The organism is Quatrionicoccus australiensis (genome assembly GCF_020510425.1).
Classification (GTDB): Bacteria; Pseudomonadota; Gammaproteobacteria; order Burkholderiales; family Rhodocyclaceae; genus Azonexus; species Azonexus australiensis_A.
In genome coordinates this window covers 4096985-4152041 of record NZ_JAHBAH010000001.1, presented here as the reverse complement: position 1 = coordinate 4152041, position 55057 = coordinate 4096985, and the positions used below count along the sequence as shown (strand labels likewise).

Annotated in this window: 58 protein-coding genes and 1 tRNA gene (2 of these 59 cut by a window edge); 27 read left to right on the top strand and 32 right to left on the bottom strand. The window is 61.1% G+C overall.

Going from position 1 to position 55057, the window contains the following annotated elements; translation table 11 throughout:
• Nucleotides 1–108, bottom strand: the 5' portion of a protein-coding gene (nadC, locus tag KIG99_RS19865; protein ID WP_226461753.1) for a carboxylating nicotinate-nucleotide diphosphorylase. 768 nt of this gene lie to the left of the window's left edge; only the first 108 of its 876 coding nucleotides appear in the window; it begins with the start codon at nucleotides 106–108; the stop codon falls past the left edge of the window.
• 54 nt (nucleotides 109–162) lie between these two features.
• Here nadC and KIG99_RS19860 point away from each other — a divergent pair, with 54 nt between their 5' ends.
• A complete protein-coding gene (locus KIG99_RS19860; protein WP_226461752.1) occupies nucleotides 163–1644 on the top strand; it encodes an FMN-binding glutamate synthase family protein in 1482 nt (493 codons plus the stop codon).
• Here KIG99_RS19860 and KIG99_RS19855 read toward each other — a convergent pair.
• The 13 genes from KIG99_RS19855 to KIG99_RS19795 form a co-directional block, all read right to left on the bottom strand.
• Nucleotides 1626–3122 carry an NAD(P)H-hydrate dehydratase gene (locus KIG99_RS19855; RefSeq protein WP_226461751.1) on the bottom strand — a complete coding sequence of 499 codons (1497 nt, stop codon included), beginning with the start codon at nucleotides 3120–3122 and terminating at the stop codon, nucleotides 1626–1628. The two genes, KIG99_RS19860 and KIG99_RS19855, sit on opposite strands and share 19 nt — an antisense overlap.
• A gap of 9 nt (nucleotides 3123–3131) precedes the next feature.
• Entirely contained in the window at nucleotides 3132–5891 is a 2760-nt protein-coding gene (locus KIG99_RS19850; RefSeq protein WP_226461750.1) for an ATP-binding protein, read from the bottom strand.
• 108 nt (nucleotides 5892–5999) lie between these two features.
• On the bottom strand, nucleotides 6000–6899 hold the full coding sequence (locus KIG99_RS19845; RefSeq protein WP_226461749.1) for a histone deacetylase family protein: 900 nt from the start codon (nucleotides 6897–6899) through the stop codon (nucleotides 6000–6002).
• Nucleotides 6900–6919: 20 nt separating this feature from the next.
• The gene (locus tag KIG99_RS19840; protein WP_226461748.1) at nucleotides 6920–7774 is read right to left on the bottom strand and encodes a tetratricopeptide repeat protein; all 855 of its coding nucleotides are present in this window, start codon (nucleotides 7772–7774) and stop codon (nucleotides 6920–6922) included.
• Between the two features lie 17 nt (nucleotides 7775–7791).
• On the bottom strand, nucleotides 7792–8466 hold the full coding sequence (locus KIG99_RS19835; protein ID WP_226461747.1) for a hypothetical protein: 675 nt from the start codon (nucleotides 8464–8466) through the stop codon (nucleotides 7792–7794).
• Entirely contained in the window at nucleotides 8463–9545 is a 1083-nt protein-coding gene (locus KIG99_RS19830) for a beta-ketoacyl synthase N-terminal-like domain-containing protein (RefSeq protein ID WP_226461746.1), read from the bottom strand. The genes KIG99_RS19835 and KIG99_RS19830 overlap by 4 nt, the downstream gene beginning before the upstream one ends.
• Nucleotides 9542–9811, bottom strand: coding sequence for an acyl carrier protein (locus tag KIG99_RS19825; protein ID WP_226461745.1), 270 nt, complete (start codon nucleotides 9809–9811; stop codon nucleotides 9542–9544). The genes KIG99_RS19830 and KIG99_RS19825 overlap by 4 nt, the downstream gene beginning before the upstream one ends.
• Entirely contained in the window at nucleotides 9808–11040 is a 1233-nt protein-coding gene (locus KIG99_RS19820) for an ABC transporter permease (RefSeq protein ID WP_226461744.1), read from the bottom strand. Before KIG99_RS19820 ends, KIG99_RS19825 begins: the two co-directional genes overlap by 4 nt.
• 3 nt (nucleotides 11041–11043) lie before the next feature.
• Nucleotides 11044–11955: an ABC transporter ATP-binding protein gene (locus tag KIG99_RS19815; RefSeq protein WP_226461743.1), complete on the bottom strand. Its 912-nt coding sequence runs from the start codon at nucleotides 11953–11955 to the stop codon at nucleotides 11044–11046.
• Complete coding sequence (locus tag KIG99_RS19810) at nucleotides 11955–12941, bottom strand: BtrH N-terminal domain-containing protein (protein ID WP_226461742.1); 987 nt, start codon at nucleotides 12939–12941, stop codon at nucleotides 11955–11957. Before KIG99_RS19810 ends, KIG99_RS19815 begins: the two co-directional genes overlap by 1 nt.
• Complete coding sequence (locus KIG99_RS19805) at nucleotides 12941–13336, bottom strand: hypothetical protein (protein ID WP_226461741.1); 396 nt, start codon at nucleotides 13334–13336, stop codon at nucleotides 12941–12943. Before KIG99_RS19805 ends, KIG99_RS19810 begins: the two co-directional genes overlap by 1 nt.
• Complete coding sequence (locus KIG99_RS19800) at nucleotides 13329–14480, bottom strand: beta-ketoacyl-ACP synthase III (RefSeq protein ID WP_226461740.1); 1152 nt, start codon at nucleotides 14478–14480, stop codon at nucleotides 13329–13331. The genes KIG99_RS19805 and KIG99_RS19800 overlap by 8 nt, the downstream gene beginning before the upstream one ends.
• On the bottom strand, nucleotides 14470–15414 hold the full coding sequence (locus KIG99_RS19795; RefSeq protein ID WP_226461739.1) for a dialkylrecorsinol condensing enzyme: 945 nt from the start codon (nucleotides 15412–15414) through the stop codon (nucleotides 14470–14472). The genes KIG99_RS19800 and KIG99_RS19795 overlap by 11 nt, the downstream gene beginning before the upstream one ends.
• Before the next feature lie 160 nt (nucleotides 15415–15574).
• On the opposite strand from KIG99_RS19795, the gene KIG99_RS19790 reads away from it, so the two are divergent.
• The 7 genes from KIG99_RS19790 (at nucleotide 15575) to KIG99_RS19760 (ending at nucleotide 21168) form a co-directional block, all read left to right on the top strand.
• Entirely contained in the window at nucleotides 15575–17215 is a 1641-nt protein-coding gene (locus KIG99_RS19790) for a CTP synthase (RefSeq protein WP_226461738.1), read from the top strand.
• 133 nt (nucleotides 17216–17348) lie between these two features.
• The gene (kdsA, locus tag KIG99_RS19785; protein ID WP_226461737.1) at nucleotides 17349–18185 is read left to right on the top strand and encodes a 3-deoxy-8-phosphooctulonate synthase; all 837 of its coding nucleotides are present in this window, start codon (nucleotides 17349–17351) and stop codon (nucleotides 18183–18185) included.
• A complete protein-coding gene (locus KIG99_RS19780; protein ID WP_226461736.1) occupies nucleotides 18185–18493 on the top strand; it encodes a DUF1330 domain-containing protein in 309 nt (102 codons plus the stop codon). The genes kdsA and KIG99_RS19780 overlap by 1 nt, the downstream gene beginning before the upstream one ends.
• 36 nt (nucleotides 18494–18529) lie before the next feature.
• On the top strand, nucleotides 18530–19813 hold the full coding sequence (gene eno / locus KIG99_RS19775) for a phosphopyruvate hydratase (RefSeq protein ID WP_226461735.1): 1284 nt from the start codon (nucleotides 18530–18532) through the stop codon (nucleotides 19811–19813).
• 6 nt (nucleotides 19814–19819) lie between these two features.
• Entirely contained in the window at nucleotides 19820–20104 is a 285-nt protein-coding gene (ftsB, locus tag KIG99_RS19770; RefSeq protein ID WP_226439977.1) for a cell division protein FtsB, read from the top strand.
• A 96-nt stretch (nucleotides 20105–20200) separates the two neighbouring features.
• Complete coding sequence (locus KIG99_RS19765) at nucleotides 20201–20674, top strand: peroxiredoxin (RefSeq protein ID WP_404817900.1); 474 nt, start codon at nucleotides 20201–20203, stop codon at nucleotides 20672–20674.
• Nucleotides 20671–21168, top strand: a complete 498-nt coding sequence (locus tag KIG99_RS19760; RefSeq protein WP_226461734.1) for an FKBP-type peptidyl-prolyl cis-trans isomerase — start codon at nucleotides 20671–20673, stop codon at nucleotides 21166–21168. Before KIG99_RS19765 ends, KIG99_RS19760 begins: the two co-directional genes overlap by 4 nt.
• A gap of 49 nt (nucleotides 21169–21217) precedes the next feature.
• Here the strand turns inward: KIG99_RS19760 and KIG99_RS19755 are convergent, their stop codons facing one another.
• Together KIG99_RS19755 and mutS are read right to left on the bottom strand one after the other, a co-directional pair.
• Nucleotides 21218–22135, bottom strand: a complete 918-nt coding sequence (locus KIG99_RS19755; protein WP_226461733.1) for a metallophosphoesterase — start codon at nucleotides 22133–22135, stop codon at nucleotides 21218–21220.
• Nucleotides 22132–24723, bottom strand: a complete 2592-nt coding sequence (gene mutS, locus KIG99_RS19750) for a DNA mismatch repair protein MutS (protein WP_226461732.1) — start codon at nucleotides 24721–24723, stop codon at nucleotides 22132–22134. Before mutS ends, KIG99_RS19755 begins: the two co-directional genes overlap by 4 nt.
• A 164-nt stretch (nucleotides 24724–24887) precedes the next feature.
• Here mutS and KIG99_RS19745 point away from each other — a divergent pair.
• Both KIG99_RS19745 and KIG99_RS19740 read left to right on the top strand, forming a co-directional pair.
• Nucleotides 24888–24964, top strand: a tRNA-Asp gene (locus KIG99_RS19745).
• Nucleotides 24965–25137: 173 nt separating this feature from the next.
• Nucleotides 25138–25737 (top strand): Crp/Fnr family transcriptional regulator, encoded by a 600-nt coding sequence (locus KIG99_RS19740; protein ID WP_226461731.1) that lies wholly within the window; start codon nucleotides 25138–25140, stop codon nucleotides 25735–25737.
• Here the strand turns inward: KIG99_RS19740 and KIG99_RS19735 are convergent.
• Entirely contained in the window at nucleotides 25734–26360 is a 627-nt protein-coding gene (locus KIG99_RS19735; protein ID WP_226461730.1) for a trimeric intracellular cation channel family protein, read from the bottom strand. The genes KIG99_RS19740 and KIG99_RS19735 overlap by 4 nt on opposite strands.
• 7 nt (nucleotides 26361–26367) lie before the next feature.
• Nucleotides 26368–26817 (bottom strand): SsrA-binding protein SmpB, encoded by a 450-nt coding sequence (gene smpB / locus KIG99_RS19730; RefSeq protein WP_226439971.1) that lies wholly within the window; start codon nucleotides 26815–26817, stop codon nucleotides 26368–26370.
• A gap of 57 nt (nucleotides 26818–26874) precedes the next feature.
• Between smpB and KIG99_RS19725 the strand changes: the two genes are divergently transcribed.
• Nucleotides 26875–27318 (top strand): type II toxin-antitoxin system RatA family toxin, encoded by a 444-nt coding sequence (locus tag KIG99_RS19725; RefSeq protein WP_226461729.1) that lies wholly within the window; start codon nucleotides 26875–26877, stop codon nucleotides 27316–27318.
• Nucleotides 27311–27637 (top strand): RnfH family protein, encoded by a 327-nt coding sequence (locus KIG99_RS19720; RefSeq protein ID WP_226461728.1) that lies wholly within the window; start codon nucleotides 27311–27313, stop codon nucleotides 27635–27637. The genes KIG99_RS19725 and KIG99_RS19720 overlap by 8 nt, the downstream gene beginning before the upstream one ends.
• 21 nt (nucleotides 27638–27658) lie before the next feature.
• Here KIG99_RS19720 and KIG99_RS19715 read toward each other — a convergent pair whose 3' ends face one another.
• Nucleotides 27659–28138 (bottom strand): DUF4124 domain-containing protein, encoded by a 480-nt coding sequence (locus tag KIG99_RS19715; protein ID WP_226461727.1) that lies wholly within the window; start codon nucleotides 28136–28138, stop codon nucleotides 27659–27661.
• A 69-nt stretch (nucleotides 28139–28207) separates the two neighbouring features.
• Between KIG99_RS19715 and guaB the strand changes: the two genes are divergently transcribed.
• The 4 genes from guaB to KIG99_RS19695 are packed head-to-tail and all read left to right on the top strand — an operon-like array spanning nucleotide 28208 to nucleotide 32357.
• Nucleotides 28208–29671, top strand: a complete 1464-nt coding sequence (guaB, locus tag KIG99_RS19710; protein ID WP_226461726.1) for an IMP dehydrogenase — start codon at nucleotides 28208–28210, stop codon at nucleotides 29669–29671.
• A 60-nt stretch (nucleotides 29672–29731) separates the two neighbouring features.
• Nucleotides 29732–31366, top strand: coding sequence for a glutamine-hydrolyzing GMP synthase (gene guaA / locus KIG99_RS19705; RefSeq protein WP_226461725.1), 1635 nt, complete (start codon nucleotides 29732–29734; stop codon nucleotides 31364–31366).
• Nucleotides 31363–31872, top strand: a complete 510-nt coding sequence (gene tadA, locus KIG99_RS19700; protein WP_264180441.1) for a tRNA adenosine(34) deaminase TadA — start codon at nucleotides 31363–31365, stop codon at nucleotides 31870–31872. The genes guaA and tadA overlap by 4 nt, the downstream gene beginning before the upstream one ends.
• Before the next feature lie 2 nt (nucleotides 31873–31874).
• A complete protein-coding gene (locus KIG99_RS19695) occupies nucleotides 31875–32357 on the top strand; it encodes a L,D-transpeptidase (RefSeq protein ID WP_226461724.1) in 483 nt (160 codons plus the stop codon).
• Here KIG99_RS19695 and KIG99_RS19690 read toward each other — a convergent pair.
• Together KIG99_RS19690 and ygfZ are read right to left on the bottom strand one after the other, a co-directional pair.
• Entirely contained in the window at nucleotides 32327–33076 is a 750-nt protein-coding gene (locus KIG99_RS19690) for an NRDE family protein (RefSeq protein WP_226461723.1), read from the bottom strand. The genes KIG99_RS19695 and KIG99_RS19690 overlap by 31 nt on opposite strands.
• Nucleotides 33077–33088: 12 nt before the next feature.
• Nucleotides 33089–34105, bottom strand: coding sequence for a CAF17-like 4Fe-4S cluster assembly/insertion protein YgfZ (gene ygfZ, locus KIG99_RS19685; RefSeq protein WP_226461722.1), 1017 nt, complete (start codon nucleotides 34103–34105; stop codon nucleotides 33089–33091).
• A gap of 91 nt (nucleotides 34106–34196) precedes the next feature.
• Between ygfZ and mltG the strand changes: the two genes are divergently transcribed.
• From mltG to KIG99_RS19650, 7 genes are read left to right on the top strand one after another with little or no spacing between them, the layout of a single operon-like run.
• Nucleotides 34197–35192, top strand: a complete 996-nt coding sequence (gene mltG, locus KIG99_RS19680) for an endolytic transglycosylase MltG (RefSeq protein ID WP_226461721.1) — start codon at nucleotides 34197–34199, stop codon at nucleotides 35190–35192.
• On the top strand, nucleotides 35189–35803 hold the full coding sequence (gene tmk, locus KIG99_RS19675; RefSeq protein WP_226461720.1) for a dTMP kinase: 615 nt from the start codon (nucleotides 35189–35191) through the stop codon (nucleotides 35801–35803). Before mltG ends, tmk begins: the two co-directional genes overlap by 4 nt.
• The gene (gene holB / locus KIG99_RS19670; protein ID WP_226461719.1) at nucleotides 35800–36819 is read left to right on the top strand and encodes a DNA polymerase III subunit delta'; all 1020 of its coding nucleotides are present in this window, start codon (nucleotides 35800–35802) and stop codon (nucleotides 36817–36819) included. Before tmk ends, holB begins: the two co-directional genes overlap by 4 nt.
• Nucleotides 36820–36825: 6 nt before the next feature.
• Nucleotides 36826–37188, top strand: a complete 363-nt coding sequence (locus KIG99_RS19665) for a PilZ domain-containing protein (protein ID WP_226439959.1) — start codon at nucleotides 36826–36828, stop codon at nucleotides 37186–37188.
• Nucleotides 37189–37195: 7 nt separating this feature from the next.
• The gene (locus KIG99_RS19660; RefSeq protein WP_226461718.1) at nucleotides 37196–37969 is read left to right on the top strand and encodes a TatD family hydrolase; all 774 of its coding nucleotides are present in this window, start codon (nucleotides 37196–37198) and stop codon (nucleotides 37967–37969) included.
• A 5-nt stretch (nucleotides 37970–37974) separates the two neighbouring features.
• Nucleotides 37975–38634, top strand: a complete 660-nt coding sequence (locus KIG99_RS19655) for an ankyrin repeat domain-containing protein (RefSeq protein WP_226461717.1) — start codon at nucleotides 37975–37977, stop codon at nucleotides 38632–38634.
• Between the two features lie 51 nt (nucleotides 38635–38685).
• Nucleotides 38686–39270 (top strand): YybH family protein, encoded by a 585-nt coding sequence (locus KIG99_RS19650; protein ID WP_226461716.1) that lies wholly within the window; start codon nucleotides 38686–38688, stop codon nucleotides 39268–39270.
• A gap of 387 nt (nucleotides 39271–39657) precedes the next feature.
• Here the strand turns inward: KIG99_RS19650 and KIG99_RS19645 are convergent, their stop codons facing one another.
• From KIG99_RS19645 to KIG99_RS20820, 9 genes are all read right to left on the bottom strand, one after another.
• A complete protein-coding gene (locus KIG99_RS19645; RefSeq protein ID WP_226461715.1) occupies nucleotides 39658–40038 on the bottom strand; it encodes a DUF4124 domain-containing protein in 381 nt (126 codons plus the stop codon).
• A 312-nt stretch (nucleotides 40039–40350) separates the two neighbouring features.
• Nucleotides 40351–41544, bottom strand: coding sequence for a zonular occludens toxin domain-containing protein (locus KIG99_RS19640; RefSeq protein ID WP_226461714.1), 1194 nt, complete (start codon nucleotides 41542–41544; stop codon nucleotides 40351–40353).
• Nucleotides 41544–41864, bottom strand: a complete 321-nt coding sequence (locus KIG99_RS19635) for a DUF2523 family protein (RefSeq protein ID WP_226461713.1) — start codon at nucleotides 41862–41864, stop codon at nucleotides 41544–41546. Before KIG99_RS19635 ends, KIG99_RS19640 begins: the two co-directional genes overlap by 1 nt.
• Nucleotides 41864–43207 (bottom strand): hypothetical protein, encoded by a 1344-nt coding sequence (locus KIG99_RS19630; RefSeq protein ID WP_226461712.1) that lies wholly within the window; start codon nucleotides 43205–43207, stop codon nucleotides 41864–41866. Before KIG99_RS19630 ends, KIG99_RS19635 begins: the two co-directional genes overlap by 1 nt.
• Nucleotides 43208–43357: 150 nt before the next feature.
• Nucleotides 43358–43576 (bottom strand): hypothetical protein, encoded by a 219-nt coding sequence (locus KIG99_RS19625; RefSeq protein ID WP_226461711.1) that lies wholly within the window; start codon nucleotides 43574–43576, stop codon nucleotides 43358–43360.
• 315 nt (nucleotides 43577–43891) lie between these two features.
• Nucleotides 43892–44086 (bottom strand): hypothetical protein, encoded by a 195-nt coding sequence (locus KIG99_RS19620; protein ID WP_226461710.1) that lies wholly within the window; start codon nucleotides 44084–44086, stop codon nucleotides 43892–43894.
• Nucleotides 44087–44154: 68 nt separating this feature from the next.
• The gene (locus KIG99_RS19615) at nucleotides 44155–44394 is read right to left on the bottom strand and encodes a hypothetical protein (RefSeq protein WP_226461709.1); all 240 of its coding nucleotides are present in this window, start codon (nucleotides 44392–44394) and stop codon (nucleotides 44155–44157) included.
• Between the two features lie 2 nt (nucleotides 44395–44396).
• Nucleotides 44397–44696, bottom strand: a complete 300-nt coding sequence (locus KIG99_RS19610) for a hypothetical protein (protein ID WP_226461708.1) — start codon at nucleotides 44694–44696, stop codon at nucleotides 44397–44399.
• Between the two features lie 20 nt (nucleotides 44697–44716).
• A complete protein-coding gene (locus KIG99_RS20820) occupies nucleotides 44717–46090 on the bottom strand; it encodes a replication initiation factor domain-containing protein (RefSeq protein WP_226461707.1) in 1374 nt (457 codons plus the stop codon).
• A gap of 113 nt (nucleotides 46091–46203) precedes the next feature.
• On the opposite strand from KIG99_RS20820, the gene KIG99_RS19600 reads away from it, so the two are divergent.
• The 3 genes from KIG99_RS19600 (at nucleotide 46204) to ccoG (ending at nucleotide 49559) form a co-directional block, all read left to right on the top strand.
• Nucleotides 46204–46584 (top strand): hypothetical protein, encoded by a 381-nt coding sequence (locus KIG99_RS19600; protein ID WP_226461706.1) that lies wholly within the window; start codon nucleotides 46204–46206, stop codon nucleotides 46582–46584.
• 68 nt (nucleotides 46585–46652) lie between these two features.
• A complete protein-coding gene (locus KIG99_RS19595; RefSeq protein WP_226461705.1) occupies nucleotides 46653–48080 on the top strand; it encodes an aminotransferase-like domain-containing protein in 1428 nt (475 codons plus the stop codon).
• 81 nt (nucleotides 48081–48161) lie between these two features.
• Nucleotides 48162–49559, top strand: a complete 1398-nt coding sequence (gene ccoG, locus KIG99_RS19590) for a cytochrome c oxidase accessory protein CcoG (RefSeq protein WP_226461704.1) — start codon at nucleotides 48162–48164, stop codon at nucleotides 49557–49559.
• A gap of 65 nt (nucleotides 49560–49624) precedes the next feature.
• Here the strand turns inward: ccoG and KIG99_RS19585 are convergent, their stop codons facing one another.
• The gene (locus tag KIG99_RS19585) at nucleotides 49625–52459 is read right to left on the bottom strand and encodes an ATP-binding protein (RefSeq protein ID WP_226461703.1); all 2835 of its coding nucleotides are present in this window, start codon (nucleotides 52457–52459) and stop codon (nucleotides 49625–49627) included.
• A 432-nt stretch (nucleotides 52460–52891) separates the two neighbouring features.
• Between KIG99_RS19585 and KIG99_RS19580 the strand changes: the two genes are divergently transcribed.
• Nucleotides 52892–55024, top strand: coding sequence for a carboxy terminal-processing peptidase (locus KIG99_RS19580; protein WP_226461702.1), 2133 nt, complete (start codon nucleotides 52892–52894; stop codon nucleotides 55022–55024).
• Between the two features lie 15 nt (nucleotides 55025–55039).
• Here KIG99_RS19580 and dinB read toward each other — a convergent pair whose 3' ends face one another.
• A protein-coding gene (gene dinB / locus KIG99_RS19575; protein ID WP_226461701.1) for a DNA polymerase IV crosses the window boundary here: on the bottom strand, nucleotides 55040–55057 show its 3' end. The gene runs 1131 nt beyond the window's last position; 18 of the gene's 1149 nt are visible here — the last part of the coding sequence; its start codon lies beyond the right edge, outside the window — the gene reads right to left on this strand; its stop codon occupies nucleotides 55040–55042.

Genomic DNA, 55057 nt, shown 5'->3' with positions numbered 1-55057 from the left:
CGGCACGAGGCCGGCGGTGAGGTCGCCGGCACCGATGTCTTCGGTCAGCGCGGCAGCGACGTTGCGGGTGATTTCGGGAGCAAGGGGGAAGTCGAATTCGATGGACATGGGCTGGGCAAATCGGCATGCTGGGGGCCGAATTGTACCTTCCGGAGGGGTTTGATGTCCGAAGTCGTCGGCGTGTTCCATATCAGTCTCGGCGTGTTGCTGGCGCTGGTCGTTGCCGTGTTGTTCTTCTACTGGTATATCCGCGACATCACGCAGAAGCGCCATACGGTGCTGCGCAATTTCCCGGTGATCGGCCATCTGCGCTTCTTCTTCGAGCATCTCGGCGAATATTTCCGGCAGTATTTCTTTCTCGGCGATCGCGAGGAAATGCCCTTCAACCGGGCAACGCGCGGCTGGGTCTATCGCCTGGCCAAGAACGAGGGCGGCATTCTCGGTTTTGGTTCGACCTACGACCTCAACCAGTCCGGCGCGCTGATCTTCGTCAATGCCTCCTTCCCGGTGCTGGAGAGCGAGCATCAGGCCACGCCGGCTGTCATTGTCGGAGAAGGCTGGTGCGACAAGCCATTTGCCGCTCGCTCGCTGATCAACGTCAGCGGCATGAGCTACGGTGCGATCTCCAAACCGGCCGTGCAGGCCCTGTCGCGCGGCGCGGCGCTGGCCGGCTGTTACATGGATACCGGCGAGGGCGGTTTGAGTCCCTACCACCTGGAGGGCGGTTGTGACGTCATCTACCAGATCGGCACTGCCAAGTACGGCGTGCGCGATGCCGCTGGCAAGCTCGATCCGGACAAGCTGCGCCTGATGGCTGCGCACGAACATGTGCGGGCTTTCGAGATCAAGTTGTCGCAGGGCGCCAAGCCGGGCAAGGGCGGCGTGCTGCCGGCCGCCAAGGTGACCGAGGAAATTGCCAAAATCCGCGGTATACCGTTCGGCCAGGATTCCTTGTCGCCGAACCGGCATGCCGAAACCGGCAACATGGACGAACTGCTCGACATGGTGGTGCGCGTGCGCACGATCACCGGCAAGCCGGTTGGCGTCAAGACGGCGATCGGCGGCTGGCAGTTCATGCACGAGCTGGTCGAGGCGGTGAACCGGCGCGGCCTCGACTGTGCCCCGGATTTCCTTACCATTGACGGTGGCGAAGGCGGTTCCGGTGCGGCACCGCAGGCGCTGGCCGACCACATGTCGCTGTCGATCAACGAGGCGCTGCCGCGCGTGGTCGATGCGCTGATCGAGAGCGGTCTGCGTGAACGCATCAAGGTGATTGCCTCGGGCAAATTGCTGACCCCGGCCAAGGTCGCCTGGGCGCTGGCTTGCGGCGCCGACCTGATCAACACGGCGCGCGGCTACATGTTCTCGCTCGGTTGCATCCAGGCGCTACGCTGCCACCAGAACAGCTGTCCGACCGGCATCACGACGCACGACCCGCGCCTGCAGCGCGGCCTGGTCGTCGAGGACAAGGCGGAGCGCGTTGCCGCCTACACCCGCAACATGAACAAGGAAGTCGAGATGATCGCGCACGCCTGTGGTCTCAGGCATGCGCGGCAACTGCGCCGCGAGCATGTGCGCATCGTCCAGCCGAACGGCCAGAGCGCCGCGCTCAACGTGCTTTATCCCTATCCGGCGGTGCGCTGAGCGATCCACTGGTTGAACAGGGCGCGGGCGGCGTCGATGACTTCGCCGGCGGTCAGGCCGATCGGGCCGATGCCTGCGGCGACCAGCCGGTCGGCGGCGGCGCCGTGCAGGTGTACGCCGGCCAGTAAAGCCTGTTCGGCCGGCCAACCCTGGGCAAGCAGGGCGGTGATCAGGCCGGTCAGCACGTCGCCCATGCCGGCCGTGGCCATGCCGGGATTGCCCGTGGAATTGATCCAGCAGCGGGCGTCGACCGTTGCGATCACGGTGCCGCAGCCCTTGAGCGCGACATGGCAGCGATAGCGTTCGGCGATTTCACGTGCCGCGGCGAGCCGGTCGGCCTGCACGTCGGCAGTCTCGCATTCGAGCAGGCGGGCGGCTTCGGCCGGGTGCGGGGTCAGGATGGCCGGCATGCTGCGGCTGGCCAGCGCGACCTGCAGATTGCCCTCGCTGGCGACCAGGTTGAGTGCATCGGCGTCGAGCACCAGCGGCTGGTCGAAGGCGATTGCACGTTCAAGCAGTTCCGAGGCTTCAAGGGAATTGCCCAGGCCCGGGCCGCAGGCGAGCACGTCGAGTTCGCCCTGAAGCAGCGACTGCGGGCGGCGCAACATCAGTTCCGGCTGCTCCGGATCGAAGCTGGGCGGTTGCGGATCGAGCAGGCCGACATAGACGCGACCGGCGCCGAGCTTCAGCGCTGCGCGGCCGGCCAGGAAGGCGGCACCGACCATCGAGTGCGCCCCGCCCAGGATGCCGGCGCTGCCATTGCTGCCCTTGTGGCTGTTCAGGTGGCGCGGCTGCAGGTGCGCGGCAAAATCGGCCAATTCGAGCAGTCGACCGTCGGGCGGCAATTCGTTGGCCGGATCGAGCTCGAGATTGGCGATGCGCAGCCGGCCGCAGTATTCCGGGCCGTCACCGGTCAACAGGCCGGGTTTGGCCGAAATGAAGCTCAAGGTATGCGTCGCCCGGATCACTGCGCCGAGGATTTGCCCGGTATCGGCATTGAGGCCGGACGGGCAGTCGAGGGCGAGCAAGGGGCAGCGGTCGCGCTGCGCGAGGCGGTTGGCCGTCGCGATCCACTCGGCGTATTGCCCCTCAGGGGCGCGACCGAGACCGATGCCGAACAGGCCGTCGATGATCAGCGACCAGGCGCTGTCTTCCGGAATGCTCGAAAGGCAGGCGCCGCCTTCCGAGACGAAGTCCTGCCAGGCATTGCGTGCATCGGCCGGCAGATTTTTCGCTTCGCCGACAAAGACGACACTGACTTCGAAGAAGCGCTGGCGCAGCAGACGTGCCGCGACAAAGGCATCGCCACCATTGTTGCCGGGACCGGCCAGCACCAGCACCGGCAGGTTGCGCTGGCCGGCCAGTTCGGCCGCCCACGCCGCAGCCGCCTGACCGGCACGCTGCATCAGGTTTTCATCGGCGTGACGGGCTTCGATCTGGCGAAGGCTGCGGGCGTAGTAGAGGGCATTGCGCGACATGGCGGATACTCAGTGTTGGCCGGGCAGGTGTTTGCGGATCAGCGTATTCAGTTTTTGCGGATCGATCGGCTTGGAAATGTAATCGTCCATGCCTGCAGCCAGACAGTCTTCCCGGTCCTGGGTAAGGGCATGCGCGGTCTGGCCGATGATCGGCAATGCGGGCGTGATGGCCTTGATCTGGCGGGCCGCATCCAGGCCGCTGAGGACTGGCATCTGGACATCCATCAGGATGCAGTCAAAGCTGCCCGGCGGGCTGTTGCGTATTGCATCAACCGCCAGTTGCCCGTTATCGACCAGGGTGACACTGGCACCGTCTTCGGTCAGGTTGTCGCGCATGATTTCCTGGTTGATCTCGTTGTCTTCGGCAACCAGGATTTTCAGGCCGGCCAAGGGGCGCGCCGGGTCGGTTGGTTGAATAGAAGAGATCGGTGCAGCAGAGAGATCATTCGCCCGTCCCGGGTGGTAGGGCAGGCGCACGGAAAAGACGCTGCCCTGACCGGGGACGCTATGGACGCTGATGTTGCCCCCCATCAGCTTGACGATGCGCTCAGTGATGGCGAGTCCGAGTCCCGTGCCGCCAAAGCGGCGGGTTGTTGAATTGTCGCCCTGCTCAAAGGGGTGGAAGATCTTGCCGATCTGACTGTCGGTGATACCGATACCGGTGTCGGTGACCCGGATCTGCAGTTCGCCTTCATCCAGCCCGACCTCCAGATCGACCTTGCCGGCTTCGGTGAATTTGACGGCGTTGGAGAGCAGGTTGAGCAGGATCTGGCGCAGGCGCAGCGGGTCGCTGCGGATGCTGGCCGGGAGATTCGCGGTTTTGAGATCGAGCGAAACCCCCTTGTTGCTGGCGCGTTCCTGCATGAGCTCGATGGTTTCGGCCAGAATTGGTGCCAACTCGATCTCGGTCGCCTCGATCTTGAGCATCCCCGCTTCCATTTTCGAGAGATCGAGGATGTCGTTGATGATGCCGAGGAGCAGGGTGCCGGAGCTGACGATCTTGCGGAAAGCCTCGTTGGCGCGCGTGTTTTGCTCGGTTGTACGGACCCCGATGTGCGCCATGCCGAGTACCCCGTTCAGCGGCGTGCGGATCTCGTGGCTCATGTTGGCGAGGAAATCGCTCTTGATTCGCGCCAACCTGACCGCCTCGGCGCGCGCCTGTTCGAGGTCGGCGGTGCGTTCGCTGACCAGTTGTTCAAGGTGGTCGCGATAGCGCTCGATTTCCGTGTCCTTGCGCTGATGCTCTTCCAGGGCAAGGCGCAATTCGGCCTCCATGGCCTTGGTGCGCGTGATGTCGGCAATGAAACCGAACCAGATGACGGTGTCGTCGCTTTCTGCTTCCGGAATGGCGTCGACCAGCAACCACTTCAGGTGGCCATCGGTGGTCGTGATGCGGTACTCGACACGCCAGGGGCTGCGATCCCTGGCCGAGGCATAAAGCGATGTAAAGAAGGCTTGGGCATCATCCGGGTACAACAGCTTGCGAATGGGATCGCCGCTCTTTTCGAGTTCTTCCGGTGTGACGCCATAAATGTCAGTAATCGCGTCGCTGACAAACGGAAACTGGCCGTGCCCGTCGGGCAGCAGCCGGTACTGGAAGACAACGCCGGGCAGGGCCGAAACAATGCGGCGCAAACGGGTGTTGGCGGCGTGTTCGGCCGCTTTGGCTTCTTCGCTGACGATGACTTCCTGCAGTTGGTTGAAAGCAGCGGTCAACGTGCCGATTTCGTCCATTTTCCTGACCGGCAGGGCCTGGCGGGGAAGCGTGCCGCTAGTCATCCCGTTGAGCAGCCCGGAGACCTCGATCAGCGGCGAGAATTGTCGCCGCAGCCACCACCAGGCAAGCAGCGTGGCCAGTACCGAGAGGATCACCGAGATGATCAGCAGGTGCTGCTGCATCAGTCGGATCGGCTCGAAGGCTTCGTCGGTCGGCAGCACTGACTGCATCAGCCAGCCGGTTGTCGGAATACGTTTGCTCGACGACAGTTCGATGACGCCCCGCGAGCTGAGCGCCACGCCGGAACCTTCATAGCCGTTGATATAACGATCGTAAACGGGATTGATGCCGGGTGGCGGCCCCACTTTCATCTGACGGAGCTTGCCGGATGAGGCGACATAGGTGCGTGTTTCCGGGGCCGTGACGAAAAAGCTCCCGGTTCGCCCGTATTTTGAGGTGCTGATTTCGTCGAGGAAATTCGATTCGGCAAGGTTGATCACGCCGATCACGATCCCCAGCACTTGCCGGTCAGCGGCAAGAATCGGCACCAGCATGGTGACCACGGGCTGCTTGCTGTGCTGGCTGAACAGCGGGTCGGCAATGTGGGTCTTGCCATTCAGCAAAACCTGTTTGACGACCGGATAGGAGCTCAAATCGATGCCTCGCCGCTGCAGTTTTTCCGGAGTGCTGGCGATTGCGATGCCCTCGCTGTCGACAACGAGTATGCCCCAGTTGAAGGTTGTTTCCGGAATGTCGCGCTGCTCCAGATATGCCTGGACTCGGTCCGGGTTGCGCATCATCTCGGCCGACAGCTTGCCGGAGATCGATTCGACGACGCTGAGGCGCTCCCGGATCGAACGGTCGAGCTCGCCGGCAATCAGCGAAACCGTGGAAAACTGCTGCGCGGAAATGGCGGCCTCCATGTCTTCGCGCAGGGTATGACTCAGGCTGAGTACGGTTCCCCAGAGCATGGACAGGCTGAGCAGCAGAACGCCAGCAGTGATGCGCGTACGCAATGAACGCCACTCAAACATTCGAAACGATACTTTCATGCTTCTCCTCGTGCTGGCTGAAGCCAAAACAGAGACTGCCATTTCCGGATTCAGCCAGGTTCATTATTGTCTCCCGGAGATCGGCAGCGAGCAAGGAGAGAGAAGGGTTTAGCGCTGGTTTGCCCGGGCCAGGTGCAGTGTGGTGGCATGAATGCGCACGGTGTCGTCAATCTGCCGCGCATAGCCGCCAGCCATGGCGATGGCGAGCGGCAGATGGCGGCTGCGGCAATGCGCGAAAACCCGCCGGTCGCGCTCGGCAAGGCCGGCAAAGCTCAGACTGAGCCGGCCGAGGCGATCATCGTGGTAAGGATCGGCACCGGCCAGGTAGATGACCAGGTCGGGGCGAGCAAGATCGAAAGCGGTTTCCAGCCCGGCTTCGAGTTGCAGCAGATAGGCTTCGTCAGTGCAGCCATCGGGCAACTCGATGTCGAGATCGCTTTGTTCCTTGGTGAATGGATAGTTGCGGGCGCCGTGGATCGAGAAGGTGAAAATATCTTCATGGCCGGCCAGAATGCTGGCCGTACCGTTGCCCTGATGCACGTCGCAATCGACGATCAGGATGCGCCTGGCCCGACCTTCCGCCCGCATTGCCAGGGCGGCAACCGCAGCATCGTTGAAGACGCAGAAGCCCTCGCCATGGTCGGCAAAAGCGTGATGCGTGCCGCCCGCCAGATTGGCGGCAACGCCATCTTCCAGCGCGGCGCGGCAGGCGCTCAGCGTCGCCCCGGCCGAACGGCGCGAGCGTTCGACCATGCCCGGACTCCACGGGAAGCCGATGGCTTTTTGTGCCTTTTCATCGAGTCGACCGCTGGCGACGGCGGCGATGTAGTCCGGCGTGTGCGCCCGCGCCAGTTCTGTGTCGCTGGCCGGCGGTGGCAGATGAAAGTCGGATTCGGCAAACTCGCCGCTGGCGAGCAGGGCCGCGCGCAGCCGGGAATACTTTTCCATCGGGAAGCGATGCCCGGGCGGCAGCGGCAGGACGAAGACATCGGTGTAGAACAGCCGCATGCCGATGCCTGCGTCGATTTTTAGTTAAGTGCGGCCGACATCTTGCGACGGAACTCGCGGACCAGGTCATCGTAGGTTTCGCTGCCGGCAAGGGCCTCGAACAATTGCAGCATGGCCTTGCGCGGTGCGCCTTCGTCGAAGAAGCGGTCACGGACGATGACGTCGAGAATGGCTTCCATCGCTTCACGGAAACGGCCTTGCGCCGCATAGGCGCGCGACAGGTCGAGGCGGGCGGCATGGTCATCCGGATTGGTGGCGAGTCTGGCCTCGATTTCGGCGGTATCGGCCGCACCTTCGCTCAGCGCCAGGCGGGCGCGCAGGGCGTTGGCACGCTCCGCTTCCTGGGCGTATTCGCCACCCAGCAATTGTTTGGCTTCATCGTTGCGGCCGAGTTGCATCAACACTTCGACAGCGTCGAGCTGGATGGCCTGGTCTTCCGGCGTTGCCTTGCTGGCTTCAACCAGCTTGGCGAGCGCTTCTTCGAGCTTGCCTTCGATGACCAGCGCGGCGGCTTCCTCGCGCAGGTTGCCACCGACGGCAGGCAACGCGAAGCGGTCGAGAAATTCGCGGATCTGGCTTTCCGGCAGGGCGCCCGAGAATTCATCGACGAGCTGGCCCTGGAACAGCACCTTGACGGTCGGGATGCTGCGCACGCCGAAATGCTGCGACAGCTCCGGGTTCTCGTCGGCATTGACCTTGGCGAGCAGGAAGCGGCCGGCGTATTCCTCGGCGAGTTTTTCGAGCAGCGGCTTCAAGACCTTGCAGGGTTCGCACCACGGTGCCCAGAAATCGACGACGACCGGGACTTCCTGGGCCGGCAGCAGGACCTGGGTTTCGAATTCGGCGAGGGAGACGTCAAAGGAAAATTGGGACATGGTGTTCTCGGTGAAATTTAGATGCGGGCGAATTCTACCGCCAGCTTCCGGCTGGCGGCGGACTGCAAATACAGGTGGCCAGAGCTCTCGGCGGCGAGCCAGTGGTCGAGGCAGGCCGGGAAATCGCTGGCGTCGGCAAGCGCTTCGCCGGGCGTGACTTCCGACAGGTGGAGGCTGGCCAGCGAATTTTCAAGAGGGGCGGCGCTCAGGGCCAGCCAGTGGCCGCTGGCCAGGTCGTCGGCGTGGTCAAGCTGGGCGCACAGCACCTGGGCGTAGCGCCCGCTATTCAGCCAATGATCGGCGAGGCTGAGCAGCAGCGACCAGTTGGCCATCGTTGCGTCGGCCAGCGGCAGGCAGGTCGCCGAGTGCAGGCCGGGCAGGAAAGGTTTGAGTTGCGCCGCGGCAATCGCCGGCTGGGTGGCGAGAAAGTCGTAAGGCATCGGCTCGGCAGTGCCGTTGCAGACTTCTTCGAGCAAAGCTAGCGTTTCAGCGCGTGGACCGCTGCGCGTCTGCCAGAGCAGGGCAGTCGGCAAAGTCCGGCGCTCGGCCGGCAGGCAGGCCAGGGCACCGACTACGGCGAGTTGGGTCAGGGTGGCGGCGCGGCGCAGCGGCTTGCCGAGCGCCGCACGCACGGCGGCGGGCAATTCGGCCGCAGTAAATTCCTGGGTGATGACGGTGTCGAGATAAGTCATTGGCGACGCTCGACAATCAGGCTGGCCAGGCCGCCGCCAAAACCGATCAGTTGCAAGAGGGCGCGTTCGATATAGGTATTGCTGCGCACCACGGTCGGTTTCAGGGCGATTTCCGGGTCGGATTCGGCAAAGCCGGCGGTGGCCGGGATCTGCTCGGCATCGAGGCAGGCAAGCAGCGCGACCAGTTCGGCGATGCCGCTGGCGCCCAGGGTGTGGCCGAGGTAAGGCTTGAGCGAGAGGAGCGGCGGCATGCGTTCGCGGAAAACCCGCCGCAGCGCGTTGGCCTCGGCGAGATCAGTGCCGGGCGAGCCGGCCGCCTGCAGCTTGACCAGCTCGATGTCGCCGGCCGGCATTTTTGCCTCCTGCAGGCAGTCGACCGTCAGGGCGGCAATCGGGCCGCCATCCGGATCGGGTCCGGTCGTCGAATAGGCGTCGAGGCCGGTGCGCAGGCCGGCGATGCGCCAGGTGGCGGGTTGGGCGCTCAGGCGCACGGCGGCGACGGCTTCGCCGAGCACCAGGCCGTCGCGACGAACGTCGAAGGGGCGGGCGGTGCTGCGCGAAAGCAGTTCCATCGCGGCAAAGCCGGCCAGGGTCGAGTTGTTGGCCAGTTCGACGCCGAGCACGACGGCGTCGTCGATCAGGCCGGCGGCGATCAGGCTGCGCGCCGCGTCGAGCGCCGAGAAACCCGAGGTGCAGGCGGTCGAGAAGCTGTAGCAGGGACCGCTCAGGCCCTGCCAGTCGGCCAGTTGCCGGCTGAAGGCGGCGCAGGCGGGCGGCAGCTCGAAGGGCGAACCGGCCGCTTCGAATTGGCCCATCTGGAAGGATGAGGAAGCAACGAAGAGCGGCGTTTTTTCGTCGAGTTGGCCAAGTTGTTCAGCCAGGGCACGGACTGATCGTTCGGCACGGGCCAGCCAGCCGGTTTCCGGCAAGTTCAGCGCGAAATAGGGAAACTCGCGTTCGCCGAGCTGGTGGCGGCCCGGCATGCATTCGCCAGCCCACAGTGCGCTGGCAACCGCCGACGGCGAATTGCCGGCGGCGCAGAGCAGGGCACGCTCGGCGATATAGACCGGACGGCTCATGCGCGGCTGGCCTGCCAGGCTTCGAGATGCTCGGCCAGGTTGGCGACGCTGGCCAGGATGCGGCGGGTTTCCTTGCTGTCCGGCAGGCGCAGGCCGTATTTCTTCTTGATCGCCATCGAGACCTGCAAGGCATCGAGCGAATCGAGCTGCAGCGGCGCCTCCGGCCCGAACAGCAATTCGTCGTCGCTGATTTCCTCGGGCGCGCAGTCCTTGTCGCAGGCTTCGATGATCAGGGCTTTCAGTTCGTGGCAGAGGGCGGCGTTCATGAGCGGGCGGCTAGGGCGCGCCGGTTTAGCCAGATGGCGGCAACCAGCGACAGGAGGGAAAAGGCCAGCAACTGCATGATGCTGGGCAGGACGTCGGTGAGGCCGCCATGGCGCAGCATCACCGTGTGGAAACCATCGAGCGCCCAAGCCATCGGCGACAGCGCGGCCAGCTGTTGCATCGCGGCGGGCATGATGAACTTGGGGACCATGATGCCGCCGACGGCGCCCATCAGGATGTTGCCGACGCCGCCGACGATGGTCGCCTGTTCCGAGGTCTTGGCCAGGCTGGCGATGAGCAGCGCCCAGGCCACGGCGGCCAGGCTGACGGCGGCCGACACGGCCCACCAGGCGAGAAGCAGGGCCGGCGTCGTCGGCAGTTGCAGCGCCTCGCTGCCGAACAGCGGTACCAGGTACATGCCGACCAGCACCATGAGCAAGGCCTGCACCTGATTGATGACGAAGAAGGGCAGCAGCTTGCCGGCCAGCACCAGGCGGAAAGGCAGACCCATGGCGCGCAGGCGCTGCAGCGTGCCGTGCTGGCGCTCGATGATGAAAATCGAGGAAATCGGGATGACGACGAAGAACATCGCGAAAATCAGCCAGGCCGGGACATTCTGCTGCACGGAGGAAGGCAGGCTGGCATTGCTGTCGCGGCGCACCGCTTCGCTGCGGATTTCATCCGGCCAGTCCTTGTCGGCGCTGGCACCGGGCGCGACCGGCAGGCCGAACAGTTTGCCGGCCTTGTGGGTCAGCTCGTCGGCCCGGACGCCACCCAGCGCCGCCATGACCTGGTTGCGGAAGGCCAGTTGCAGGGCCGGCGACAGCGCCGGATCGAGCAACAGGATCAGCGGTTCGGCCGGCTTGCCATCGGCGCCGCCGGGTGTCAGCAGGCGTTCGCCAAAGCCGGACGGGACGACGAGGGCGAGGTTGAACTGCCCGGCCAGCACGGCAGCCCGGGCGGTGTCGGGATCTGTAATGTTTTCGCCGTGTTTGAACGAGGCACCCTTGGTCAGCCGCTTGCTCAAGGCCGTCGAACTGGCGCTTTGATCGAGGTCGACCAGCGCGTAGCTGGCGTCGATGCGGGCGCCCGGTGTGAAGCTGTCGCGCAGGGCCAGGGTCATGACCAGGATGAAAATGGTCGGCATGATGAACAGCGCAAGCAGGCCGTGCCGGTCGCGCAGCAGGGCGATGGATTCCTTGAACCAGAGGGCGAGCAGGCGGGCTGACATCGGTTAATCCCGCAGCGAACGATTGGTCAGGCGCATGAAGACCTGTTCCAGGTTGTGCTGGCCGAAACTCAATTGGCGCACGCCGCAGCCGGCGGCGGCCAGTTCGTCGAGCAGGCGTGGCAGTTCAGCGGTCGACGCCAGTTTGAGGGCATATTTCAGTTCGCCGATGGGGCTGGCCGCATGTCGTGTCGCGATGTCGGCCGGCAGTTCGCGGTCGAGCGCGATTTCAAGCTGTGGCTCCGGGCTGGCCAGGATGTCGGCCAGTCGGCCTTCGGCGAGTACCTTGCCCTGGTCGATGATGGCGATTTGCGGGCAGATCGCCTCGACCTCTTCCATGTAATGGCTGGTGTAGATCACCGAGGTGCCGGCCGCGGGCAATGCGGCGATGGATTCGAGCAGGAAATGCCGCGATTGCGGATCGACGCCGACCGTCGGCTCGTCGAGCAGCAGCAGTTGCGGCTGGCCGAGCAGGCCGATGGCCATGTTGAGGCGCCGGCGCAGGCCGCCGGACAGCTGTTCGGCGCGCTTGGCGACGACCTGTTCGAGGCGGGAGAAGGCAATGGCCGACTCAAGCCGTGTCTTGAGTATCGAGCCAGTCAGGCCGAGGATGCCGGCGAAGAAGCGCAGGTTCTCGGTCACCGTCAGCATCGGGTAAAAAGCGTAGTCCTGCGGCACCAGCGCGATGGCGCGCGGATCGGCGGCGCGGACGGCGGCGAGCGGTTGGCCACCCAACGAGATCTTGCCGTCGGCCGCGGTCAACAGCCCGGCGAGTAGCGAAATCAGGGTGGTCTTGCCGGCGCCGTTCGGGCCGAGCAGGCCGTAAACGCCACCGGCCGGAATATGCAGCGAAATGCCCTGCAGGGCCGGGCTGACGGCGTCGCGATAACGGTAGGAGACGCCGTCGACGACCAGCATCAGGCGGCGCGTTTCAGGTCGCGGAAGAAGGCCTGTTCGTGCTCGGCAATGCGGCGCAGCTGGTCGGCCAGCTTGCCCGGTGCCAGCGGCTCGCGGTCGCGGATCATGCGCGCCGCGAAGAGCGCGAATTCGCGCCATTCGTCGCCGATCTCGATCAGCGCCTCGGAAAGTTCGTTGAGGCGCGGCCGGGCAAGCAGTTCGGCGGCTTCCTGCAGAAATGAGGCGTAGATGAAACGGAAGCCGCCGCCGCCTGTGCCGATTTCTTCCTGCATGCGCACGACCTGGCCGATGAACATCTTGCTGGCCGCCGGCGCGCTCGCATCGAGTCGTTCGATCGCCTTCGCCAGGCTGCGGATGCCGCGCACGCCGATGATCGGCAGCGGCGTTTCCATGATGCGCACGGTCTTCTTCAGCGCCTTGGGAATGACCACCGACCAGTCCGGCGTCTGCGGCTTGCCGGTGGCGTAGTAAAGCAGGCCTTTCGGAGCCAGGGCGCCTTTGGCGAAACGGGCTTTCTGCAGCGCCTCCGGGGCGCAGGTCATCGGCGTGTCGAAAACCGGGTCGGAGAGCAGGTAGTCGCCGCTCGCCGCATCACGCCCGTAGGCCAGCACGTTGTGGGCGTTGAAGTGAAAGCGCAGGTCTTCCGGCATGTAGGGCAGCCAGAATACCGAGGTCTGCATGCCGACGATGTGGCCAGCGGCGAGCAGTTCGTCGAGGCGGCGCGTGCCTTCTTCCGGCTTGCCGAAGGTCTCGAAGCGCATCTTCAGGCCGAGCGGCTTCTGCAGCCCCTTGATGATGAACTTCGGCGGCATGCGGTAGGCGACCAGCGGCAGGCCATTGATCTTGACGATGGGCAGATAGGCGAAAGAGAGCGCCGAGGACAGCCCGAAAGCCATCGGCTCGGAAATCGGCAGGCCCTGGTGGCGCAGCATCGCGGACATGACGCCGCTTTCGCAGTGGGAAGCCTGGCTGTGCTGGAATTCCATCAATCGACTTTCTTCAATTGTTCGACGCTGACGCCCATCACGCCGGCGTAGCGGGCGAGCAGGGCGTCCGACAGTCCGGCAAAGATGTCCGGCCGGAAATGGCGGCGGATGCGCCACTGGAAGAGTCCGGTAGTCTGCGCCAGCATCGGTACGTCCATGCGTGCCTTGTGCATGTGGTATTCGAGGGCCGAGGTCTGCCCGGCGAGAACGCGCTGGCGAGCATCTGCGGCCAGGCGGTTGAGGTCGTCCACGGCCTGTCGGGTGACGATTTCCTCGACCTCCCAGCCCGCCGACTTGACCATGTGCAGCTTGCCGTCGGCGCCGCGCGCATAGACCGCCTTGCTGTGACCGCCAAGGGTGGCGTTGCCTTCCTGGGGAACTTCGTTGTCAAGCATGGTCGACCGCCGTCAGGTGCATCAGCGAGCCGGTGAAGCGGCCGCTTTCGGGGATGAAACAGAGCAGGCGGTCACCATGTTGCAGGCGGCCGCTCTTCAGTAACTCGTCGATCATGATGTAGATCGAGGCGGCACCGGTGTTGCCCTTGGTGTGCAGGTTGGTAAACCACTTTTCCTGGGGAATCGGGAAGCCGAGCGCGGCCATGTGTTCGGCAAGTGGTTGGCGGAAGTACTCGGAAGACATGTGCGGCAGGAACCAGTCGACCGCATCCGCCTTGAGTTCGCGCGTCGCCATCGATTTTTCGAGGATCTTGCCTATCGTCTGGCGCACGATGTTCTCGTTGAGCAGCCGGACGTCCTGCTTGATGGCAAACAGCGAGCGCCGGCCCCACTCGTTGGCTGGATAGGTTTTCCAGCCGCGCAACGTGCCATCTTCCTGCTTCTCGCCGCCGGCGTACATGCAGGTTTCCATGGCGCCGGCCTGCGACAGGATGTCGATCCAGTCGATACGCAGCGACAACCCGGTGGGCGCCGGCTGATCCTGAAGCAGGAAAGCGCCGGCCCCGTCGGAGAGCATCCAGCGCAGGAAGTCCTTCTCGAAGGCGATCTCCGGGTTGCTTTCCAGTTCGCCAATGCGATGTTCCGACTCGCTGGCGAAATTGCGGGCATGCAGCACGGCGGAAGCCTGTTCCGAACCGGTGGCGACGGCGTTTTTTGCCTGGCCACAGAGCACGGCCATGTAGGCATATTTCAATGCGGTCAGGCCGGACAGACAGATGCCGGCGGTCGACACGACTTCACAGGGCGAAATGCCCAGTTCGCCATGCACCATGACGCCATGGTTGGGCATCAACTGGTCGGGCATGGTTGTGCCGGTGGACAGGCAATCGATGGCATCGCCGACATTCAGGCCGCGAATGGCGGCGGCTGTCAGTTGGGCATTGTTATGCGTCGTTTCGCCGGTCTCTGGATCGATTGCGTAGTAACGTTCGCGGATGCCGTTGTTGCGCAACACGATGCGGCGGGCGCGTGAAGGCCGGCCGCCAACCATGCCGAGCACGTTCTCGATATTCTCGTTATCGACCGGCGCATTCGGCAAAAAGGCCGAACTACGGGTGATATAGACCTTGCCGCTACTGTTCATATTTGTTCAGGTTGAATTCCTGCGCGCCGGATGGCTGTTCGAGTTCGGCGCGCAACCGCGCCAGCCGGGGCTTGAGCAGGGGGGAAAGCAGCCATTGTAGCAACAGGCTGAGTGGAACAACGGTAAACACCATGGCAATCAGGTAAATGGTGAATATCGCGAGAATGGGACGCCGCCGCCATTGCCCGCGCTTGCCGCAGCTGCGAATGATTTTTGACCAGACGCGGAAGGCGCGGTGGCCGGCCTTTTCGCTGATTGCCAGGCGCGGATTGACCGGGGCGGCACGCAGACCGGTCAACATCGGCTTTCCCGTCTTTTCGCCATCGTGATCGAGTGCGTCGGCCAGCGCGTGCCCGAAACGGCTGGCGCCACGCACATCGTCCCGGGATACGCCGGCCGGCGGCAGGCCGAGGAAGCTATCGCGTTTGCCGGTCAGCACCCAGCGCGGCGTGGTGATCAGGGTGGCCAGGGCATGCGCGTTGTCGGTGAAGGCGATGTGATCGCGTAATTCACCGCCGGCTTCGCCAATCAGGCGCTGCATGGTCTTTTGTGCGGTCAGCCACATATTGCGGCAGGCGACCAGCGTCACCACCGGTTTGCCCTTGAGCAGATGCCTGCCCTGGGGGCTATTGAGGAAAGCAACGATGGGCAGGGCGGGGGACAGGTACCAGACCTGGTAGGTCAGAATGACCAGGTCGAACTCGGCGTCCGGCGCAATGCTGAGCGGTTTTAACGGCGGCGCATCGAGCTGCACGGACTCGGCAAAGACATCGACGAAATCGACCAGCGACCACGGCCAGGGAAACGGCGTTTCCGGAACCAGGGTTTCCAGATGCACCTTGTGACCGGCCGCTGCAAGCGGGGCGATCACCTGTGCGGTAACGTCGGCAAGTTGCCCGGTTTGCGAATAATTGACGACGAGAACGTTTTTCAAGGTGTTGTCTGGTGGCTGGCTAACCCGCGATTCTAACAAAATGACGCAGGGCTGGCGGTCGACCGGTTAAAAGACCCGGAATTGACATGATTTGCTCAACGGACTTGGGGAATTTGCCGCTTTTCGGCTATCATTCGGCTTTCCCGCAGCCTGTCTTTCCATGACCAAATTTGTTTTCGTTACGGGTGGTGTCGTGTCCTCATTGGGCAAAGGCATCGCCGCCGCGTCGCTCGGGGCCATTCTGGAATCCCGCGGCATCAAAGTCACCCACCTCAAGCTTGACCCCTACATCAACGTCGACCCCGGCACGATGAGTCCTTTCCAGCACGGAGAGGTTTTCGTCACCGAGGACGGCGCCGAGACCGATCTCGATCTGGGGCATTACGAGCGCTTCACCAGCGCCAAGATGGCCAAGCGCAACAACTTCACGACCGGCCAGATCTACGACACGGTGCTCAAGAAAGAGCGTCGCGGCGAGTATCTCGGCAAGACCGTGCAGGTCATCCCGCACATTACCGACGAGATCAAGCACAAGATCAAGGCCGGTGCCGAAGGCGCCGATGTGGCCATCGTCGAAGTCGGCGGCACGGTCGGCGACATCGAGTCGCTGCCCTTCCTGGAAGCGATCCGCCAGATCGGTTTCGAAGAAGGCCGCAACAACGTCTGCTACATGCACCTGACGCTGCTGCCCTACATTCCGACCGCCGGTGAGCTGAAGACCAAGCCGACCCAGCATTCCGTCAAGGAATTGCGCGAAATCGGCATCCAGCCGGATATCCTGCTCTGCCGCGCCGACCGTTCGATTCCGGTCGAGGAACGCCGCAAGATCGCATTGTTCTGTAACGTCATGCCGGAAGCCGTCATCGAGTGTCTCGATGCCGACTCGATCTACAAGATCCCGGGCATGCTGCACGAACAGATGCTCGACGAAATCGTCTGCCACAAGCTGAACATCCTGGCCAAGGCGGCCGACCTGACGGTCTGGGAGAACCTGATCGTGGCGCTGGAGCATCCGCTGCACCAGGTCAAGATCGCCTTCGTCGGCAAATACGTCGATCTGACCGAGTCCTACAAGTCGCTGATCGAAGCCATCAAGCATGCCGGCATCCATACGCGTAGCGAAGTGAACATCGTTTATCTCGACTCCGAAGATATCGAGAAGAACGGTACCGGCGTTCTCGAAGACCTCGATGCCATTCTGGTGCCGGGCGGCTTCGGTCGACGCGGTACGGAAGGCAAGATTGCCGCCATCCGCTACGCTCGCGAAAACAAGGTGCCTTACCTCGGCATCTGTCTCGGTATGCAACTCGCTGTCGTCGAATTCGCGCGCGATGTGGCCGGCATGACGGCGGCGCACTCCACCGAATTCGTGCAGGACACGCCGTATCCGGTAATTGGCCTGATTACCGAATGGCTGGATGCTTCCGGCAAGGTCGAGAAGCGTGGCGAAGATTCCGACCTTGGCGGCACGATGCGTCTCGGCGGCCAGATCTGCAAGCTGGCCGAAGGCTCGCTGGCCCGCCAGATCTACGGCAAGCCGGAGATCACCGAACGGCATCGTCATCGCTACGAAGTCAACAACACGCTGCTCGCCCAGCTCGAAGAAAAGGGCCTGGTTGTGGCCGGTCGTGCGCCGGGTACCGATCTGTGCGAAATGGTCGAATTGCCGGCCGACGTGCATCCGTGGTTCGTGGGTTGCCAGTTCCATCCGGAATTCACCTCCAACCCGCGCCAGGGTCATCCGCTGTTCACGTCCTTCGTGAAAGCCGCGCTGACCAATCAACAGGCACAAGGCAAATGAAGCTCTGCGGTTTCGAGGCTGGTCTTGACCAGCCTTTTTTCCTGATTGCTGGGGCAGCCGGAGCGCGGAGCAGGGGCCCCGCATTGCGGGGATGTGACCGTGCAGGCTGTCGTTGGGCCCGGAAGGAGCTGTCATGAATCTGTGCGGTTTCGAAGCAGGCCTCGACCAACCTTTTTTCCTGATTGCCGGACCCTGTACGGCTGAATCAGAGCAGCTGTGCCTGGATGTCGCCGGCTACATGAAGGAAGTTTGTGCCCGTCTGGGTATCAACTACATCTTCAAGGCGTCGTACGACAAGGCCAACCGCAGTTCCGGCACTTCGGTGCGCGGCCTTGGTTTGGACGAAGGCCTGCGCATCTTCTCGGAAGTGCAGCGCCAGATCGGCGTGCCGGTGCTGACCGACGTGCATACCGTCGAAGACATTCCGGCCGTGGCCAGTGTGGTCGATGTGCTGCAGACGCCGGCCTTCCTGTGTCGCCAGACCGATTTCATTCACGCGGTTGCGACCTGCGGCAAACCGGTCAACATCAAAAAAGGCCAGTTTCTTGCCCCGGGCGACATGAAGAATGTCGTCGCCAAGGCACGCGAAGTGAACAACGGCGCCGACAACATCATGGTCTGCGAGCGCGGCGCGTCCTTCGGCTACAACAACCTGGTTTCCGACATGCGCAGCCTGGCGATCATGCGCGAAACCGCTTGTCCGGTCGTGTTCGACGCAACGCACAGCGTGCAGTTGCCGGGCGGGCAGGGAACGACTTCCGGCGGGCAGCGCGAGTTCGTGCCCGTCCTGGCGCGTGCCGCCGTGGCGGTCGGCATTTCCGGCCTGTTCATGGAAACCCATCCCTGTCCGGAAAAAGCCTGGTCGGATGGCCCGAACAGCTGGCCGCTGGAGCGCATGGAAAGCCTGCTGGCTACCTTGTCGGTGCTCGACAAGGCGGTCAAGAGTGCGGGCTTCGAGGAACTGAAGTAATGGCAGAAAAGGGCTATATCGTCGCCGAGGTCAAAGTACATGACGCCAACGCCATGGCCCGTTATCGCCTGATGTCGCAGGCAGCGGTCGAGCAATATGGCGGGCGTTTCCTCGTTCGGGGCGGTGCCGCCGAGATTCTCGAAGGCAAATGGACGCCGCCGCAACGGATGATCGTTGTCGAGTTCGATACGGTCGAGCAGGCCAAGCGCTTTTATGATTCCGCCGAATATCAGGCGGCGCGCAAAGTACGCGAAAATGCTGCCGAAATGAACATGCTGGTCATCGCCGGTGTTGATAGTTTAATTTAAGTAGTTCTTTCAATTAATTGATAACAAGGAAGAAATATGAGTTCCATCGTTGATGTTGTTGCACGAGAGATTCTGGATTCCCGCGGCAATCCCACCGTTGAAGCTGATGTGCTGCTCGAGAGCGGTGTCATGGGCCGCGCCGCTGTTCCGTCTGGCGCCTCGACCGGCACCCGCGAAGCGATCGAGCTGCGCGACGGCGATGCCGGCCGTTATCTCGGCAAGGGCGTGATGCAGGCGGTTGAGAACATCAACACCGAAATCTCCGAAGCCATCATCGGCCTCGACGCCCAAGAGCAAGCTTTCATCGACCAGACCATGATCGACCTCGACGGCACCGAAAACAAGTCGCGCCTCGGCGCCAACGCCATCCTGGCTGTCTCGATGGCTGTCGCCAAGGCTGCCGCCGAAGAGTCCGGCCTGCCGCTCTACCGCTATTTCGGTGGCATGAGCCCGATGCAGATGCCGGTGCCGATGATGAACATCATCAACGGTGGCGAGCACGCCAACAACAGCCTGGACATCCAGGAATTCATGGTGATGCCGGTTGGTGCCGCCAATATCCGCGAAGCGATCCGCTGCGGCGCCGAAATCTTCCACGCGCTGAAGAAGCTGCTCAACAAGGCCGGTCACTCCACTGCCGTTGGCGACGAAGGCGGTTTCGCCCCGAACCTGGGCAGCCATGCCGAAGCCCTGCAGATCATCATGCAGGCAATCGAGGCCGCCGGTTACGTGCCGGGCAAGGATGTGCTGCTGGCGCTCGATTGCGCCGCTTCCGAGTTCTACAAGGATGGCAAGTACAAGCTGGCTGGCGAAGGCCTGGAGCTGACCTCGGCCCAGTTTGTCGACTATCTGGCCAACCTGGCTGACCAGTTCCCCATCGTTTCCATCGAAGACGGCATGTCCGAAGCCGACTGGGACGGCTGGAAGCTGCTCACCGACCGCCTCGGCGACAAGGTGCAGATCGTTGGCGACGACATCTTCGTCACCAACACCCGTATCTTCAAGGAAGGTATCAAGAAGGGCATCGCCAACTCGATCCTGATCAAGATCAACCAGATCGGCACCCTGTCGGAAACCTTCGCGGCCGTCGAAATGGCCAAGCGCGCCGGTTACACCGCCGTGATCTCGCATCGCTCGGGTGAAACCGAAGACAGCACCATCGCCGACATCGCTGTCGGCCTCAACGCCGGCCAGATCAAGACTGGTTCGCTGTCGCGTTCGGATCGTATCGCCAAGTACAACCAGCTCATCCGTATCGAGGAAGATCTGGGCGATACCGCTTCCTACCCGGGCCGCGAAACCTTCTACAACCTGCGCTAAACGCAGATGCGCTGGCTGACGGTCGGCCTCCTCGCAGCCATCGGCCTGCTCCAGTACCCCCTCTGGGTGGGTAAGGGCGGCTGGCTGAAGGTCTGGGAGTACGACCGTCAATTGCAGCAACAGAAGGAGGTCACCAAGTCGCTCGAAATCCGCAACGCCGGCCTCGATGCCGAAGTTCGCGACCTCAAGCAGGGCTACGACGCGATTGAGGAGCGGGCCCGTTTCGAGTTGGGCATGGTCCGCCAGGACGAAACCTTTGTGCAGATTCCGGAAAAAGTTCCCGGAAAATAGCTGTAAAAAAGGCGTCGACCGTTGTAGTCACCAGCAATTGCCTCCGCTAGAATCGCTCTCAGCAGTCCCCCAGAGAGAGCGCTCAAGGAGAACAACATGCTGCTCAAGGTTGGAGAAAGAGCTCCCGCATTTGCCTTGCCGGATGCCGACATGGAGACTGTCGATCTGGCGAATTTCCAGGGAAAAAAGCATCTTGTGCTTTTTTTCTATCCGAAGGACGGTACGCCCTGCTGCATCAAGGAAGTGACCGATTTTTCCGATCACGAAGGGGATTTTGAACGGCAGGATTGCCTCCTGCTCGGCGTCAATCGTGATGAATGCCTGAAACACGCCGAGTTTCGCGACAAGGAAGGCATCGGTCTGGAATTGCTGTCGGATGCCGATGGTGCCGTCTGCAAGCAGTACGGTGTCTGGCAGGCCAAAGAGGTGGATGGCCACAAAAAATACGGCATCGTCCGTTCCACCTTCATCATCGACCGCACGGGCATCATTCGCCATGCGCTCTACAACGTCAATTACAAGGGTCACGCACTGGAAGTGCTGCGCCTGGTCAAGGAACTGAATTCATGAATACCCTGGTCGCCAGAAATACCGTCATCACCCTCGACTACCATGTCACCGATCCGGATGGCGAAGTGGTGGACGAAGGCCGCGAGCCGCTCGTTTATCTGCACGGCGGTTACGACGACATTTTCCCGAAAATCGAGGAAGCCCTGCAGGGCAAGGCCGTCGGCGAGTCGGTCAAGGTCAAGCTGCAACCTGACGAAGCTTTCGGCGACTACGATGCCGAAATGGTGCAGATCGAGCCGCGCAAGGATTTCCCGAAAGAGCTGCAGGTTGGCATGCAGTTCGAAGGTGGCGCCGAAGACGGCAATGAAGAAGACTTCATCATCTACCGGGTGACCGATATTGCCGATGACAAGGTTGTTCTCGACGGCAATCACCCGCTGGCCGGCATGGCCCTGGTCTTCACCTGCACCGTGACCTCGATTCGTCCGGCCAGCGCAGAAGAACTCGAACACGGCCACGTCCATGGTGGTGATGACGAAGAAGACTGCCACTGAGTTTCAGGCAGTTTCCCGGAAAAAAGGCGCAGAGCGATCTGCGCTTTTTTTATTTCTGTGAAGTCCAGGCTTGGGCTTCGAAGCGGAACAGCGTTGGCGAATCCGTATCGATGATGCCGCGCGTCCAGCCCATGACCGGGTAACCGAAGGTTTCGACGCGGGTGAAGTTGGCCAGTGTCTTGCCGTCGCCGTCCCGCAGCGGCTGGTCGATGTGGCTCATGTGGGTGTCGCCATGCACGGCGACGACCTGACCGCGAAACGCGATGGTTTCCGCGCGCAGAATGGTGAGAAATTCGCGGTAGCCTTCATGCGCCAGGCCCTGGGCAAAGTTTTTCCAGGCAGGATCGGCCTGGAAAAACAGCACGATGCCGGCCAGTTTGTCGCGACGGGCCAAGGCGAAGCTGTCCTGCAGCCATTTCAGGACGACCGGATTACGCGCCTGGAATTCCGCCGAGGCCTGTTTGCCGAGGCCGAAGTTGTTGTTGCCGCCGGGAATGTTCAGGGTCACGAAGAGTACCGGCCCAAGCCGGAAACGCGAGTGTTCCGGGTAGCTGCCTGACTGTTTTTCCAGGCGCAGCTTTTTCTGTCCCAGGGAAAAATCGCCCTTCCAGAACAGGCTGCGCAATTTGCCGAGACGTTCCAGCGGATCGTAGGCACCGTTCGACGAACGATTGCAGTCGGTCCATTCGTTGTCGCCGGGGACGAAAACGAAGGGAACACGTACCGCATTGAACAGCTTGTAGCGATCCTCGAACAGGCTGTCGTCGCAACGATCCTTGCCGTGCTTGATGTCGCCGATGTGAGCCACGAAATCGACATGGCTGTCGACGATGGCATCAAGCATTTTCGGCAATTCGCGGCGTTCGTAATCGGAGTAGGGGACATCGCCGATCAGGCCGAAGCGGTAGATCTCGGCTGGTGCCGCAGTGCTTGCGGCAAGCAGCAAGGCGGCCAGCCAGATTTTCACTTGAGCAGCTTCTTCAGGGCGTACAAGGCGTCGAGCGCCTCGCGCGGCGTCAGGCTGTCGGGATCGATGCCGGAGAGTTGTTCGAGCACCGGATGCGGCTCCGCTTCAAATGGCTCAGGCTCGCCCTGAGCGAAAAGATCCGGTTGCAGCGGGTCGACCGTCGCGCGCTGCTCGAATTCGCGCAACTGCTTGCGGGCGGCGCGCACCACGGCATTCGGGATGCCGGCCAGGGCCGCGACCTGGATCCCATAACTCTGGTTGGCCGGGCCTTCCTCGACCGAGTGCATGAAGACGATGCGGTCGTTGTGCTCGACGGCGTCGAGGTGCACGTTGGCCAGTTCGCTGTATTCGTGCGAGAGCCGCGTCATCTCGAAATAATGCGTGGCGAACAGCGTCAGGCAGCGGTTCTTGTCGATCAGGTGGCGCAGGATCGCGAAGGCCAGCGACATGCCGTCAAAGGTCGAGGTGCCGCGCCCGATCTCGTCCATCAGCACCAGGCTGTTGGCGGTGGCGTGGTGCAGGATGGCCGCGGCTTCGGTCATTTCGACCATGAAGGTCGAACGCCCGGAAGCCAGGTCGTCGGAAGCGCCGATGCGCGTGAAGATGCGGTCGAGCGGTCCGAGCACGACACGTTCGGCCGGCACGTAGCAGCCGATGTGGGCGAGCAGGGCGATCAGCGCCGTCTGCCGCATGTAGGTCGATTTACCGCCCATGTTGGGGCCGGTGATGAGCAGCAGGCGGCGGTTTTCGGCAAGCAGCACGTCGTTGGCGATGAAGGTGTCGGCGCTGTTGGCCATTTCCGCCTCGACCACCGGGTGGCGCCCGGCCTGCACGGTCAACCCGATTTCATCGGCAAATTCCGGGCGGCTCCAGTTGCGCTTCAAAGCCGTGTCGGCAAAGCCGGCCAGCAGGTCGAGCTGGGCAACGGCGCCGGCGATGACCTGCAAGGTCGGGATGGCCGGTGCGAGTTCGTTGAGGATGCCCTCGTAGAGCAGCTTCTCGCGGGCCAGCGAGCGTTCCTGGGCGGACAGCGCCTTGTCTTCGAAAGCCTTCAGTTCCGGCGTGATGTAGCGCTCGGCATTCTTCAGCGTCTGGCGCCGGCGGTAGTCGTCGGGAATCTTGTCGGTATTGGCGTGGGTGACTTCAATGTAGAAGCCATGCACCTTGTTGAATTCGACCTTGAGGCTGTTGATGCCGGTACGTTCACGCTCGCGCACTTCCATGTCGACGAGAAAGGCGCCGCAGTTGTCGTTGAGCGAGCGCAGTTCGTCGAGTTCGGCGTCGTAGCCCGGCGCGATGGCGCCGCCGTCGCGAATCTGGGCAGCCGGCTCGGCGGCGATCGAGCGGATCAGTAGATCGAGCGCCGCGGCCGGCGTCTGCATTTCGTGGCAAAGCTGTTGCAGTAGTGGCGAAGGCTGTTCGACGAGCGGTGCGCGCAGTGCCGGCAGGCGGGCCAGCGAGTCGCGCAGGCTGGCGAGGTCGCGCGGCCGGGCATTCTTCAACGCGATGCGGCCGGCGATGCGCTCGATGTCGCCGATACCGCGCAGTTCGCGGCGCACCTCGCCGGCGATCCGGCCGTAATCCTCGAGCAGACCCTCGACGGCGGCATGGCGGGCGGCGGGAATTGCCCGTTCGCGCAGCGGATGATGCAGGGTGTGGCGCAGCAGGCGGGCACCCATGCTGGTGACGCAATTGTCGAGCAGCGAAAAAAGCGTCGGCGAAGGCTGGCCGCGCAGGGTTTCGGTCAGTTCCAGGTTGCGCCGGGTGGCGGTGTCGAGGCCGAGGTAGGCGCCTTCGAGCTCAACGGTCAACGCCCGCAAATGCGGCAAATTGCCGGCCTGCGTCGTCTGCGCGTATTGCAGCAGGGCACCGGCCGCGGCCACGGCCGGGCGCAGGCCTTCGGCGCCGAAGCCGGCCAGCGAGGCGACCTTGAAATGATCGCAGAGCAGGCGCTTCGCCGAGTCGACCTCGAAATACCAGTCCGGCTGGCGGGTGCGGGCACCTTCGAGCGGCACGTCCGGGACCCAGCTTTCCGGGTAAAGAATTTCCGCCGGGCGGATGCGTTCCAGCGTTGCCGCCAGTTGCTCGTTGCCGGTTTCGGTCAGAATGAATTCGCCGCTCGCCAGGTTGAGACGGGCCAGGCCGACGGTGTTGCGGTGCACGCACAGCGCCAGCAGCCAGCTGTCGCGGCGATCGTCAAGCAACGCCGCATCGGTCAGCGTGCCGGGCGTGACGATGCGCGCCACGGCGCGCTCGACCGGGCCCTTGCTGGTCGCGGGGTCACCGATCTGCTCGCAGATCACCACCGATTCGCCCATCTTGACCAGGCGGGCGAGGTATTGTTCGGCGGCGTGGAAAGGCACGCCGCACATCTTGATCGGCTGCCCGGCCGACTGGCCGCGCGTCGTCAGTGTGATGTCGAGCAGGCGGGCCGCCTTTTCGGCATCCTCGAAGAACAGTTCGTAGAAGTCACCCATCCGGTAGAACATCAGCTTGTCCTGGGCGTGTGCCGCCTTGAGGCCCATGTACTGGCGCATCATCGGGGAAATGCCGTCCTTGGCCGGGCTGGAGGTCTCTTTTTTGCTCATGTTCTTCGCTGATATCTGTCGGGATGGGGCACCGCTCCTGCACGTAAAGGGAAGCGGCGACGAGGGCGGCTATTGTATTCGCTGTGCCCGGCGGCGGACAGCTAAGTCTGTGCTACTATGTGCCCCGCTTCGAGTCGCCGGCTGCAAAACGGGCGATTCGCCGCGGAGTGGTAGTTCAGTTGGTTAGAATACCGGCCTGTCACGCCGGGGGTCGCGGGTTCGAGTCCCGTCCACTCCGCCAGCATCAGCAAGCAAGGCTGTTTTTCATCCGGACCCCGGGTTGAAAGCAGCCTTTTTTGTTGGTGCTGCGGCAATTTGCCGCATTCCCGTCCGCGCTATTCGCCGCTAAGCTCGGCGCGCTGTTTTCTCCCGCACTTCTGTCGCGTCATTCTCTGCTTATCGATGAGGTTCGAAATGGGCCTGTTTTCACTGGTCGACCGTAACAAGAGTATTCCGACTCGCGCCGCGCGTGCCTGCGCTTCCGGTGAGGCGATCTATCGTTCCGGTTGCGACGGGTTGGCCTGGCGGGTACGGAGCGGCGTGGTCCGGCTTGATGCGCTCGCCGCTTCCGGGGAGTCCAGCTTTGCCAGCCTGGCGATTGCCGGCGACATCATCGGTTGCGAATCCCTGCTGTTCGGTGCCTACACTTTCAGTGCTTCGGCGCTGACGCAATGTGATCTTTCGCCCTGGCCGGAGGGGGAGGTGGCGGCCGGCGAGTCCTTGCTTCAGTCGCTGGCCATCGCCCAGAAGCGCGCCGCCGATGTCGTGGCCTTGCGCGGCGGCGAGGCGCTCGCCCGCGTCGTCAACCTGATTCGCCTGCTTGCCGATGCTTCCGGCAGTGTCGTTCTGCCGGCACGGCAGGATATGGCTGACATCACCGACCTGCGTTTCGAGACCATCTCGCGCATCATCAAGAAGCTGGAACGGGCCGAGGTACTGGCGCCGCGCAAAATCAGCGGCGTGCATGCGACGCGCAGCTTCAGCGTCAACCTGGATGGCCTAGCCGCGGTTTAGTCGGCGTTTTCCAGTTTCTGACGGAAGGCCGGCAAGGTCAGGTGGTAGCGCATGGCAGCGAGGCGCAATGCCAGAACCACGGCCATTGCGATCCAGCTCGCGTTCACCGCATGAATATCCAGCGCCTGCAGGCCGATCAGCGTCAATGCACCGATCCAGGCCGCGCTGGCATAGAGCTCGCCCTTGAGAAAAACCAGAGGCACGTCGTTGCACAGGATGTCGCGCAAGACGCCGCCGACCACGCCGGTCGTGACGCCCATCAGGCTGGCGACCAGCCAGGGCGTGTGCCACTGCAGCGCGACTTGCGTGCCGACGACGGTGAACAAGGCGAGGCCGATTGCATCGGGAATCAGGAAAAAGCGCGGATGCAGCGGCAGGCGCCGGGCCAGGAAAAAGGTGGCAAAACCGGTGCCGAGTGCGGCAATCAGGTAGGTCTGGTCGGCCACCCAGAATACGTTGCGGTCGAGCAGCAGGTCGCGAATGGTGCCGCCGCCGAGTGCCGTGGCAACACCGACCAGCAGGGCGCCGACCAGGTCCATCTGCTTGCGGCCTGCGTCGAGGACGCCGGTCAGGGCATTGACTGCCACGGCGGCCAGGCCGACCCAGTAGAGCAGGGCGTCCATGCTCACCTTAGTGCAGGCGTTCCTTCATCGCGCGCTGGGCTTCGCGCTTGGAATCCTTTTCTGCTTCGTCCTGGCGCTTGTCGTGCTGTTTCTTGCCCTTGGCCAGGCCGACCTCGAGCTTGATGCGATCCTTGCTGTAGTGCAGGTCGAGCGGGATCAACGTGTAGCCGGCACGTTCCACCTTGCCGATCAGCTTGGCGATCTCGGTACGGTGCAGCAGCAGTTTGCGCGTGCGGGTCGGATCGGGGTGGACGTGGGTCGAGGCGCTGGGTAGCGGCGTGATGTGCATGCCGATCAGGAAGATCTCGCCATTCTTGATGATGACGTAGGATTCCTTGATGTTCATCCGGCCGGCACGAATCGCCTTGACCTCCCATCCCTCGAGGGCAATGCCGGCTTCGTGCTTCTCTTCGACGAAATACTCGTGGAAGGCTTTTTTGTTGACCGTGATGCTCATGCTGCCAGTGATCCATTAAAATCGCCATTTTACAGGATACAGGAACGTAGCTGCCGCATGGCTCTGGTCGAAAAAACAGTACTGATTGAACAATCCGCGACCCGCATGTTCGAGTTGGTGGATCGTTGCGAGGATTATCCGGCCTTTTTGCCCTGGTGCAGCCAGACCGAAGTCAAGTTTCGTGATGCGCAGAAAACGGTGGCGACCCTGCATATCAATTACCACTCGGTCAAATCCTGCTTCACGACGGAAAACGACAAGGAGTTCCCTGCGGTGATGAAGATCCGGCTGGTTGATGGTCCGTTTCGCCGGCTGGAGGGTTCATGGCATTTCAGGGCCTTGGCCGAGAACGCCTGCAAGATCGAGTTCCAGTTGCATTACGAGTTTTCCAGCAAGCTTTTTGAAAAGGTGATCGGGCCGGTGTTCAGCCATATCGCCAATACTTTCGTGGATGCCTTCGTGCGTCGCGCTACCCAGGTTTATGGAGCCAGCCATGGCTGAAATGATCAATGTCGAGGTGTGCTATGCACTTGCCGACAAACAGGCGCTGGTCGGCGTCAAGTTGCCGCAAGGCGCCACCCTGCTGCAGGCGCTGGAAGCCTCCGGTCTGCTCGTCAAGCATCCGGAAATCGATCTCAAGAAAAACAAGTTCGGTGTCTTCGCCAAGCTTTCCAAGCTCGACAGTATCTTGCGCGATCGTGATCGTGTCGAAATCTACCGGCCGCTGATTGCCGACCCGAAAGAAGTGCGCAAGCAGCGCGCCGCCGAAGGCAAGATCATGAAAAAAGGCGCCGGTGATGCCGACGCCCCTGAAGCCTGACCGTTTATTGTTAGCGGCAGATTACTTGTTGCAGGTTTCTGCCATAATTTTTCTTGCCCGTTCGATTTCCTGTTCGCGCAGACTGTTGTCGAGGACTTGGCGCTGACCGCTCTCGTCCGGCGTGGCCAGGGTCTGGCCTGACTCAAGGGCGGCGAGATTGCGCCGGGCACGATCACAGACCTCGCGCTTTTCTGCCGCGGCGGCCTGGTCCTTGGCATCCTTGTCGGCTTTCTCCTTGGCTTCCTTTTGTCGCTTCTTGAAGTCAAGATCCTTGTCTGCCGAGGTTTGGGGAGGGGTGGCTGATTTGCTGGTGTCTGGTATAGGCGTAGTAACTGGCGGTACAGCTTCGCCGATTTGTGTTGATCTGGCTGAGGCTGGTGGCGGCGTATCGGAGATCACGGTGCGCCCGTTCTTGTCCTTCCACTGATAGGTCTGGGCCTGGGCAGAAACGGCGGCAACGGTCGACATGACGCAAAGGGCAAAAATGAGCGGAGATTTCATGGTGGTCTGGGTTTCCGTTGGTTTTCTGTATAATACGATTTTGTGACCTTGGATTAAAGGCTAAAGGCCATGCGACTGCTGCAAAAAGCCCTCACTTTCGACGACGTCCTGCTCGTCCCCGCTCATTCCCAAATTCTGCCCCGCGACGTCAGTCTGGCAACACGCCTGACCCGCAATATCACCCTGAACCTGCCGCTGCTGTCGGCTGCGATGGATACCGTGACGGAAGGTCGTCTCGCCATTGCTTTGGCTCAGGAAGGCGGCATCGGTATCATTCACAAGAACCTTTCTCCCAAGGCCCAGGCGGCCGAAGTGGCCAAGGTCAAGCGCTTTGAATCCGGCATCCTGCGCGACCCGATCACGGTTTCGCCGCTGATGACGGTGCGCGACGTGATCGAGATCACCCGTCAGCACAAGATTTCCGGTCTGCCGGTGATCGACAAGGCCGGCAAGGTGGTCGGTATCGTTACCAACCGAGATCTACGTTTTGAAACCAATCTGGACCAGCAGGTCCGGATGATCATGACGCCGCGCAAGCGCCTGGTCACGGTCAATGAAGAAGCCAGCGTCGAAGACGCCAAGGAATTGATCCGCAAGCATCGCCTCGAGCGCGTGCTGGTGATCGATGACCAGTACCACCTGCGTGGTCTGATCACTGTCAAGGACATCCTGAAGTCCACCGAACATCCGCTCGCCAACAAGGATGCAACCGGCCGTCTGCGCGCCGGTGCCGCCGTTGGTGTCGGTGCCGGTACCGAAGAGCGCGTCGAGGCACTGGCTGAAGCCGGTGTCGACGTGATCGTCGTCGATACGGCGCACGGTCACTCGCAGGGCGTGCTCGACCGTGTCCAGTGGGTCAAGCGCAATTTCCCGCAGATCGAAGTCATTGGCGGCAATATCGCCACGGCCGATGCGGCCCGCGCCCTGGTTGATATGGGTGCCGACGGCGTCAAGGTCGGTATCGGCCCGGGTTCGATCTGCACGACGCGTATCGTTGCCGGTGTCGGTGTGCCGCAGATCACCGCCATCCAGAATGTTTCCGACGCCCTCAAGGGCACCGGCGTGCCGATGATTGCCGACGGCGGCATCCGCTACTCCGGCGACATCGCCAAGGCGATCGCCGCCGGTGCCGACACGGTCATGCTCGGCGGCCTGTTCGCCGGCACCGAAGAAGCGCCGGGCGAGGTCGAACTGTTCCAGGGGCGTTCCTACAAATCGTATCGCGGCATGGGTTCGCTCGGCGCGATGCAGGCCGGTTCGTCGGATCGCTACTTCCAGGAAAACACCAACAACGTCGACAAGTTCGTGCCGGAAGGTATCGAAGGTCGTGTGCCCTACAAGGGCTCGGTGCTCGCCGTGATCCACCAGCTGGTCGGTGGCCTGCGTTCCTCGATGGGTTATCTCGGCAGCCCGACGATTGCGCACATGCATGACAACGCCTGTTTCGTCGAAATCACCTCGGCCGGCATCCGCGAATCTCACGTTCACGACGTGCAGATCACCAAGGAAGCGCCGAACTACCACCTCGACTGATTCTTTCCGTGTTACTGAGGGCGGCTCCCGGAGCCGCCCTTTTTATTCAAGGTTTTGAAAATGGCTCACCAGAAAATCCTCATCCTCGATTTCGGTTCGCAAGTGACTCAGCTGATCGCCCGTCGCGTGCGCGAAGCCAAGGTGTTCTGCGAAATCCACCCGTACGACGTGTCGGAAGACTTCATCCGCAGCTATGGCGCGCAGGGCATCATCCTGTCCGGCGGCCCGAGTTCGGTGACCGAAGGCGATACGCCGCGGGCGCCGGAGGTGGTGTTCAATCTGGGGATTCCGGTACTCGGCATCTGCTACGGCATGCAGACCATGGCGCAGCAACTGGGTGGCAAGGTGATGACTGCCGAAGCGGCCGGCAAGGCGCGTGAGTTCGGTTACTCGGAAGTCCGTGCCCACGGCCATACGGCGCTGTTGAAGGATATTGCCGACTTCACCACGGCCGAAGGCCACGGCATGCTGAAGGTCTGGATGAGCCACGGCGACTCCGTGATGGAATTGCCCGCCGGTTTCAAGACCATGGCTTCGACGCCGTCCTGCCCGATCGCCGGCATGGCCGACGAGAGCCGCAAGTTCTACGCCGTGCAGTTCCACCCGGAAGTCACGCATACCGTGCAGGGCCGTGCCATTCTCGAAAGCTTCGTGCATGGCATCTGCGGTTGCGGTACCGACTGGGTGATGGGCGATTACATCGCCGAAGCCGTTGCCTCCATCCGCGCCCAGGTCGGCACGGATGACGTCATTCTCGGCCTGTCCGGCGGCGTCGACTCTTCGGTTGCCGCCGCGCTCATCCACCGCGCCATCGGCGACCAGCTGACCTGCGTCTTTGTCGATCACGGCCTGCTGCGCCTCAACGAAGGCGACATGGTGATGGACATGTTCGCGCGCAATCTCGGCGTCAAGGTGATCCGCGTTGACGCGGTCGACGCCTTCATGGGCAAGCTTTCCGGCGTCTCCGATCCGGAACAGAAGCGCAAGATCATCGGCAAGGAATTCGTCGAAGTCTTCCAGGCCGAGTCGAAGAAGCTGGTCTCCGCCAAGTGGCTGGCCCAGGGCACGATCTACCCGGACGTGATCGAATCAGCCGGCAAGGGCAAGAAGGGCGCCCACACCATCAAGAGCCACCACAACGTCGGCGGTCTGCCGGAAGATATGCATCTGAAGCTGCTTGAGCCGCTGCGCGAGCTGTTCAAGGACGAAGTCCGCGAACTCGGCGTGGCGCTGGGTTTGCCGCGCGAGATGGTCTATCGCCATCCGTTCCCGGGTCCGGGCCTGGGCGTGCGCATCCTCGGCGAAGTGACGCTGAAGGCGGCGCACCTGCTGCAGCGCGCCGATGCAATCTTCATTGACGAACTGCGTGCTACCGTCGCCACCGAACGTGATGTCGCGGCTGGAGCCTGTACTGAGGCCGACATCGGCAAGACCTGGTACGACCTGACCAGCCAGGCCTTCGCGGTCTTCCTGCCGGTCAAGAGCGTCGGCGTGATGGGCGATGGCCGCACCTACGAGAATGTCGTCGCACTGCGCGCCGTGGTCACCAGCGACTTCATGACCGCGCACTGGGCGCACCTGCCGTACGAACTGCTTGGGCGGGTGTCCAATCGGGTAATCAATGAAGTGCGCGGTCTGAACCGTGTCGTGTACGATGTGTCAGGCAAACCGCCGGCCACCATCGAGTGGGAATGAGCGAAGCGTTCGAACCTTTCTTCGAGACGGACGTCGCCGAACCGGTCAACGGTCTCGGCGACGAGTATTTCATGCGCGAGGCGATTTCGCTGGCGCGTGCTGCCGAATGCCTGGGCGAAGTGCCGGTTGGCGCCGTCGTTGTGCTCAACGGCCAGATCGTCGGGCGCGGCTTCAATTCGCCGATCGGTGAAAGCGATCCGACGGCGCATGCCGAAATCGCCGCCTTGCGCGATGCGGCGCGGGCTTTGGGCAATTACCGCCTGCCGGGTTGCGAGCTTTACGTGACCCTGGAACCTTGCGCGATGTGCGCTGGCGCCATCATGCATGCCCGCATCAGCCGCGTCATTTATGGCGCGCGCGATGCCAAGACCGGCGTGCATGGCAGCGTTGTCGACCTGTTCGGCGTCGAGCGCCTGAATCATCATGCGACGGTCGAAGGCGGCGTTCTCGCGGCCGAGTGCAGCAGCATGCTGTCGCAGTTCTTTGCCGGTCGACGCAAGAAATAAGCATGAAACTGCTGGTTTCCGTCGCACGCCAAAGGCTGACGCTGTTCGCCGACAACGGCGAGGTTTTGCACGAATATCCGGTGTCGACCGCTGGCGCCGGAGTCGGTGAGGTATCCGGTAGTTTCCAGACGCCGCGCGGTCAACACCTGATTCGCGCCAAAATCGGTGCCGGCCAGCCGGCAAATACGGTCTTCGTGCGGCGTCGACCGACCGGCGAAATCTGGACACAGGAGTTGGCCGAGCAGTTTCCCGGCCGCGACTGGATCCTGACCCGCATCCTCTGGCTGTCGGGCTGCGAAGCCGGGCGCAACCGGCACGGCTGCGTCGACACCATGCGCCGCTACATCTATATCCACGGCACGCCCGACGTCACCGACATGACGACGCCCGGCTCGCACGGCTGCGTGCGCATGCGCAACGCCGACCTGATCGAGTTGTTCGATCGGGTGCCGTGCTACACGCCGGTGGAAATCACCGAAGACTGAAGCAGCTCGCCGTTCGGCCCGAAGCTGCGTTCGTGCAGGCGAAAGCTGCCGGCGCAGTCCTGTCTGACCACGGTCGAGGCGCGCGTGCCGTAGCTGGCCGATTGCACGAAAACGGCGGATAACAGGCGTTCCCATTCGAGCGGCACGCCGGTCTGCGGCAGCTTGTCGTCGGCGACGATCTCGCTATCGGTCAACAGCGAAAAAAAGGCATTTTCGTCGGGCAGCGTTACCAGTGCCTGCGCGAAACCGGCGCGCGCCTTCTCTAGTTTTGGCCACGGGCTGTCCAGGCGATGGTTCGACAGGCCGTAAATGCCGGGCGCGAGCACGCGCGGTGCGTCGTCACGGTTCGAGGTATAGACCAGTTCCTCGCCATCGCTGAGCAGAAGGTTGTAGCCGGAATAGGCTGCACTATCGATTTGCGTTGCGTAGTCGAGCGCCGATTCGCTGCCGAGCAGGAAGTTGTGCGTCAGTTCGCCGCGCGAGCGCGCGCCCTTGGCCATTCCGGGTTCGCGCACATTGGTCACGGCCGCCAGGCGACCGCCGGCGCTGACCGCGAGCCAGGTGCCGCCGGCTTCAAGATCGCGGCCGCCGACGATCTGTGGTGCATCCGGCCAGCGCGCCGCGGCGGCTGTTGGCCGGGCATGGAACTCGTCGCGGTTGGCGGCAAGCAGCAGCGGGTAAGCCGCATGCACCCGCCAGCCGACGACGATCAGGCACATTTTTGCCCTTTTTTACGGGTTGACCGCTACCGCTTCAACTTGCGGGCCTTCGCGCGATTCGAGATGCACGTTGTCGGCAAAGTTGGACTGGACGACGGCGAGGGCGGCAAAACCGCCGCTCGGTGCCGGCGCGACGGTCATTACCGTGCCGCAGGGCTGGTCGGGATTGTCCGGCGAGAACAGCGGGTCGCCGGCCTTGAGCGCGTGCGCGCTGCGCAGGCGGAAGAGGTGGCGCTTGACCTTGCCCAGGTACTGCGTGCGGGCAACGATTTCCTGGCCCGGATAGCAGCCCTTCTGAAAACTGACGCCGCCGATTTTTTCGAAGTCGGCCATCTGCGGCACGAATTCTTCCTTGGTCGCCAGCGTGACCAGCGGATAAGCGGCTTCGACATCCAGCCAGCGCCAGACCGGCACACCAACCGGGCGGGCCTTGACGGTGAGCGTCTGCCACAGGCTTGCCATGGCATCCTGCGGCGCAACGATCACGAAACGCGAAGCGTCAAGGCGGATCACCGTATTGCCTGCCTCTTGTGCCGTAGTCATCGCTTCGGCCGGGCAGGGCAGGCCGGCATCGGCCAGCGCTTCCGCTGCCTGCGGGCCGGCAACACCGAGCAGCACCGTGCTGTCGGTAAGCGCCGTCAGCTTGACCTTGGCGCGCAGCACGAACATCTGCAGGCGCTTCTGGGTTGCTTCCTGCAAGTCGGCGGCCAGCGCCAGCTGATAGCTGTCACCCTTGCGCCAGGCGAGGAAACTCGCCTGCAAACGGCCCTTGGCCGTACACCAGCCGCTGTGCTGCGCCTTGCCTTCAGCCAGGTGATTGATGTCGCTGGTCAATTGGCTGTGCAGATAAGTCTTGGCATCGTCGCCGCTGACTTCGATCAGGCCGAGATGGGTCAGCGGCGTGATGATTGTCTGCTTGGTGGCTGCCTGCAATTCGCCAGCAGCATCGCCAAAGTTGAGAAGATCGGAAGATGCGCTGTCGAAGTTGCCTTCGGCGGCTTCGAGAAAACTGCGCCAGTTGGGGTTCATGAGGGCTCCTGAGGGGTTTGGGATATTATATCGCCCGTTTAAACGTGCTCGTTTCACACGGGCAAGACCGGCCTGCAACCATCGAGTTCCCGTGCGCTTCCTAATTAAAGCATTTTTTCTGGTTTTCCTGCTCCTGGCCGCATCGGCCGCCGGCATCTGGTACTGGGCCAACCAGCCCCTGACACTCAAAACCTCGCCCCTCGATTTTCGCGTGACGCCGGGCAGCAGCCTGCGCGCGGCGATCGGACAGATGCGCGACGCCGGCATCACGGTCGAGCCGAATCTGCTGGCCGGGCTGGCCCGTCTGCAAAAGGCTGAAACGGGGATCAAGGCCGGCAGCTACTCGGCCAGCAACGGCGTTACGCCCTTGCAACTGCTCACCAAGCTGACCCGGGGTGAAACCACGCTGGGCAACCTGACGCTGGTCGAGGGCTGGACTTTCCGCCAGTGGCGCGCCCGTCTCGACCGGCATCCAGACCTGCAGCACCTGAGCAGCGGTCTGTCCGAAGCGCAGCTCGCCGAACAGCTCGGCATTGCCGGCGGTGTGCTCGACGGCCGCCTGTTTCCCGATACCTACATGTTCGACAAGCAGTCGAGTGACCTCGAGTTGCTCGCCCGCGCCGTGCGTGCGATGCAGGCCAGGCTGGACAGCGAATGGCCGCGGCGCGATGCCGGCCTGCCGTACCGGACGCCAGATGAAGCGCTGATCATGGCATCCATCATCGAAAAGGAAACCGGGCGCGAGAGCGACCGGACAAAAGTGGCCGCCGTATTCGTCAACCGCCTGCGCAAGGGCATGCTGCTGCAGACCGATCCGACGGTGATCTACGGCCTTGGCGAAGGCTTCGACGGCAACCTGCGCAAGCGCGACCTGCTCGAAGACACGCCGTACAATACCTACCGTCGGCCGGGTCTGCCGCCGACACCGATCGCCATGCCCGGCCTGGCTTCGCTGCAGGCGGCATTGCATCCGGCGCCAAGCGACGTGCTTTATTTTGTCGCACGCGGCGACGGCAGCAGCGAATTTTCGCGTACGCTCGACGAACACAATCGTGCAGTTAACAAATATCAAAGGGGAGGAAAGTGAAAGGTAAATTCATCACTTTCGAAGGCATCGACGGTGCCGGCAAGAGCAGCCATGTCGAATGGCTGGCCGAATGGCTGCGGGCGCAGGGAAAAACGGTTCAGGTAACACGTGAACCGGGCGGCACCGAGCTTGGTGAAAAGCTGCGTGCTCTGCTGCTCAATGACCCGATGCATCTGGAAACCGAAACGCTGCTGATGTTTGCGGCGCGACGCGAACACCTGGCGCAGTTGATCGAACCGGCGCTGGCGCGTGGCGAATGGGTGATCTGCGACCGTTTCAGCGATGCCACCTACGCCTATCAGGGCGGCGGGCGCGGCCTGGATCGTAGCAAGTTCCTGACCCTTGAACATTGGGTGCATGAGCATGTGCAGCCGGACCTGACGCTGCTTTTCGATCTGCCGCTCGATGTGGCGCGTGAACGTATCGCGCTGGCCAGCCGGGTGCTGGATCGCTTCGAGCAGGAACGTGCCGACTTTCATGAGCGGGTGCGCCAGGCTTATATCGAGCGCGCTCATGCCAATCCGTCGCGCATTCGGGTTGTTGACGCCAATCACAGCCGGGAAGATATTCGTAAAACACTTGAACAAATCGTCACAACGAATTGTTTATGAACGTTATTGATCTTCACAGCAAAGTCTGGGCTGGACTGCAGGCGCGTCGCCAGCAGTTGCCGCATTCCTTGTTGCTGGTCGGCCAGAAAGGTACGGGAAAGTACGATCTCGCGCGCCTGTTTGCCGCCAGCCTCCTGTGCGAACAGCCGCAGGGCAACGGTCAGGCCTGTGGCAAATGCCTGGCTTGCAACTGGTACAGCCAGGGCAACCACCCCGATTTTCGTCTGCTGCAACCGGACGCCTTGTCCGATGAAGGCGAGGTCGAGGACGGCAAGAAAAAGCCGAGCCAGCAGATCACCATCGATCAGGTGCGGGGGCTCGACGACTTCCTGACCATCGGTACGCACCGCGCCGGTTTGCGCATCATTCTGGTCAATCCGGCCGAAGCGATGAATCGCAATACCGCAAACGCACTTCTCAAAACACTTGAAGAACCTGCGCCAGGAACATTGTTTTTATTGATTTCCAATGAACCGTTGCGTCTGCTGCCGACGATACGCAGTCGTTGCCAGGTGGTACCGGTACCGCTGCCGCAAACCAAGGCCGCCGAGAAAGCACTGGCTGAAGCCGGGCTTGCCGACGCCGGGCGCTGGCTGGCGCTGGCCGGTGGTTCGCCGGGGCTGGCGCTGGAGTTGTCGGCATCCGGGCAGGGCGCCTGGCTGGAAATGCTGATCAAACGCCTGTCGACCGGCAGGAATGCCGATGCGCTCGGCATAGCAGCCGAACTGGAAAAGGTCATCAAGGACAGCAAGGGCAAGCTGCTGCTCAAGACCGTTGTTGAAGCCCTGCAAAAATGGCTGGTCGATTTGACGATGGCCCGCAACGGCTTGCCAGTGCGATATTTTCTGCCGCAGCAGGCCACAATATCCGGTCTGGCTGATATGATTCCGGCCGTACGCCTGAACCACGCCTACCGCGACATGATTAAACGCCGCCAGGAAGCAGAGCAACCGCTCAACGCAAAACTTTTTCTGGAAGGTGTTTTTCTGGACTATCGAGCCCTGTTTGCCAATTGATCAACGATGAGTGAAGCCAAATCCGCCCCGCAGCGCCCGAGCGTTCTCTCGCTGAACATCAACTCGAAATCCGCGCTATACGCTGCGTTCATGCCGCATCTGCGCAGTGGCGGTATCTTCATTCCGACGACGCGCGGCTACAACCTCGGTGACGAAGTCTTCATGCTGCTGTCGCTGATGGATGATCCGGCCAAGCTGCCGATTGCCGGCACCGTCGTCTGGATCACTCCGCCGGGCGCCCAGAATGGCCGGGCGCAGGGCATCGGCGTGCATTTCAACAATGACGAAAGTGGTCAGGAAGCGCGCCGCAAGATCGAGGGCCTGCTCGGCGGCGTCATGCAATCCACCCGTCCGACGCATACGCTTTAAGCGACCCATGCTGGTCGACTCGCATTGCCATCTTGATTTCCCGGATCTGGCGGATCGTCTGCCTGATGTCCTGCAACGCATGCAGGAAAACGGGGTAGGGTGCGCCGTCTGCATTGGCGTCAATCTCGAGGATCACGCCAGGGTCATGGCGGTTGCCGAACAGGACGAGCGGCTGTTTGCCACCGTTGGTGTGCATCCCGAATACACCGATGTCGAGGAGCCGACGGCAGATCGCCTGGTTGAGCTGGCCAGCCATCCCAAGATCATTGCCATTGGCGAAACCGGTCTCGATTATTACTGGCAGAAAGACAAGCCGGAATGGCAGCGCGCCCGTTTTCGCACCCATATCGAAGCCGCCAAACGTTGTGGCAAGCCGCTGGTCGTGCATACCCGCGACTCAGCAGCCGACACGCTGCGCCTGCTGCAGGAAGAGGGCGCTGATACGGTTGGCGGCGTCATGCACTGTTTTACCGAAGACTGGGAAATCGGGCGCCAGGCGCTCGATCTCGGTTTCTATCTGTCGTTTTCCGGCATCGTCACCTTCAAGAATGCCAGCCAGGTAAAGGAAGTTGCGCAGAAATGCCCGCTCGACCGCATTCTGGTCGAAACCGATTCGCCCTATCTGGCGCCGGTGCCGTATCGCGGCAAGCCCAACCAGCCGGCCTATGTCATGCACGTCGCCGAAGAAATCGCCCGTCTGCGCGGCTTGTCAGCCGAACAGCTGGCGGATGCAACGACCGACAACTTCTTCCGCCTCTTCAAACACGCCAAGCGCCCTTGAAAATCATGAAAAAAACGTTGTTGACCGTAGCGGTCGCGCTGTTGCTCCCTGTTTTCGCCCAAGCGGCAACTTATGATGACCTGATCAGCTCCGCCAAGCTCGGTGACACGCGTGAAGTCGCCGCGCTGACCGGGAAGGGGGCTTCGATCGACAGTACCGACATCGACGGCAATACGCTGCTGATGCTTGCCGCTCGGGACGGCCATGCCGAACTGGTCGATTTCCTGATCAAGCAGCGCGCCAAGCTCAACGCCCGCAATGCTTCGGGTGATACTGCGCTGCGCCTGGCTGCTTATTTCGGCCACCGCAAAGTGGTAGAACTGTTGCTGGCGGCTGGCGCCAACGTCAATATGCCGGGCTGGACACCGCTAGCTTATGCCGCATTTGCCGGTCGTCTCGACATTGCCGAATTGCTGATCAAGGCCGGGGCCGACCTGAACTCACCCAGCGAAAATGGCACGACACCGTTGATCGCCGCAGCTCGCGGCGGCCATCGCGAAATCGTCGAACTGCTCCTGAAAAACAAGGCTGATCCGGCGAGAACACTGCAGTCCGGAGAAACGGCACTCGATGTTGCACTCAAGAACCAGAACACCGACATCGGCGACCTGCTGCGGCGAGCTGGCGGCAAGTCCGGACGCTCGGTAAGCATAGAAATTCAGTAAGCTTATGTGAGAGTATGGCGACTCTGTCATATGCCAAACGAGGGGGGAGTAATGAAAAGGGTATTTGGACAAGGCACCGTTGGACTATTGACCGCGCTGGCAATCCTTCCGGGGTTGTCCGGCTGCAACAAGACGATTGACTGGCTGTTCGATGCACCGGCACAAAGCGAAAGCGTCCAGACGAGTGGCAAAACAGAGGCGAGCGTTGAAACCGCCGTGCCGATGAGTGTTGCCGCCAGTCCGGCAGCTGCGGCACCTGTCAGCAAGGCCGCTGAATCAGGCCCGACGACGGAAAGCGAGATTCGCAGCACTCTGAATGCCTGGCGCGACGCCTGGGCAGCCCGTGATGTCGATGCCTACCTGGCGTTCTACACGCCGAACTTCAAGGGACGCGAAGTTGGCCCGGCAAACTGGCAGGCCAGTCGCAAACGCGTTATCGCGCAGGCCGGAAAAATCGAGCTGACGCTGGGCGAGCCGAAAATCGTTGTCGACTCCTTGAATCAGGCAACCGTGACGTTCTCGCAGAACTATCGCTCGCAGATCCGTAGCGACAAGGGCATCAAGAAACTGCAATTGCGGCGTAGCGAAGGACACTGGCTGATCGAGGAAGAATCGTTTTCACCGGCAAAACGCTAAGTCGAAACAAGAACCACCGAAAAGGTGGTTTTTGCGGGATCAAATACACGCATAATTTGTATTATGTTAAGTCGCAGAATATTTTTATGTCCATCGGGTTTTTTGCGAAATAGTCGAATTATTTTGTAAATAGACCTGAAAACGCACCCTGGACTCTTCGCGATAGCACCTTGCCCACTGCCGGCACCACAGACGCAAGAGTTCCACGTCGTATCCATCGGCAATCAAAATGGCCTTATGTTTCGCTATCTGACGATACAACCACCGCCGCCTAGCGCCTTGATGCGGACGAATCGCCCGAAGCTGCCAGTAGTAATTGGCAATCGCACCGAAATGGCTTTTTGTGTCAGCCGGGAAAAGCGAAAACTGAAACACGACCCGATGAAATCAACGCCTTGTAGCTGTTGAAGGACACGAACGACCGCCGCAGCCCCACGACTTATCAAAAATCGAACCGGAACTGGACTGTTCTGGAACCGGAGGCGACGGAAGCGCAGCAACTGACGACTGACGATGAGCGATTGAAGCATCCCTTCGCTGAGCTTCCTCACGACCCGCAAGCCATTCTTTTTGACGACGCAGATCGGCCTGCGCTTGATTATATGAGTGCTGGTCTGTGCTATCTGACCTGGCCACACCTACGCCCGTATAGCCAGCCTCACATGGCGTAGCAGTAATGACCGCCTTACCATTTTCGCCTTTGCATTTGTAAGCGTCAGCGCTGGCCAATTGAGCCGCTAACAACAACAGCAAAAATAGATAGCGCATGCGACCCTCCCGAGATGATGAAACTATCATTTTATACTAGCGAATCCCTTACAGGCCGGGGCTCACCAGCCTAGCGCCCTGATCTATCAGGCCTAGAAAATGAATTACAGCCAGCACCAAAGAGGAAAAAGCGGGTTTGTAGAGGGGTGAGCGGTTTGAGTGCATGGCCTTCGGGGTCGGCTTTGGTCATATGACCCGCTGATCGGTCTAGTCTAGTGCGATCTAACCAGGACGATAGCCGAGGATGCGGAGGGCGTCTATTGCGGCGGCGTCGCCGCAGCACTTGTGACACCGCCCGCGACACTCCCGACGCTAACCATTTAAGGGAGGATCGACAGGAACAGAATCACGCCCCGCCCTGCCCTTGTCAGCAGCGACAACACTCTTTTCAGCCTCACGTTCCCTGCGCTCTTCCTTGGGAATGTCGCAGGTTATGAACCGCTGGAAGCCATCACGCGCAACGTGCAGGCCACAGAAGCCGCGAGGCGTGACGGCGTAGCCCATATCAAGCAAATCCTCGTCAGTGATGCGCGCGCCCTTGTGGCGAAGCTCATAGCGCATATGACGACCGGCACCACGGAACGAAGCGAGAATGAAGGCATCACCATCAATCAACGGCTCTACGCGAGCATCCTTAGAAAAATCGACAGGAGATACAGCGACAGTAGAAACAGGCCTAACCTGAGCACCAGACGACGAAGAAGCCGCGCCGCCGGGGTTTGCAGTAGCCACCGAAGGAGAACCCGGAAAGAGCTTAATGGGAGGGCCAGCAAAGCCCATATAGAGAGCGCCGCACAGTACAGCGAGAAGTAACGCGACGCGAGGCGACTTGAAAAGGTTGAAGCCGTTGGCATTGACGCGGAATGCGCCTGTGGCGGTTGAGTCGTAGAGCTTAAAGACATGGGAAGGAACCTTCTTTTGCTGGATGGTCAGGAAATCAGACTGCGCCTTGCCAGTATCGTCCGCGAGGTGCATCGCCTCAACATAGCGACCAGTCCAACCGATCAGCGCAAGGTCCTTATGCTTGTACGCAGCATCTGCAACAGCCTTAATATCTTCGCGAACCTTTGAATAAGCGGGACAGGTGGCGACTATATCCCAGTTCCAATGTCTGTGTTTATCCCACGCCTGATCCCAGCAGAACGGGCGATCATCGGCGGTAGCTTTGCGCAAGCCGCCCGGATAGTCGAGGGCGCGAATGTCGGCTTCTTTCCAGCGCTTCGGCCAGATGTCTTGCACTTCGTCAACGAAGATAAAGGCACCTTTAGGCACCCAGTGGAACCACTCAGCCCACCGCTTGCGCCCTTCTTCGTCGGTATCGGGAACATTGATTACATCGAAGGTATCCGGCAGGTCTGGAAAGACCTTTAAGGCGCGCTCCCTTGTGACCCCTCGAACGTTGGTAACAATCAAGCGCCCCGCCTTGGCTTCGCGGATGAAGTCATCTGCCATGGCCCCAGCCGTCTTAAATGACCCTGGGGGGCCGTGATGAATTTTAATGGGCATTAGAACCCCGGCAGCATACGGAGAACGAAGCGAGTAGCGCCGCCGCTCACGATGATGCTAACAGCTTCGGGAAAGCGGAAAAATGCAGCGGTAGCCGCAGCATCACCGGGAAGCTGGGAAAAACCGAGTGCGATCTTCGACGCCACATCGAAGCCCTGCAGGATCTGCTGCGCGACACCCCAAGCGAATTCAATGGATGAAATTTGCGCTTTAACCCACCAGATAAGCAGCGTCGACGTGAGGTAAATCGCGGTCTCTTCAAACCAGCCGTATATGCCGAACTGGAAGAAATCCGATACTGAATTTAGGAACTCAAACATTAGGCAGTCACCACGATGATTGCAGCAATGATGGTGGCTGCGAAAACAATAATATCGCCAATGACCGAGAGGCTAGAGGAGTAGTCAGCCACACAAAACGAGATAGTCGCGCCGAGGACAGTGACGGGCGCAGGGCATGGCAACGAGCCGCCGCCAGTGGAGCCGTTATAGCGAAACTGGTTAGACAAAGCGCCGCGAATCTCGGAAAACTTAGCCGATAGTTCAGCCTTCGCCTGTTCTAGCTTGCCGTCCTGATCAGTGCCGTAATTGCCCTTGTCCTTGATGGTGCCTTTTTTGCAGATAGGTGAATCCGGCTCTTTGGCGCACTGGCCGGGCTCGTCACCCGAATTATCGCCACCACCACCGGCACCGCTGGAGGACGACGAACTAGAAATTACATTGCCGTTGGCATCCGTTGTTTTTTCCGTAACGGTTGTGGCACCGGTAACAGGGTCTTTTGTCGTGTTTTTCGTCGTGTTTTTTACGCCGTTGGCATCTTCTTCGCGTTTTTGCGTGTCAGACTCGGCGGGCTTTGCTGCACCCATGGTGCCCTCAGGAACGCAGGCAACCTTGCCGGTAGAAGTGGTGAGCACGCCTTCGCCGGGGTCGCATTTTGGAGCCTTAGGAACAGGAGGAACCTTGGGCGGGGGCTGGTCGCCTTGGGACGACTGAGGGGCATTGGCTTCGCACTTAATTGCATAATATTGAATTTGCATTAAGTCGTGACGATCGGCAGTTCCGCCGGTGTACCAGTCGCCGTTAGGGTTCATTGTGGGATGCGAGACAGGGCCAGTCTGGGAAACCGTACAACCATCCTTGCAGCGATAGCCGTATGGGGATTGCCCCTTGTTGTAGGAAACCCAGAGAAAGTCGTTAGGCTTTTTGTCGCGATCAGCGCAAGGATTAGACGGCTCACACATGCGGACGGTGCCGATCATAGTCGGACCAGTGTAACCAGTTGGACAAACCCACTTTTCGCAAACCCCCGAGACATCCGAGTAACCCGCCGGACAATGCTTGTAAACAACAATAGCGAACTGAACCACCCAATTAGAAACCACAGCATCACGCCAGATGCAGTTACCAGCGGTAATGTCCGAATTAGGAGTAAAAGATAGATACTCGCTAGACCCCGGAGGCTGAAACGCCTTACAAGCCGATATACCACCGGCAAGAGTCAAAGGACCTTCCTGAAATTTACCTTTAGGGAAATAGGCACCGTTATCGGTCACCCAACCATCAACCTTAACGGCTGTTTCCTTTGTCGCGGGAATCGCCGGATCCGCAGCAAACGACGGCGCAGAGAGCAGCGCGAGAACAACGAGAAATAGACGGGCGATCATAGAGAGCCGATCCGAACGCCGATAACAAAGACGGCAACAAGGAGAGCGCCAACAAGGATTGATATCACCGAAACGCCCCGTTTTTTGAAGTGGAAAAAATCAGGACAGCACTCCCAATGCGAGGCAGAGGAAGTGCGCCCTGAATCACCCTTAAATCTTCTTGACGAGGGCGATGATCACGCCGACGACGACCAGACCGGCCACAACAGCAATGACCTTGCCGCCAACGCCTTCACCGCTACCCTGCGCAGTCGTGAGAGCAGCTTCAACCGCAGTGGTATCGACCGCAGCAGCGGCAAGACCAGACATGGCGAAAGCGAAAACGCCAGAGGCGGCAATGGCAACACGGGAACAAGCACGATTGAACATGGTTTTTCTCCTTTAGAGAGGTTGGATAAACCGCGTCGACTGTTCAAGATCGACGCAGCAGGAACTAGACGCGAAGCTTTCGGACTAGAGAAATAAGCAGGCCGACACCGAAACCAGTAGCAAAAATGAGCAGGCCACCCTGCCATGTCTTTTCAAACAGACCAGAATCCCAGCCGAACGCGGCTATTTGGGCAGTCCAATTGACATATTCAGTCGAGGACAGGACGACAGGGCCAGAGCACACCGATGGATCAACGGCAGTCGGAGACAGCACCTGGACACCGGAGACAAGGGCAAGAGAGGTGCAGACGGCCATTACTTGGACCCCGGCTTTACGAAGGGCGCAGGAACGGGATTTTGGAAGGCGTGAATAACAACCTGCCCCTCCGGCTTGCGCTTATATTCGTTGGTGACAGCACCAGCAGCGGAGCGCGGCGGAACGTAGTCCGACACGGGCTTAAGAACCTCTGACGGAGTGACCTTGACCCACTTGCCATAGATGATTTCCATGGCCGTATCAGCGTGAGCAAGACACGGAAAAGAGAAGAGAAGCCAGAGCATCGAGAGATTTAAGCGAGTCATGACGCGGACGCTTCCCACTCGTTGGCCGGCACGAAGAAGGTGTGAACGTCATAGCCCATCGGGCAATCCAGCGTGCCGTCATAGATCGCGCAGTTCATCGACTCCCGTACAACATCAAGAGACTCTGCCCGCGCCGCATGCTTGAGCGAAAAAACGAAGCTCATATTGATGTCGACGAACGAACCGGTCGCCCGGTCCTGTACGACATAAACCCTGCGAACGTCGAGCAGAGACATGATTAAGCGGCCTTTGGCTGCTGCGAAATGGCGCGGAAGGACAGCACTTCATAGCCGTCCGTCGTCAGCTTCAGGCCGAGTTCGGCCATGATCGGAAACGGGAGAGACTTCAGCTTTTGATACTCTTCCGAGGTACCGAACTTGAGGTCAATCGCATCATGGCCAGCTTTGCCGTAGCTGGCCGTATCCTTCTCCGACACCGGCATGGCTACGAAAAGCTTGGTCATGTCGTGATGCTGACCTTCAATTTCGCCCTTGAAGAACTTGGCACCGAGTACCAGACATTGCGTTTTTGCTTCCATTTTTTGAATCTCCATTTGTGCTACCAGACGGCAGCTTGTTCAGAAAGGACAACCGGAAAAACTTGACGGCTAAATTGATGGATGCTTTCAGGAGCCAGCTTGAAGTCGGGCACCTTGAACCACGCCGGAAAGCCATCGCGAACGACTTTTTTCAGGACGTCATCTGCGCCGAACAGATCGACAAGACGACCGATGGACGCACCGCATTGATGGCGGAGCCAGTCAAAGGTGCTATCAACATTGGCTTGTGCAACACGCCGGTTTGTTTCGATGCGTGACTGTTTTTCGCTGATGAACGCAAAGGCCGGATAGGACGCGGCGAGGTACTCACCGGGAGCGAGCAAGCAGTCCAGGGGGATAACGCGGTCGACGTTTTTAAACTCGACCTCAATGCGCACCCAATCACTGTTTTTGTCGCCCAGCTCGCGACCTTTTTCATAGACCCGGCAGAACTTCCCATTTTTACGGTTGCCGATGTTGAGGGTGCGCCCCTTGCCGTTCGGGTGTTTCCAGTTGCCGCGATGCTCACAGTCCGGGTGCATGCCGTGAATGTGGAAAAGGCCGTCCGTATGGTCGCGATCAGCCTTGTCGACGCTGTATGTCTCGCCCGTGAAATCGTCATGGGCGAAGTCGACGCGAGTCAGACGACCACGATCAGCAGTTTCAAGGAAGTTTTTCAGGCGCATTTCCCAGCCTGTTTTGGCCGCTGCCAGCCCGGAACCATTGATTGATACGAGGACGCTACCGCGGTTGCCGCCGTGGCAAACAACGCCCCATGAATCGCCGATATCCCACGAATCGCGGTAGAAGTGCATGCCCTTTCCGCGCTTGCCACGGATACCGAAGCCAAAGATGAATTCAAGTCGGGCCGACATGGCAACCATGACTTCGTAATCCGTCACCGGAACCATGCCGTTTGCACCGTCGAATTCTTCCGACAGTTCGCCGTCGATTTCCACAACACGGCGAGCAGAACGGGAAGTGCTAAGAATGGTCTCTTCACTGAAGGTGAAATTGACCCAATCAACGAAGGCGGAATCCCCACCAAATCCGCGACGCTTGGGGACTTCCTTCAAAACCCCACCCTCAATCACCAGTTTGACGTGCTCTGCCCCTTCGGAACCTTTTTCCCCCCTGTTAGCATGGGGGGGGCATCCGCCGCGCTGCGCGCCCTCCTTCGCGTCGGGCCGCTCCGCGCCGCGGAGCCGGGGAGCATAGGTATGAGCAAGGCGCTGTTGCGAAGCTTTGTTTTGCACGTCTAGTTTTTTGAGGTGAGCCAGATCTGCGCCGAGCGGATCAAAGGCAGTGCGGAAATCATCCGCAGTCATGCGCGATGCAGTCTCGACCAGTTCGGGAGACACAGCTTTCAGCTTGTTACTTTTGCGAATTCGCACAAAACGCCCCTTGTGATATCGTCGACCCATCAACCGAAATTGATAGACAACCAAATTTGATCGCATTTAAGCGCAATCAATTTTGGTTGGTCAATATGGCTAAAGGACTAGAAATGGAACTGCGCGACTACATCGAAGCGGGAATTATTGAAAAAGGCAGCGTTACTGCGTTAGCTGACTATCTCGGCGTTATTCCTAACAATATAACCAACGCAAAGGCCCATCAGCGAGGACTTCCGGCCATGGCATGCGTCAAATTATCGGAACTGCTAAATGTTGAGCTAAAAGCAGTAATAGCAGCGTCGGAACTAGCAACAGAGCGGAAGGAGGAGAAACGCGCTTTCTGGCTCCCTTTTGTCACAAATGCGCAGAATTTCGGGAAAATGGCGAGTTATGCGCTAATTATGGGAATTGTCACAAACTTTGTGACAGCGGCCCCCGCTGAAGCCGCACCAATACTGACTTTCGCCGCTGGGGCGTTTTGTATTATGTAAACTACCGTATATTTCAAGCACGTCCGATTGCGTTCAGGTTTTGTTTCCCTGGCTGATACCATTCGCGAATGAGTCTCTACCAAAAGCTCGCTGCCACTACCGAAAAGCTGATTGCCGACGGCCTGCTCCGGCCTGGTGATCGTTTGCCTTCGATCCGCCAGGTTTGCCGGACGCAGGGATTGAGCCCGATCACCGTGAGCAGTGCCTACCAGTTGCTGGAAAGTCGCGGCCTGGTTGAGGCGCGACCGAAGTCCGGTTACTTCGTGCGTGCCCGCTTTGATCCGCGCCTGCCCGAGCCGAGCATGACGCAGCCCGGCAGCGATTCGACCGGACTGGAAGTGAGCGACTTCATCTTTCGCATTCTCGACAGCAGCAAGGACAGCGCCGTGCTGCCGCTCGGCTCCAGCTTTCCGTCGCCGGCGCTGTTTCCGCTTGCCAAGCTCGGGCGCTCACTGGCCACAGCCGCCCGCCATCTCATGCCACAGGACACGCTCAACGATTTGCCGCCAGGCAATGCCGAACTGCGCCGCCTGCTCGCGTTGCGCTACCTGGCGCACGGCGCCAACGTGGCGCCACAGGAAATCATCATCACCGCCGGTGCCATGGAAGGCATCAATCTCTGCCTGCAGGCGGTGACCAAGCCGGGCGACCTGATCGCGGTCGAGTCGCCGACCTTCTACGCCGGTCTGCAGGCGGCCGAACGCTTGGGTCTCAAGGTCGTCGAGATCCCGACCCATCCGCGCGACGGCCTCAGCCTGGAGGCGCTGGCCGAGGTGCTGGCGCGACATCCGGTCAAGGCCTGCCTATGCATGCTCAATTTCTCGAATCCGTCGGGCAGCCTGATGCCCGATGCGCGCAAAAAGGAGCTGATCGCCCTGCTCCGCCAGCACCAGGTGCCGCTGATCGAGGACGACGTCTATGCCGAGCTGCATTTCGGCGCGCAGCCGCCGCTGTGCAGCAAGGCGCTCGACGATGACGGGCTGGTCATGCATGTTTCATCCTTTTCCAAATGCCTGGCACCGGGCTATCGCATCGGTTGGGTGGCGGCCGGCCGCTACGTCGAGCAGATCCGCCGCCAGAAGCTGACCAGCAGCCTGGCGACCAGCGTGCCGATCCAGATCGGGCTGGCCAATTACCTGAAACAGGGCGGCTACGACAAGCATCTGCGCCAGTTGCGGCAGTGTCTGGCAGCCCAGGCGGCGGCGATGGTCACCAGCGTCGAGCGGCATTTTCCGCCGGGTACCCGCATCGCCCGGCCGCAAGGCGGTTATTTCCTGTGGCTGGAACTGCCGGCCGGCGTCGATGCGCTGGGCGTCCATCGGCAGGCCTTGGCGCACGGCGTCAGTACGGCACCGGGGCCGATCTTTTCCGCCAAGCGCGAGTACGGCAACTTCCTGCGCCTCAATTTTGGGCATCCGGACAATGCGCGGCAAGAGGCCGCCATCGCCCTGCTCGGCCGCCTGGCCGGCGCCGCCAGCCAATCTGTGCCTATATAAAATCTGATATCCTGAATCTGTTGCTGTTTCACCTGCGATGCTCTACTTCGGCTTTGCCATCGCCATACGGGGAAACAGGAAATGGGCCAGCCCGTCAGTAAAATCCGCGCCGCCAAACTCGAGCTTTACCGCAAGCAGGGAAAGATCCACGCCAAGGCCGTCAGCGGCCGTTTCAACCGCCTGCGCTGGCTCTGCGTCGGCCTCACCCAGGCCATCTTCTACGGGGCCTGCTGGCTGAACTGGCCGGCCAACGGTCAACTGCGCCAGGCCGTGCATTTTGATATCGCGCACGAAAAACTCTACCTGTTCGGCCTTGTCCTCTGGCCGCAGGATGCGCTGCTGCTCGCCCTCGTCCTGCTCATCGCGGCGACCGGGTTGTTTCTGACCACGGCGCTGGCCGGCCGCCTGTTCTGCGGCTTCGTCTGCCCGCAGACGGTCTATACCAGCATGTTCACGTGGATCGAGGCGCGCGTCGAGGGCGACCACCTGGCGCGCCTGCAACTCGACCGCGGCCCGCTCACCTTGAACAAGATTGTCCGCAAAACGCTCAAGCACGCTCTCTGGGCGGCGCTGGCGGCGTGGACGGCAATCACCTTCGTCGGCTATTTCACACCGATCCGCGAGTTGCTGCCGACCCTGGCCGGCTGGCAGGTCGGTCCCTGGGAAGGTTTCTGGCTGATCTTCTACGCTGCCTTCACGTACGTCCAGGCCGGCCTGGCGCGCGAGGCGGTGTGCCAGCACATGTGCCCGTATTCGCGCTTCCAGGGCGTCATGTTCGACCCGGCAACGCGCAGCGTAGCCTACGACAACGGGCGCGGCGAACCGCGCAGCAGCCAGCGGCGCAGTTCCCCGGCCGGCGATTGCATCGATTGCGGCATCTGCGTCCAGGTCTGCCCGACCGGCATCGACATCCGCGACGGCCTGCAATACGCCTGCATCAACTGCGGCCTGTGCATCGATGCCTGCGATCAGGTGATGACGCGGATCGGCGCACCGACCGGGCTGATCCGCTTCGCCTCGGAAAACGAACTTGCCGCCGTGCCGCGCCGCCAGGCCTGGTTCCGGCGTCCGCGCGTCGTCGCCTATGCGGCGCTGCTACTGGTTTTTGCCTTGCTGGGCGGGTGGACCGTCAGCCGCCATGCCGAGCTGCGTTTCGACGTGCTGCGCGACCGCGGCGTGCTTGCCCGCGAGACGGCCGACGGGCGCATCGAGAACGCCTACACTTTGCAGGTCATGAATCTGTCCGAGGAAGCACAGGAATTCGCTGTCGCTGTCGCCGTCGTCGGCGATGCCGCGCTGCAAATCGTCGGGGCCAATACGGTCAGCGCCGCACCGGGCAGCATCGCGCCGCTGCAAGTCACCGTCTCGGCGCCGGCTGATGCTTTGCCGACAGGGACGCACGCGCTGCGCTTGCGGGTCTTTTCACCGCGCAATCCGGCACTGCAGGCTGAAGAAGCGAGTACTTTCCGCATGCCTTGAACTACCCGCCCGGCCGATGGCGGGGCGGTCCCGATTGACGTCGGAAAGCGGCTAACAGAGAGTTTTCAGCCTGCCGCCGGAATGTCATCAACGCTCGGGCGGTGTTGCTCGGACAGGTATCGCAACAAAGTCTCGTACAGCCTCTCGGGATCCACCGGCTTGCTGATGTGATCGTTCATGCCTGCTTCGATGCAGGCATGACGGTCCTCCTCGAAGGCATTGGCAGTCATCGCCAGGATCGGAGTGGCGGCGTGGCCCGGCAGGGTTCGAATGGCTCGCGTGGCATCAATGCCATTCAGGTTGGGCATCTGCATATCCATCAGGATCAAGGCGTAAGTGTTTAGTCGAGCCAGTTCCAAGGCCTGTTGCCCGTCCACCGCAAGATCAACAACCAGGCCCGCTTCTTCCAGCAGGCTGCAGGACACCTCCTGATTGATCGGCTCATCTTCAGCGAGCAGCACACAGGTGCCGGCAAATGAGGCCTGCAGGCTGGCCAGGGCTGTTTCGCCAGCACGTATTGCAATCGGTCTGGCGAGGCTCCGGCTCTTGTCCAGGCGAAGCGTGCACCAGAAGGTGCTGCCGATACCGGGCTCGCTTTCGACGCCCGCCTCACCCTTCATGAGCATGGCCAGGCGCTTGCTGATCGCCAGACCCAGCCCGGTTCCACCGTATTTTCGAGTCATCGAGCCATCGGCTTGTTCAAACTCCTTGAACAGGCGCTTTTGATCTTCTTCGGCAATCCCTATCCCGGTATCGACAACCTCAATGCGCAGCAGCACGTCATCCGGCGTTTCCCCTTGCGAGCGGACCCGCACCGTGATCGAGCCATGCTCGGTGAACTTGACGGCATTGGCGGTGTAATTGAGCAGGATCTGGCCCAGGCGTACCGGATCACCACGCAGCTGAAGTCCGGCAATTTCCTCGGGCAGGTCGATCTGCAGTGCGAGCCCCTTGGCGCGGACCTTGTGCTCAATCAGGCTGGTGATGTTTTCCAGCACCTCGCCGAGCAAAAAGTCGTTCTTTTCCAGCGTCAACCGCTCAGCCTCGATCTTGGAGATATCGAGGATGTCATTGATGATGGCAAGCAGATGCCGTGAGGCGCCTTCAATCTTGCCCAACTGGTCGCGGAGCCCGGGATCCTCGGTACGCCTGAGCGCCATGCCGGTCATACCCATGATGGCATTCATCGGGGTCCGAAACTCGTGACTCATGTTGGCAAGGAAAGTGCTCTTGGCGAGGCTGGCAGCCTTCGTCGCATCCAGGGCTTGCCCGAGTTCGCGCGTTCGCTCGGCGACCTGTTCCTCCAGCCTGGCCTGGTGTTGTTCGAGTTCTGCCTTGGCACGTACGTTTTCGGTGATATCGATACCGACACCGATCAGGACCACCCCTTCACTGCGCTCAAAGCGATAACCGTTGAAAAAATAAGGCGCCCGCTTGCCGTCCTTGGCGACAAGAACCGCATCGATGGAGGAGGATCCCGCGGAAAAAACTTCAATGACGGCTTTTTCAATCCGGTCTTTATCTTGTCCATCAAAGAAATCGAGTGGATGCGATTGAGCAATCTCGGCAGCAGAAAGCCCGACAAAGTTCTCAAAGTTCCGATTCCACATCAGGAAGCGACCGGCGCTGTCAAAAACATAAAAAACACCGGGAATCGATTCAATAATCCGGCCTTGCTCATCCTCCAGGCGCTGCTTGTCGGTACTGGCAGCTTTCAGTACGGCAACGGCACGCTGAATTTCGGCAACTTCGTCTTCGTGCACCGGCTCGGGAAGCTCCGTATCGAGCTTGCCTTGCGCAATTTCGACAATGGCATTGGTCACTTGCAACAGCGGATTGATCACCCGCCAGCGAATCATCAGGAAGAGAATACCCACCAGCATCAAGGTGAGCGCACCGACCACGGCAACAACGATCAGGCTCTCGAGTGCGGCGGCATGCCGTTCCTTGGCCCGCTCGAGGGCGGTTTGCATCATGGCGTCCCGCAACAGAACGACGGACTTCATGTAGGGAACGTAACGTGCGGCAAAATCGGCGGTACTCAAGCCGTAGGGACGCCCCTCGCGGCTGGCCGCCTCGACCTGATCGACAAAGCTCAGCCCCTTCTGAAAATAGTCCTCCTCCATCGTGTCGAAGGCATTTTTCTGGAGCGGTTGCGCCTTCAACTGCTGCGTATGCACTTCTATAAGATCATGCAACTGCGCGATTCGACCACGCAGGATGTTGATTTTTTGCTGCTCGGCCAAGGTCAGCGGCTTTTGCTCGGTGAGGGCTGCCGTGAATTGCGAGCCGAGTCGGCCGGCGTATTCCCGGAGTTCGACGGCATACATCGCACCCAAAATCGCCGGCTCAACCCCCGGATCAATATCGATGGCGGTCCGCGCCAACTCTGCCGTGAGCTGGATCAACCCGGGAATGACAGCAAACATCTGGTTGACCGCCTGGGTGACCAGATCGGCCGATCTCTGCGGCCGCGGCATGGCAGAAACCTGCTCGACAACATGGCGGGCCTTATCGAGCTGGTCAATCACGGTCGACATATCTGCGGCCATGGGACAGCCGGGCGGACATGATTGCCCGCGAATGGCTGCCATGAAATTCTGCAAGGCCTGATCCGTCACCAGGCGAGCCTTGTCCAAACGTTCCCGTTTCGCCGCAGCAGGCGGGTCGCCATCGCCCAGGACGCCGTTGGAAGGACCGCGTTCGAACGAGGCCTTTTCGGCTGCGATCATGCCCTTGTAGGCAACCTCGGTCACCCAGAGGCCCTCGCCGGTCGTGTTGAAGGTTTTCCATTCAACAAACAAAAACCGGGACAACATGGCGCCGATCAGAATGACCAGAACGCCAGTGGCAATGGCACTCAGCGTGGAAATACGGAGGTTGAAGGCGTTGCGGGGCAATACCGATCCTGTCAGTCAGAAAATAGCGAAACAGTGCCAGCTCTCTCGGATTTTTCGTCATCGCGAGAGACATAAAAGTCTCTCGATCAGCGCCCGCCTTTCCGTTCGGGCGCATTCGGGGGCTTGCAAGGGCCACCATGATACCGTACGCAGCATCTTGGCCGGTGCGCCGGCGCATGGCCGGCACAGCTCGGCTTGACCCGCTTGCCACGCGAAAAGATCGCTGCAGCCTCCAGTTTTCAGGTATTTCCGGGAGTTGACCGGGTGGAAGACCAGCGTCTTCCTGTTGCCAACCTGCAACCCGTTGTCACACTTGAACCACATTTCAAGCCGATCCGATTCCTTATACTGCCCGGCATTATCATTTCCGGCAAATTGCTCCTGATCGCCATGCATCAGACCGACACCCCTGCCATTTCGCCCAAGCTCACGATGAAAAAACCCATCAGCTGGCTGCTGCTCGCAGCAATCTCCTCCTCGGCCCTGGCGCTGGAACTGGCGCCACTACCGCAGCAGCCCGGCGCAGTAGCGGTCACTTCGGAACTGGTTTCCCGCTTTCACTACCGGGAAAACCAGCTCGACGATGCGTTGTCGGGGCAGATATTCGACCGCTACCTGAAGGCGCTGGATGGCGAGAAATATTTTTTCGACCGCAACGACATCGACCGCCTGGCGCCCTTGCGCACGCGCCTGGATGACGCCATCCGGAATCAGGATCTCGCTCCGGCATTCGGTATTTTCAATCTCTACACCCAACGGGTCGCTGAACGTTATGTCTATGCTCGCGCCCTGCTCAAATCCGGTTTTGACTTCGGGCGGGACGAAAGTCTCGTACTGTCGCGAGAAAAGCTCGACTGGCCGGTATCGGCTGCCGAAGCCGACGACCTGTGGCGCAAGCGCGTAAAAAATGACTGGTTGCGCCTGAAACTGGCGGGCAAGGACGACAAGGCGATAGCCGAAACCCTGGACAAGCGTTACGAAGCATCCATCAAGCGCGTTGGCCGGTTGAAGAGTGAAGATGCGTTCCAGATCTTCATGAACGCCTACACCATGGCGGTCGAACCGCACACCAACTACCTGGGACCGAGTGCGACCGAGAACTTCGACATCTCGATGCGCCTGTCGCTGTTCGGGATCGGCGCCGTGCTGCAGGAGCGCGATGAATACACGACCATCCGCGAATTGATGGCCGGCGGCCCGGCTGCCGGATCGGGGCAGCTCAAGGTCGGCGACCGCATCGTCGGCGTCGGCCAGGGCGCCAACGGCCCGCTGGTCGATGTGACCGGCTGGCGTCTCGACGACACCGTGCGCCTGATCCGCGGCGAAGCAGACAGCGTCGTCGTGCTCGACATCCTGCCGGCCGCGGCCGGTGCCGCCGAAAAACACAAGCTGATCCAGCTGACCCGCAAGAAAATCAGCCTGGAAGAGCAGGCCGCGAAAAAATCGATCATTCCGGTCAGCGATGGGGGCATCACCCGGCGCATCGGGGTCATCGCCCTGCCCTCCTTCTACCAGGACTTCGAAGCCCGGCAGAAGGGCGAGCGCAATTTCAAAAGCGCCACCCGCGATGTCGAGCGCATCCTCGGCGAGCTGAAAAAGGAGAAGGTCGATAGCGTCCTGATCGACCTGCGCGGCAATGGCGGCGGCTCGCTGGTCGAGGCGGTCGAACTGACCGGCCTGTTCATCGACACCGGCCCCGTCGTGCAACAGCGCAATGCCAAGGGCGAGATCAGCGTCGCCAAGGATACCAAGGCCGGCAGCGCCTGGGATGGGCCGCTCGGCGTGCTGATCAATCGCGACTCGGCTTCCGCTTCGGAAATTTTCGCGGCCGCCATCCAGGATTACGGGCGCGGCCTGATCATCGGCGAACCGAGCTTTGGCAAGGGTACGGTACAGACCATGATCGATCTTGACCGCCTGGCCCGCCAGGACAGGCCGCTGTACGGCGAACTGAAAATGACCATCGCGCAATTCTTCCGCATTGACGGTGGAACCACCCAATTACGGGGCGTGACCCCGGACATCGCCTTTCCGTTTGACGATGATGCCGACAGCCAGCGCGAGGCAGCCTTCGAGAACGCCCTGCCCTGGATCAGGATTGCTCCCGCGGCATATACGGTGCAGGGCGACCTGAACAACGAACTGGGCGCGCTGCGCAGCCGCCACGAAGTACGCATCAGGCAGGACCGCGAATTCGTCGCATTGCAGGAAGACATCGCCGAAATTGCCCGCCAGCGCAAAAGCAATAGCCTTTCTCTGAACGAAGCGGAACGCCGGCGCTTGCGCGATGCCCAGGAAGCCCGGGCGGCGAAGCAGGAAGTGCGCAACGCGGCAGCAAAATCCCAGGGCAAACGTGCCGCGAGCAAGCTGGGCGCCTTCAGCGACGATGGCCTGCAAGCCGATGAACGCCCGCTCAGCCAGGATATTGCCGAAGCCGACGAACGCAAGAAGGCCCCGGGTCCCCTGCTGAACGAGGCGGCGCGCATCCTCGGCGACGAGGTCGGCTTGCGCAAGTCGGCGGATTTTCTTGCCGAGAAAACCGGCAAAACAGCACAGGTGCATTAAACCGCGCCAAGACCGCTACCAGGGCAACTCCGC

Excerpts from the sequence above, each read along its gene's own strand:
- KIG99_RS19790 (WP_226461738.1), top strand. The coding sequence starts at position 15,575 with ATGACCAAATTTGTTTTCGTTACGGGTGGTGTCGTGTCCTCATTGGGC.
- KIG99_RS19620 (WP_226461710.1), bottom strand. The coding sequence starts at position 44,086 with ATGGAAATCATCTATGGCAAGTGGGTCAAGGTCACTCCGTCAGAGGTT.
- KIG99_RS19725 (WP_226461729.1), top strand. The coding sequence starts at position 26,875 with ATGGCTCTGGTCGAAAAAACAGTACTGATTGAACAATCCGCGACCCGC.
- KIG99_RS19855 (WP_226461751.1), bottom strand. The coding sequence starts at position 3,122 with ATGTCGCGCAATGCCCTCTACTACGCCCGCAGCCTTCGCCAGATCGAA.
- tadA (WP_264180441.1), top strand. The coding sequence starts at position 31,363 with ATGAGCGAAGCGTTCGAACCTTTCTTCGAGACGGACGTCGCCGAACCG.
- KIG99_RS19595 (WP_226461705.1), top strand. The coding sequence starts at position 46,653 with ATGAGTCTCTACCAAAAGCTCGCTGCCACTACCGAAAAGCTGATTGCC.
- KIG99_RS19650 (WP_226461716.1), top strand. The coding sequence starts at position 38,686 with ATGAAAAGGGTATTTGGACAAGGCACCGTTGGACTATTGACCGCGCTG.
- KIG99_RS19660 (WP_226461718.1), top strand. The coding sequence starts at position 37,196 with ATGCTGGTCGACTCGCATTGCCATCTTGATTTCCCGGATCTGGCGGAT.
- KIG99_RS19760 (WP_226461734.1), top strand. The coding sequence starts at position 20,671 with ATGAATACCCTGGTCGCCAGAAATACCGTCATCACCCTCGACTACCAT.
- kdsA (WP_226461737.1), top strand. The coding sequence starts at position 17,349 with ATGAATCTGTGCGGTTTCGAAGCAGGCCTCGACCAACCTTTTTTCCTG.
- KIG99_RS19805 (WP_226461741.1), bottom strand. The coding sequence starts at position 13,336 with ATGCTTGACAACGAAGTTCCCCAGGAAGGCAACGCCACCCTTGGCGGT.
- KIG99_RS19630 (WP_226461712.1), bottom strand. The coding sequence starts at position 43,207 with ATGATCGCCCGTCTATTTCTCGTTGTTCTCGCGCTGCTCTCTGCGCCG.
- smpB (WP_226439971.1), bottom strand. The coding sequence starts at position 26,817 with ATGAGCATCACGGTCAACAAAAAAGCCTTCCACGAGTATTTCGTCGAA.
- KIG99_RS19640 (WP_226461714.1), bottom strand. The coding sequence starts at position 41,544 with ATGCCCATTAAAATTCATCACGGCCCCCCAGGGTCATTTAAGACGGCT.
- ygfZ (WP_226461722.1), bottom strand. The coding sequence starts at position 34,105 with ATGAACCCCAACTGGCGCAGTTTTCTCGAAGCCGCCGAAGGCAACTTC.
- KIG99_RS19635 (WP_226461713.1), bottom strand. The coding sequence starts at position 41,864 with ATGTTTGAGTTCCTAAATTCAGTATCGGATTTCTTCCAGTTCGGCATA.
- guaA (WP_226461725.1), top strand. The coding sequence starts at position 29,732 with ATGGCTCACCAGAAAATCCTCATCCTCGATTTCGGTTCGCAAGTGACT.
- KIG99_RS19715 (WP_226461727.1), bottom strand. The coding sequence starts at position 28,138 with ATGAAATCTCCGCTCATTTTTGCCCTTTGCGTCATGTCGACCGTTGCC.
- KIG99_RS19720 (WP_226461728.1), top strand. The coding sequence starts at position 27,311 with ATGGCTGAAATGATCAATGTCGAGGTGTGCTATGCACTTGCCGACAAA.
- KIG99_RS19810 (WP_226461742.1), bottom strand. The coding sequence starts at position 12,941 with ATGGAATTCCAGCACAGCCAGGCTTCCCACTGCGAAAGCGGCGTCATG.
- KIG99_RS19765 (WP_404817900.1), top strand. The coding sequence starts at position 20,201 with ATGCTGCTCAAGGTTGGAGAAAGAGCTCCCGCATTTGCCTTGCCGGAT.
- KIG99_RS19780 (WP_226461736.1), top strand. The coding sequence starts at position 18,185 with ATGGCAGAAAAGGGCTATATCGTCGCCGAGGTCAAAGTACATGACGCC.
- mutS (WP_226461732.1), bottom strand. The coding sequence starts at position 24,723 with ATGAGCAAAAAAGAGACCTCCAGCCCGGCCAAGGACGGCATTTCCCCG.
- KIG99_RS19740 (WP_226461731.1), top strand. The coding sequence starts at position 25,138 with ATGGGCCTGTTTTCACTGGTCGACCGTAACAAGAGTATTCCGACTCGC.
- KIG99_RS19690 (WP_226461723.1), bottom strand. The coding sequence starts at position 33,076 with ATGTGCCTGATCGTCGTCGGCTGGCGGGTGCATGCGGCTTACCCGCTG.
- KIG99_RS19645 (WP_226461715.1), bottom strand. The coding sequence starts at position 40,038 with ATGCGCTATCTATTTTTGCTGTTGTTGTTAGCGGCTCAATTGGCCAGC.
- ccoG (WP_226461704.1), top strand. The coding sequence starts at position 48,162 with ATGGGCCAGCCCGTCAGTAAAATCCGCGCCGCCAAACTCGAGCTTTAC.
- ftsB (WP_226439977.1), top strand. The coding sequence starts at position 19,820 with ATGCGCTGGCTGACGGTCGGCCTCCTCGCAGCCATCGGCCTGCTCCAG.
- KIG99_RS19830 (WP_226461746.1), bottom strand. The coding sequence starts at position 9,545 with ATGAGCCGTCCGGTCTATATCGCCGAGCGTGCCCTGCTCTGCGCCGCC.
- KIG99_RS19820 (WP_226461744.1), bottom strand. The coding sequence starts at position 11,040 with ATGTCAGCCCGCCTGCTCGCCCTCTGGTTCAAGGAATCCATCGCCCTG.
- KIG99_RS19735 (WP_226461730.1), bottom strand. The coding sequence starts at position 26,360 with ATGGACGCCCTGCTCTACTGGGTCGGCCTGGCCGCCGTGGCAGTCAAT.
- guaB (WP_226461726.1), top strand. The coding sequence starts at position 28,208 with ATGCGACTGCTGCAAAAAGCCCTCACTTTCGACGACGTCCTGCTCGTC.
- KIG99_RS19610 (WP_226461708.1), bottom strand. The coding sequence starts at position 44,696 with ATGGAAGCAAAAACGCAATGTCTGGTACTCGGTGCCAAGTTCTTCAAG.
- holB (WP_226461719.1), top strand. The coding sequence starts at position 35,800 with ATGAACGTTATTGATCTTCACAGCAAAGTCTGGGCTGGACTGCAGGCG.
- KIG99_RS19625 (WP_226461711.1), bottom strand. The coding sequence starts at position 43,576 with ATGTTCAATCGTGCTTGTTCCCGTGTTGCCATTGCCGCCTCTGGCGTT.
- KIG99_RS19835 (WP_226461747.1), bottom strand. The coding sequence starts at position 8,466 with ATGACTTATCTCGACACCGTCATCACCCAGGAATTTACTGCGGCCGAA.
- KIG99_RS19615 (WP_226461709.1), bottom strand. The coding sequence starts at position 44,394 with ATGTCTCTGCTCGACGTTCGCAGGGTTTATGTCGTACAGGACCGGGCG.
- KIG99_RS19850 (WP_226461750.1), bottom strand. The coding sequence starts at position 5,891 with ATGAAAGTATCGTTTCGAATGTTTGAGTGGCGTTCATTGCGTACGCGC.
- KIG99_RS19825 (WP_226461745.1), bottom strand. The coding sequence starts at position 9,811 with ATGAACGCCGCCCTCTGCCACGAACTGAAAGCCCTGATCATCGAAGCC.
- KIG99_RS19655 (WP_226461717.1), top strand. The coding sequence starts at position 37,975 with ATGAAAAAAACGTTGTTGACCGTAGCGGTCGCGCTGTTGCTCCCTGTT.
- KIG99_RS19845 (WP_226461749.1), bottom strand. The coding sequence starts at position 6,899 with ATGCGGCTGTTCTACACCGATGTCTTCGTCCTGCCGCTGCCGCCCGGG.
- KIG99_RS19665 (WP_226439959.1), top strand. The coding sequence starts at position 36,826 with ATGAGTGAAGCCAAATCCGCCCCGCAGCGCCCGAGCGTTCTCTCGCTG.
- KIG99_RS19800 (WP_226461740.1), bottom strand. The coding sequence starts at position 14,480 with ATGAACAGTAGCGGCAAGGTCTATATCACCCGTAGTTCGGCCTTTTTG.
- KIG99_RS19815 (WP_226461743.1), bottom strand. The coding sequence starts at position 11,955 with ATGCTGGTCGTCGACGGCGTCTCCTACCGTTATCGCGACGCCGTCAGC.
- KIG99_RS19600 (WP_226461706.1), top strand. The coding sequence starts at position 46,204 with ATGGAACTGCGCGACTACATCGAAGCGGGAATTATTGAAAAAGGCAGC.
- KIG99_RS19580 (WP_226461702.1), top strand. The coding sequence starts at position 52,892 with ATGAAAAAACCCATCAGCTGGCTGCTGCTCGCAGCAATCTCCTCCTCG.
- KIG99_RS19840 (WP_226461748.1), bottom strand. The coding sequence starts at position 7,774 with ATGTCCCAATTTTCCTTTGACGTCTCCCTCGCCGAATTCGAAACCCAG.
- KIG99_RS19860 (WP_226461752.1), top strand. The coding sequence starts at position 163 with ATGTCCGAAGTCGTCGGCGTGTTCCATATCAGTCTCGGCGTGTTGCTG.
- KIG99_RS19695 (WP_226461724.1), top strand. The coding sequence starts at position 31,875 with ATGAAACTGCTGGTTTCCGTCGCACGCCAAAGGCTGACGCTGTTCGCC.
- eno (WP_226461735.1), top strand. The coding sequence starts at position 18,530 with ATGAGTTCCATCGTTGATGTTGTTGCACGAGAGATTCTGGATTCCCGC.